The organism is Pseudomonas sp. 18175 (genome assembly GCF_050432925.1).
Classification (GTDB): domain Bacteria; phylum Pseudomonadota; class Gammaproteobacteria; order Pseudomonadales; family Pseudomonadaceae; genus Aquipseudomonas.
The window spans coordinates 154,855-211,715 of sequence record NZ_JBKFTO010000011.1; the positions used below are offsets into that span (position 1 = coordinate 154,855).

General features: G+C 60.7%; 50 protein-coding genes and 4 tRNA genes (1 of these 54 running past the window's edge). 24 read left to right on the forward strand and 30 right to left on the reverse strand.

Annotation, left to right across the window (positions count from 1 at the left end; translation table 11 throughout):
* The first annotated feature begins 113 nt into the window (after nt 1–113).
* Both ACLD1Y_RS16910 and ACLD1Y_RS16915 read left to right on the forward strand, forming a co-directional pair.
* Complete coding sequence (locus ACLD1Y_RS16910; protein WP_429479023.1) at nt 114–506, forward strand: MerR family transcriptional regulator; 393 nt, start codon at nt 114–116, stop codon at nt 504–506.
* A gap of 16 nt (nt 507–522) precedes the next feature.
* On the forward strand, nt 523–1,422 hold the full coding sequence (locus tag ACLD1Y_RS16915; protein ID WP_429479025.1) for a hydroxymethylglutaryl-CoA lyase: 900 nt from the start codon (nt 523–525) through the stop codon (nt 1,420–1,422).
* A 547-nt stretch (nt 1,423–1,969) separates the two neighbouring features.
* Here ACLD1Y_RS16915 and ACLD1Y_RS16920 read toward each other — a convergent pair.
* Complete coding sequence (locus tag ACLD1Y_RS16920; protein ID WP_429479027.1) at nt 1,970–3,640, reverse strand: AMP-binding protein; 1,671 nt, start codon at nt 3,638–3,640, stop codon at nt 1,970–1,972.
* Between the two features lie 140 nt (nt 3,641–3,780).
* On the opposite strand from ACLD1Y_RS16920, the gene ACLD1Y_RS16925 reads away from it, so the two are divergent.
* Genes ACLD1Y_RS16925 through ACLD1Y_RS16940 form a run of 4 tightly spaced genes read left to right on the forward strand, consistent with a single transcriptional unit; the run spans nt 3,781 to nt 9,303 of the window.
* Nucleotides 3,781–4,944 (forward strand): isovaleryl-CoA dehydrogenase, encoded by a 1,164-nt coding sequence (locus ACLD1Y_RS16925; protein ID WP_429479029.1) that lies wholly within the window; start codon nt 3,781–3,783, stop codon nt 4,942–4,944.
* Between the two features lie 11 nt (nt 4,945–4,955).
* Complete coding sequence (locus ACLD1Y_RS16930; protein ID WP_429479031.1) at nt 4,956–6,563, forward strand: carboxyl transferase domain-containing protein; 1,608 nt, start codon at nt 4,956–4,958, stop codon at nt 6,561–6,563.
* 14 nt (nt 6,564–6,577) lie between these two features.
* Entirely contained in the window at nt 6,578–7,384 is an 807-nt protein-coding gene (locus tag ACLD1Y_RS16935) for a gamma-carboxygeranoyl-CoA hydratase (RefSeq protein ID WP_429479033.1), read from the forward strand.
* The gene (locus ACLD1Y_RS16940; RefSeq protein ID WP_429479035.1) at nt 7,381–9,303 is read left to right on the forward strand and encodes a biotin carboxylase N-terminal domain-containing protein; all 1,923 of its coding nucleotides are present in this window, start codon (nt 7,381–7,383) and stop codon (nt 9,301–9,303) included. The genes ACLD1Y_RS16935 and ACLD1Y_RS16940 overlap by 4 nt, the downstream gene beginning before the upstream one ends.
* Here the strand turns inward: ACLD1Y_RS16940 and ACLD1Y_RS16945 are convergent.
* A complete protein-coding gene (locus ACLD1Y_RS16945; RefSeq protein ID WP_429479036.1) occupies nt 9,300–9,938 on the reverse strand; it encodes a LexA family protein in 639 nt (212 codons plus the stop codon). The genes ACLD1Y_RS16940 and ACLD1Y_RS16945 overlap by 4 nt on opposite strands.
* Before the next feature lie 131 nt (nt 9,939–10,069).
* Between ACLD1Y_RS16945 and ACLD1Y_RS16950 the strand changes: the two genes are divergently transcribed.
* A complete protein-coding gene (locus tag ACLD1Y_RS16950) occupies nt 10,070–10,420 on the forward strand; it encodes a DUF6124 family protein (protein WP_429479037.1) in 351 nt (116 codons plus the stop codon).
* A gap of 465 nt (nt 10,421–10,885) precedes the next feature.
* Complete coding sequence (locus ACLD1Y_RS16955) at nt 10,886–12,037, forward strand: M14 family metallopeptidase (protein WP_429479038.1); 1,152 nt, start codon at nt 10,886–10,888, stop codon at nt 12,035–12,037.
* Here ACLD1Y_RS16955 and ACLD1Y_RS16960 read toward each other — a convergent pair.
* Both ACLD1Y_RS16960 and ACLD1Y_RS16965 read right to left on the reverse strand, forming a co-directional pair.
* A complete protein-coding gene (locus ACLD1Y_RS16960) occupies nt 12,034–12,573 on the reverse strand; it encodes a cytochrome b (RefSeq protein ID WP_429479039.1) in 540 nt (179 codons plus the stop codon). The genes ACLD1Y_RS16955 and ACLD1Y_RS16960 overlap by 4 nt on opposite strands.
* Entirely contained in the window at nt 12,570–13,667 is a 1,098-nt protein-coding gene (locus ACLD1Y_RS16965; protein ID WP_429479041.1) for a catalase family peroxidase, read from the reverse strand. The genes ACLD1Y_RS16960 and ACLD1Y_RS16965 overlap by 4 nt, the downstream gene beginning before the upstream one ends.
* A 169-nt stretch (nt 13,668–13,836) precedes the next feature.
* Between ACLD1Y_RS16965 and ACLD1Y_RS16970 the strand changes: the two genes are divergently transcribed.
* Together ACLD1Y_RS16970 and ACLD1Y_RS16975 are read left to right on the forward strand one after the other, a co-directional pair.
* Nucleotides 13,837–14,343 (forward strand): sigma-70 family RNA polymerase sigma factor, encoded by a 507-nt coding sequence (locus ACLD1Y_RS16970; RefSeq protein ID WP_429479043.1) that lies wholly within the window; start codon nt 13,837–13,839, stop codon nt 14,341–14,343.
* Nucleotides 14,340–15,077, forward strand: a complete 738-nt coding sequence (locus ACLD1Y_RS16975) for an anti-sigma factor family protein (protein WP_429479045.1) — start codon at nt 14,340–14,342, stop codon at nt 15,075–15,077. Before ACLD1Y_RS16970 ends, ACLD1Y_RS16975 begins: the two co-directional genes overlap by 4 nt.
* On the opposite strand, the gene ACLD1Y_RS16980 is transcribed toward ACLD1Y_RS16975, so the two are convergent.
* The 7 genes from ACLD1Y_RS16980 to ACLD1Y_RS17010 are packed head-to-tail and all read right to left on the reverse strand — an operon-like array spanning nt 15,074 to nt 21,418.
* Nucleotides 15,074–16,060, reverse strand: coding sequence for a Csu type fimbrial protein (locus ACLD1Y_RS16980; protein ID WP_429479046.1), 987 nt, complete (start codon nt 16,058–16,060; stop codon nt 15,074–15,076). The genes ACLD1Y_RS16975 and ACLD1Y_RS16980 overlap by 4 nt on opposite strands.
* Nucleotides 16,061–16,076: 16 nt before the next feature.
* Nucleotides 16,077–18,470, reverse strand: a complete 2,394-nt coding sequence (locus tag ACLD1Y_RS16985) for a fimbria/pilus outer membrane usher protein (RefSeq protein WP_429479047.1) — start codon at nt 18,468–18,470, stop codon at nt 16,077–16,079.
* 40 nt (nt 18,471–18,510) lie between these two features.
* On the reverse strand, nt 18,511–19,296 hold the full coding sequence (locus tag ACLD1Y_RS16990) for a fimbrial biogenesis chaperone (RefSeq protein WP_429479049.1): 786 nt from the start codon (nt 19,294–19,296) through the stop codon (nt 18,511–18,513).
* 27 nt (nt 19,297–19,323) lie between these two features.
* Nucleotides 19,324–19,824 (reverse strand): Csu type fimbrial protein, encoded by a 501-nt coding sequence (locus ACLD1Y_RS16995; protein WP_429479051.1) that lies wholly within the window; start codon nt 19,822–19,824, stop codon nt 19,324–19,326.
* A gap of 5 nt (nt 19,825–19,829) precedes the next feature.
* The gene (locus ACLD1Y_RS17000; protein WP_429479053.1) at nt 19,830–20,363 is read right to left on the reverse strand and encodes a Csu type fimbrial protein; all 534 of its coding nucleotides are present in this window, start codon (nt 20,361–20,363) and stop codon (nt 19,830–19,832) included.
* A gap of 18 nt (nt 20,364–20,381) precedes the next feature.
* Entirely contained in the window at nt 20,382–20,927 is a 546-nt protein-coding gene (locus ACLD1Y_RS17005; RefSeq protein WP_429479055.1) for a Csu type fimbrial protein, read from the reverse strand.
* A complete protein-coding gene (locus tag ACLD1Y_RS17010) occupies nt 20,921–21,418 on the reverse strand; it encodes a Csu type fimbrial protein (protein ID WP_429479102.1) in 498 nt (165 codons plus the stop codon). The genes ACLD1Y_RS17005 and ACLD1Y_RS17010 overlap by 7 nt, the downstream gene beginning before the upstream one ends.
* A 215-nt stretch (nt 21,419–21,633) precedes the next feature.
* On the opposite strand from ACLD1Y_RS17010, the gene zapE reads away from it, so the two are divergent.
* Complete coding sequence (gene zapE / locus ACLD1Y_RS17015) at nt 21,634–22,728, forward strand: cell division protein ZapE (protein WP_429479057.1); 1,095 nt, start codon at nt 21,634–21,636, stop codon at nt 22,726–22,728.
* A gap of 40 nt (nt 22,729–22,768) precedes the next feature.
* Nucleotides 22,769–24,070, forward strand: a complete 1,302-nt coding sequence (locus ACLD1Y_RS17020) for a protein kinase (protein WP_429479059.1) — start codon at nt 22,769–22,771, stop codon at nt 24,068–24,070.
* Nucleotides 24,071–24,193: 123 nt separating this feature from the next.
* Here the strand turns inward: ACLD1Y_RS17020 and ACLD1Y_RS17025 are convergent, their stop codons facing one another.
* Nucleotides 24,194–24,901 carry a YebC/PmpR family DNA-binding transcriptional regulator gene (locus ACLD1Y_RS17025; RefSeq protein ID WP_429479061.1) on the reverse strand — a complete coding sequence of 236 codons (708 nt, stop codon included), beginning with the start codon at nt 24,899–24,901 and terminating at the stop codon, nt 24,194–24,196.
* Between the two features lie 100 nt (nt 24,902–25,001).
* Nucleotides 25,002–25,859 (reverse strand): LysR substrate-binding domain-containing protein, encoded by an 858-nt coding sequence (locus ACLD1Y_RS17030; RefSeq protein WP_429479063.1) that lies wholly within the window; start codon nt 25,857–25,859, stop codon nt 25,002–25,004.
* A 111-nt stretch (nt 25,860–25,970) separates the two neighbouring features.
* Between ACLD1Y_RS17030 and ACLD1Y_RS17035 the strand changes: the two genes are divergently transcribed.
* The 3 genes from ACLD1Y_RS17035 (at nt 25,971) to ACLD1Y_RS17045 (ending at nt 28,594) form a co-directional block, all read left to right on the forward strand.
* Nucleotides 25,971–27,089: a 2-aminoethylphosphonate--pyruvate transaminase gene (locus tag ACLD1Y_RS17035; RefSeq protein WP_429479064.1), complete on the forward strand. Its 1,119-nt coding sequence runs from the start codon at nt 25,971–25,973 to the stop codon at nt 27,087–27,089.
* Nucleotides 27,086–27,913 (forward strand): phosphonoacetaldehyde hydrolase, encoded by an 828-nt coding sequence (phnX, locus tag ACLD1Y_RS17040; RefSeq protein WP_429479065.1) that lies wholly within the window; start codon nt 27,086–27,088, stop codon nt 27,911–27,913. The genes ACLD1Y_RS17035 and phnX overlap by 4 nt, the downstream gene beginning before the upstream one ends.
* A 114-nt stretch (nt 27,914–28,027) precedes the next feature.
* Nucleotides 28,028–28,594, forward strand: coding sequence for a cytochrome b (locus tag ACLD1Y_RS17045; protein ID WP_429479066.1), 567 nt, complete (start codon nt 28,028–28,030; stop codon nt 28,592–28,594).
* A 179-nt stretch (nt 28,595–28,773) separates the two neighbouring features.
* Here ACLD1Y_RS17045 and ACLD1Y_RS17050 read toward each other — a convergent pair whose 3' ends face one another.
* Nucleotides 28,774–29,658, reverse strand: a complete 885-nt coding sequence (locus ACLD1Y_RS17050) for a 1-aminocyclopropane-1-carboxylate deaminase/D-cysteine desulfhydrase (protein ID WP_429479067.1) — start codon at nt 29,656–29,658, stop codon at nt 28,774–28,776.
* A gap of 44 nt (nt 29,659–29,702) precedes the next feature.
* Nucleotides 29,703–31,742, reverse strand: a complete 2,040-nt coding sequence (locus tag ACLD1Y_RS17055) for an FAD-dependent oxidoreductase (protein ID WP_429479068.1) — start codon at nt 31,740–31,742, stop codon at nt 29,703–29,705.
* A 212-nt stretch (nt 31,743–31,954) separates the two neighbouring features.
* Here ACLD1Y_RS17055 and ACLD1Y_RS17060 point away from each other — a divergent pair, with 212 nt between their 5' ends.
* The 3 genes from ACLD1Y_RS17060 to ACLD1Y_RS17070 all read left to right on the forward strand — a co-directional run bounded on the left by ACLD1Y_RS17060 (nt 31,955) and on the right by ACLD1Y_RS17070 (nt 35,425).
* Nucleotides 31,955–33,085: a carbon-nitrogen hydrolase family protein gene (locus ACLD1Y_RS17060; RefSeq protein WP_429479069.1), complete on the forward strand. Its 1,131-nt coding sequence runs from the start codon at nt 31,955–31,957 to the stop codon at nt 33,083–33,085.
* The gene (locus ACLD1Y_RS17065) at nt 33,082–34,110 is read left to right on the forward strand and encodes an AraC family transcriptional regulator (protein ID WP_429479070.1); all 1,029 of its coding nucleotides are present in this window, start codon (nt 33,082–33,084) and stop codon (nt 34,108–34,110) included. The genes ACLD1Y_RS17060 and ACLD1Y_RS17065 overlap by 4 nt, the downstream gene beginning before the upstream one ends.
* 328 nt (nt 34,111–34,438) lie before the next feature.
* Nucleotides 34,439–35,425: a transketolase-like TK C-terminal-containing protein gene (locus ACLD1Y_RS17070; protein WP_429479071.1), complete on the forward strand. Its 987-nt coding sequence runs from the start codon at nt 34,439–34,441 to the stop codon at nt 35,423–35,425.
* Between the two features lie 258 nt (nt 35,426–35,683).
* Here the strand turns inward: ACLD1Y_RS17070 and ACLD1Y_RS17075 are convergent, their stop codons facing one another.
* Nucleotides 35,684–36,136 carry a MarR family winged helix-turn-helix transcriptional regulator gene (locus ACLD1Y_RS17075; protein ID WP_429479072.1) on the reverse strand — a complete coding sequence of 151 codons (453 nt, stop codon included), beginning with the start codon at nt 36,134–36,136 and terminating at the stop codon, nt 35,684–35,686.
* Nucleotides 36,137–36,281: 145 nt separating this feature from the next.
* Here ACLD1Y_RS17075 and aceE point away from each other — a divergent pair, with 145 nt between their 5' ends.
* On the forward strand, nt 36,282–38,942 hold the full coding sequence (aceE, locus tag ACLD1Y_RS17080) for a pyruvate dehydrogenase (acetyl-transferring), homodimeric type (protein ID WP_429479073.1): 2,661 nt from the start codon (nt 36,282–36,284) through the stop codon (nt 38,940–38,942).
* Nucleotide 38,943: 1 nt separating this feature from the next.
* Here the strand turns inward: aceE and ACLD1Y_RS17085 are convergent, their stop codons facing one another.
* Nucleotides 38,944–39,723 (reverse strand): DUF2242 domain-containing protein, encoded by a 780-nt coding sequence (locus ACLD1Y_RS17085; protein WP_429479074.1) that lies wholly within the window; start codon nt 39,721–39,723, stop codon nt 38,944–38,946.
* An 89-nt stretch (nt 39,724–39,812) separates the two neighbouring features.
* Nucleotides 39,813–40,712 carry a LysR family transcriptional regulator gene (locus tag ACLD1Y_RS17090; protein WP_429479103.1) on the reverse strand — a complete coding sequence of 300 codons (900 nt, stop codon included), beginning with the start codon at nt 40,710–40,712 and terminating at the stop codon, nt 39,813–39,815.
* 116 nt (nt 40,713–40,828) lie between these two features.
* On the opposite strand from ACLD1Y_RS17090, the gene ACLD1Y_RS17095 reads away from it, so the two are divergent.
* Nucleotides 40,829–41,974, forward strand: a complete 1,146-nt coding sequence (locus ACLD1Y_RS17095) for an MFS transporter (protein WP_429479075.1) — start codon at nt 40,829–40,831, stop codon at nt 41,972–41,974.
* A 48-nt stretch (nt 41,975–42,022) separates the two neighbouring features.
* Here ACLD1Y_RS17095 and ACLD1Y_RS17100 read toward each other — a convergent pair whose 3' ends face one another.
* From ACLD1Y_RS17100 to ACLD1Y_RS17145, 10 genes are all read right to left on the reverse strand, one after another.
* Nucleotides 42,023–43,897, reverse strand: coding sequence for a SurA N-terminal domain-containing protein (locus ACLD1Y_RS17100; RefSeq protein WP_429479076.1), 1,875 nt, complete (start codon nt 43,895–43,897; stop codon nt 42,023–42,025).
* Between the two features lie 231 nt (nt 43,898–44,128).
* The gene (locus tag ACLD1Y_RS17105; protein ID WP_105695716.1) at nt 44,129–44,401 is read right to left on the reverse strand and encodes an HU family DNA-binding protein; all 273 of its coding nucleotides are present in this window, start codon (nt 44,399–44,401) and stop codon (nt 44,129–44,131) included.
* A gap of 148 nt (nt 44,402–44,549) precedes the next feature.
* Nucleotides 44,550–46,946 (reverse strand): endopeptidase La, encoded by a 2,397-nt coding sequence (gene lon / locus ACLD1Y_RS17110; RefSeq protein ID WP_429479077.1) that lies wholly within the window; start codon nt 46,944–46,946, stop codon nt 44,550–44,552.
* A gap of 174 nt (nt 46,947–47,120) precedes the next feature.
* Nucleotides 47,121–48,404: an ATP-dependent Clp protease ATP-binding subunit ClpX gene (gene clpX / locus ACLD1Y_RS17115; protein WP_010209414.1), complete on the reverse strand. Its 1,284-nt coding sequence runs from the start codon at nt 48,402–48,404 to the stop codon at nt 47,121–47,123.
* Nucleotides 48,405–48,516: 112 nt separating this feature from the next.
* Complete coding sequence (gene clpP / locus ACLD1Y_RS17120; RefSeq protein ID WP_105522686.1) at nt 48,517–49,152, reverse strand: ATP-dependent Clp endopeptidase proteolytic subunit ClpP; 636 nt, start codon at nt 49,150–49,152, stop codon at nt 48,517–48,519.
* 91 nt (nt 49,153–49,243) lie between these two features.
* Nucleotides 49,244–50,554: a trigger factor gene (tig, locus tag ACLD1Y_RS17125; protein ID WP_429479078.1), complete on the reverse strand. Its 1,311-nt coding sequence runs from the start codon at nt 50,552–50,554 to the stop codon at nt 49,244–49,246.
* A gap of 399 nt (nt 50,555–50,953) precedes the next feature.
* Nucleotides 50,954–51,029 (reverse strand) — tRNA-His (locus ACLD1Y_RS17130).
* A 79-nt stretch (nt 51,030–51,108) separates the two neighbouring features.
* Nucleotides 51,109–51,193, reverse strand: a tRNA-Leu gene (locus ACLD1Y_RS17135).
* Nucleotides 51,194–51,251: 58 nt separating this feature from the next.
* Nucleotides 51,252–51,327 (reverse strand) — tRNA-His (locus ACLD1Y_RS17140).
* A gap of 32 nt (nt 51,328–51,359) precedes the next feature.
* Nucleotides 51,360–51,436 (reverse strand) — tRNA-Arg (locus ACLD1Y_RS17145).
* A 279-nt stretch (nt 51,437–51,715) separates the two neighbouring features.
* Here ACLD1Y_RS17145 and folD point away from each other — a divergent pair.
* Complete coding sequence (folD, locus tag ACLD1Y_RS17150; RefSeq protein WP_429479079.1) at nt 51,716–52,570, forward strand: bifunctional methylenetetrahydrofolate dehydrogenase/methenyltetrahydrofolate cyclohydrolase FolD; 855 nt, start codon at nt 51,716–51,718, stop codon at nt 52,568–52,570.
* 208 nt (nt 52,571–52,778) lie between these two features.
* Complete coding sequence (gene pbpG, locus ACLD1Y_RS17155) at nt 52,779–53,702, forward strand: D-alanyl-D-alanine endopeptidase (RefSeq protein ID WP_429479080.1); 924 nt, start codon at nt 52,779–52,781, stop codon at nt 53,700–53,702.
* A gap of 125 nt (nt 53,703–53,827) precedes the next feature.
* Here the strand turns inward: pbpG and ACLD1Y_RS17160 are convergent, their stop codons facing one another.
* Complete coding sequence (locus ACLD1Y_RS17160) at nt 53,828–54,490, reverse strand: peptidase C39 family protein (protein WP_429479081.1); 663 nt, start codon at nt 54,488–54,490, stop codon at nt 53,828–53,830.
* Nucleotides 54,491–54,701: 211 nt separating this feature from the next.
* Between ACLD1Y_RS17160 and ACLD1Y_RS17165 the strand changes: the two genes are divergently transcribed.
* A complete protein-coding gene (locus ACLD1Y_RS17165) occupies nt 54,702–54,857 on the forward strand; it encodes a hypothetical protein (protein WP_429479082.1) in 156 nt (51 codons plus the stop codon).
* Here the strand turns inward: ACLD1Y_RS17165 and ACLD1Y_RS17170 are convergent.
* Nucleotides 54,854–55,279, reverse strand: a complete 426-nt coding sequence (locus ACLD1Y_RS17170; RefSeq protein ID WP_429479083.1) for a hypothetical protein — start codon at nt 55,277–55,279, stop codon at nt 54,854–54,856. The two genes, ACLD1Y_RS17165 and ACLD1Y_RS17170, sit on opposite strands and share 4 nt — an antisense overlap.
* 196 nt (nt 55,280–55,475) lie before the next feature.
* On the opposite strand from ACLD1Y_RS17170, the gene ACLD1Y_RS17175 reads away from it, so the two are divergent.
* Nucleotides 55,476–56,861, forward strand: partial view of an efflux RND transporter permease subunit gene (locus ACLD1Y_RS17175; RefSeq protein ID WP_429479084.1) — the 5' end (the start) only. Its footprint extends 1,836 nt past the window's final position; the window shows 1,386 of its 3,222 coding nt (coding positions 1–1,386); its start codon is at nt 55,476–55,478; the stop codon falls past the right edge of the window.

Sequence of the window (56,861 nt, forward strand, 5' to 3'; positions counted from 1 at the left end):
GGGCCAAGCCCGCTCACCACAACAAGCCCGCTCACCACAAAAACGCGCCATCCTTGACGTTAACGTCAACCAGCCATTAGCTTAGTGCCCAAGACATCTTCTCAGGCACAACCATGAGCACCACCTATAGCATCTCCGACCTCGCCCGCGAGCTCGACATCACCACCCGCGCCATTCGCTTCTACGAAGAACAAGGCCTGCTGGCCCCGGAACGCCGGGGCCAGGAGCGTATCTATTCGGCGCGGGACAAAGTCAGCCTCAAGCTGATCCTGCGCGGTAAACGCATTGGCTTCTCCCTGGCCGAATGCCGTGAACTCATCGAACTCTACGACCCCACCAGCGGCAACCACGTCCAGCTCAATAGCATGCTCGCCAAGATCACCGAGCGTCGTGAACAGCTGGAACAGCAACTGCTGGATATCGAACAAATGAAGCTGGAGCTGGACACCGCCGAAGAGCGCTGCACCCAGGCCCTGGCCCACACCATGAGCCAGGCTGGCCATTGATCAGAAGGTAACTGCCATGTCCCTCCCCTACCATGTGCGCCTGGTGGAAGTCGGTCCGCGCGACGGTTTGCAGAACGAAGCCCAACCCATCAGCGTGGCGGACAAGGTCCAGTTGGTGGACGCATTGAGCGCAGCGGGTTTGAGCTATATCGAAGTGGGGAGCTTTGTCTCGCCCAAGTGGGTGCCGCAAATGGCCGGTTCCGCCGAGGTATTTGCGCAGATCCAGCGCAAGCCCGGGGTGACCTATGGCGCGCTGGCGCCGAACCTGCGCGGTTTTGAAGACGCGTTGGCCGCAGGGGTCAAGGAAGTGGCGGTGTTTGCGGCGGCGTCCGAGGCGTTTTCCCAGCGCAATATCAACTGCTCCATCAGCGAAAGCCTGGAGCGCTTCGCACCGATCATGGCGGCAGCCAAACAACACGGCATCAGCGTGCGTGGGTATGTGTCGTGTGTGTTGGGTTGCCCTTACGAAGGTGAGATCGCCCCCGAGCAAGTCGCGGCCGTCGCACGGGAACTGTATGCCATGGGCTGCTATGAGGTATCCCTGGGCGACACCATCGGCACCGGCACGGCGGGCGCCACACGACGGTTGTTCGAAGTGGTGAGTGCGCAGGTGCCACGGGACAAGCTCGCCGGGCATTTCCACGACACCTACGGCCAGGCCGTCGCCAATATCTACGCCAGCCTGTTGGAAGGCATCAACGTGTTCGACAGCTCTATCGCGGGCCTCGGCGGCTGCCCTTATGCCAAGGGCGCCAGCGGTAACGTTGCCACCGAAGACGTGGTGTACCTGCTCAATGGCTTGGGTATCGACACCGGAATTGACCTGGATGCCTTGATTGGCGCGGGCCAGCAAATCAGCAACGTGCTGGGCCGGCCCACTGGGTCGCGGGTGGCCAAGGCGCGTAACGCCGGTTGAGTAGCTTAGCCGTGACAATGTGTTACCGCACGCCTACACATCGAGTAACACGGGAACATATTTTGTCGTATTTGCCGTAGGCCATTTCCCTCACAAATATTAAATCGTTGATTTTAAAGGCTTTTTAAAAGTTGGCACGGCTTCTGCTATCTCTATGGCATAACAAGAATAAAAAGCGCCAAACCTAATAAAAATAAGACGAAACGACTCTGACATAACAAAAACAACACGGCAGAGACGCAGCTAACAGATTTTTTTGGAGAAGATGTGCTTCGCAGGGAACGGCAATGCCGAAACCCGCAACCGGTTAGAGAAAAATAAAACTACCTCAGGTAGCTACCCACTGGTTGGATCGATAACGAAGAAGCAGATCAGCGCTCAAAAAAATACGTTTGCTCTTGACCCCGGATGGGGGTCGCCAAAAACAGCGGTAAAGGGTAACGGTTGCCAAAAACAACAATAGACCGCCCCTCAATAATAAAAAAAGAGCACGCAACGACAAATTAAAGGGGACCTTAGGGTCCCCTTTGTGCTTTCTGTGATTCAGCTATTTATCTGATACAACACTATTCGAAAGGTGGGAGCTGGATTGGGTTCGCAGCTCCTCAATCGAGATTTCGCGCATGCGGAATTTCTGGATCTTGCCCGTCACCGTCATCGGGAACTCATCCACAAACTTGAAATACCTAGGCGTCTTGAAGTGTGCGATCCGGTCCTTGCACCAGGTTTGCAACTCCACCTCGTTGGCCACATGGCCCGGGTGGAACTTGACCCAGGCGACGATCTCTTCGCCATAACGCTCGTCCGGAATGCCAATGACCTGCACATCTGCCACCGCCGGATGGGTGAAGAAAAACTCTTCCAACTCACGCGGGTACACGTTCTCGCCCCCGCGAATGATCATGTCCTTGTTGCGCCCGGCGATGCACACATAGCCCTGCTCATCCATGCTCGCCAAGTCGCCGGTGTGCATCCAGCCGGCGGCGTCGATGGCCTCGTGGGTGGCGTCGGGGTTATTCCAGTAGCCGAGCATCACGCTGTAGCCGCGGGTGCACAACTCGCCGATCTCGCCACGTACCACGGTGTTACCGGCAGGGTCGATGATCTTGCTCTCCAACTGCGGCTGGGTGCGGCCAACCGTGGTCACGCGGCGCTCCAGGTCGTCAGTGGCGCCGGTCTGCAACGACACCGGGCTGGTTTCGGTCATGCCGTAGGCAATCTGCACTTCGCCCATGTGCAACTCGCTGATGACCCGGCGCATCACTTCGATGGGGCACGTGGCGCCGGCCATGATGCCGGTGCGCAGGCTGACCAGGTCGAACTCGCCACGGCGCGGGTGATCGAGCATGGCGATAAACATGGTGGGCACGCCGTACAGGCCGGTGGCGCGCTCTTCGGCGACGGCGGTCAGGGTCAACAACGGATCGAAGCCGTCATTGGGGTAAATCATCGTGGTGCCGTGGGTGATGCAACCCAGGTTGCCCATCACCATGGCGAAACAGTGATACAGCGGCACCGGGATCACCAGGCGGTCCTGGGCGGTGAGGCCCAGGCTTTCGCCGACCATGTAACCGTTATTGAGAATGTTGTGATGGCTGAGGGTGGCGCCCTTGGGGAAACCGGTGGTGCCAGAGGTGTACTGGATGTTCACGGGTTGGTCGAAGTGCAGGCTGGCTTGGTGGGTGTGCAGTTGTTCGGGCGGGACGCCTGCGCCAAGGGCCGCAAGCTGCGACCAGGGCATAAAGCCGGTAGGCGGGCTAGGGTCGAGGCTGATAAGGCCACGCAGGTCAGGCTTAAGTGCCTGCAGCATCGCGTGGTAATCCGAACCCTTGAACGACCCGGCGCACACCAGCCACTGGCAACCGGACTGCTTGAGCACGTAATCCAGCTCACTGCTGCGATAGGCCGGGTTGATGTTGACCAGGATCACCCCGAGCTTGGCGCTGGCGATCTGGCTGATGCACCACTCGGCGCAGTTAGGCGCCCAGATCCCCAGGCGATCACCGGTCTGCATGCCCAGGGCCAGGAACGCACGGGCGTGCAGGTCGACAGCTTCGGCCAACTGCCGCCAGCTGTAGCGGCGCTGCTGATGGCGCACCACCAACGCTTCGCCATCGGGATACTGCGCAACGGTGTTATCGAAGGCTTGGCCGATCGTCATGGCCAGCAAGGTCTTGTCCTGGGAGCCACGGCTGTAGCTCTGGTTCGATTGTTCCATAACGACCCCTGTTGTCTTTTTTGTAGGTTGACGTAAACGTAAACTACGATTGACAGCCCTGCAACGCAAGCTTACGTTAACGTAAAGGTGAGCACGCGCTCCCCCCTTATAAAAACAACGTTCAACTAAGGTGCCCGTCCATGAGTTACCCGTCCCTGAACTTCGCCCTCGGCGAAACCATCGACATGCTGCGCGACCAGGTGCAGTCCTTTGTAGCCAAGGAAATCGCACCCCGCGCGGCACAAATCGACAGCGACAACCTGTTCCCTGCCGACCTGTGGCGCAAGTTCGGTGACATGGGCCTGCTTGGTATCACCGTGGCGGAAGAGTACGGCGGCGCGGGCCTGGGTTACTTGGCTCACGTAGTGACCATGGAAGAAATCAGCCGCGGTTCGGCGTCGGTGGCGTTGTCCTACGGCGCCCATTCCAACCTGTGTGTGAACCAGATCAACCGCAACGGCAACCACGCGCAAAAACTCAAGTACCTGCCTCAACTCATCAGCGGCGAACACGTTGGCGCCCTGGCCATGAGCGAGCCGAACGCCGGCTCCGATGTGGTCTCGATGAAACTGCGCGCCGACAAGCGCGGCGATCACTACGTACTCAATGGCAGCAAGACCTGGATCACCAACGGCCCCGACGCCAGCACCTACGTGATCTACGCCAAGACCGACCTGGAAAAAGGTCCCCACGGCATCACCGCGTTTATCGTCGAGCGCGACTGGAAAGGCTTCAGCCGCAGCAACAAGTTCGACAAATTGGGCATGCGCGGCTCCAACACCTGCGAGCTGTTTTTCGATGACGTGGAGGTGCCCGAAGACAACATCCTCGGCGCCCTCAACGGCGGCGTCAAAGTGCTGATGAGCGGCCTGGACTACGAGCGCGTGGTGCTCTCCGGCGGCCCTACCGGGATCATGCAAGCCTGCATGGACCTGATCGTGCCTTACATCCACGACCGCAAGCAGTTCGGCCAGAGCATCGGCGAATTCCAGCTGATCCAGGGCAAGGTCGCCGACATGTACACCCAACTCAACGCCAGCCGCGCCTACCTGTACGCGGTGGCCCAGGCTTGCGAACGTGGCGAAACCACACGCAAGGACGCCGCCGGAGTGATCCTCTACAGCGCCGAACGCGCGACACAGATGGCGCTGGACGCGATCCAGATCCTGGGCGGCAACGGCTACATCAATGAATTCCCTGCCGGGCGCCTGCTGCGCGACGCCAAGCTGTACGAAATCGGCGCTGGCACCAGTGAGATCCGGCGGATGTTGATCGGTCGCGAACTGTTCAACGAAACCCGCTGAGGGAGCGATCCATGGCCACCTTGCACACTCAACTGAACCCACGCTCGGCGGAGTTCGCCGCCAACAGCGCAGCAATGCGCCAACAGGTCGACGCCCTGCACACCCTGCTCGCCCATGTGCAGCAAGGCGGCGGCGCCAAGGCTCAGGAACGGCACACGTCGCGGGGAAAACTGCTACCCCGTGAGCGTATCGATCGCCTGCTCGACCCCGGTTCGCCATTCCTGGAACTCAGCCAACTGGCCGCCCACCAGGTGTATGGCGAGGATGTGCCCGCTGCCGGGGTGATTGCCGGTATCGGCCGCGTGGAAGGCGTGGAATGCATGATCGTCGCCAACGACGCGACGGTGAAAGGCGGCTCCTACTACCCACTCACCGTAAAAAAACACCTGCGCGCCCAGACCATCGCCGAGCAGAACCGCCTGCCGTGCATCTACCTGGTGGACTCCGGCGGCGCCAACCTGCCGCGCCAGGATGAAGTATTTCCCGACCGCGAGCACTTCGGGCGGATCTTCTTCAACCAAGCCAATATGAGCGCCCAGGGCATCCCGCAGATTGCCGTGGTGATGGGCTCATGCACCGCTGGCGGCGCCTATGTGCCGGCGATGGCGGATGAGGCGATCATGGTGCGTCAGCAAGCCACCATCTTCTTGGCCGGCCCGCCGCTGGTAAAGGCCGCAACCGGCGAAGTGGTGAGTGCCGAAGACCTGGGCGGTGCCGACGTGCACTGCAAGGTCTCCGGCGTGGCCGACCACTATGCCGACAGCGACGAGCACGCCCTGGCCTTGGCCCGGCGCAGCGTGGCCAACCTGAACTGGCGCAAACAGGGCCAGTTGCAGCAGCGCCCGCCTGTCGCACCGCTGTACAGCGCCGAAGAGCTGTACGGCGTGATCCCGGCCGACGCCAAGCAGCCGTTCGATGTGCGTGAGGTGATCGCACGACTGGTGGACGGGTCGGTATTCGATGAGTTCAAGGCACTGTTTGGCACGACCTTGGTGTGCGGCTTTGCGCACCTGCACGGCTACCCGATGGCGATCCTGGCCAACAACGGGATTTTGTTTGCCGAAGCGGCGCAAAAAGGCGCGCACTTTATCGAGCTGGCCTGCCAGCGCGGGATCCCCCTGCTGTTTTTGCAGAACATCACCGGGTTCATGGTCGGCCAGAAATACGAAGCCGGCGGCATCGCCAAGCACGGTGCCAAGCTGGTCACGGCGGTGGCGTGTGCCAAGGTGCCGAAATTCACCGTGATCATCGGCGGCAGCTTCGGCGCGGGCAACTACGGCATGTGCGGCCGCGCCTATGACCCGCGCTTCTTGTGGATGTGGCCGAACGCACGCATCGGCGTGATGGGCGCTGAACAGGCGGCTGGCGTGCTGGTGCAGGTCAAGCGTGAGCAGGCCGAACGGGCGGGGAACGGCTTCAGTGCCGAGGAAGAAGCCGCGATCAAGCAGCCTATCCTTGACCAGTACGAAACCCAGGGCCACCCCTATTACTCCAGCGCGCGCCTGTGGGATGACGGGGTCATCGACCCATTGCAGACCCGCGATGTACTGGCCCTGGCCCTTTCTGCCGCGTTGAATGCCCCCATCGAGCCGAGCCGCTTCGGCGTGTTCCGCATGTAAATGGAGCTGTACCCATGAGCGATTTCAACACCCTCGAACTGATCACCGACAGCCGCGGCTTTGCCACGCTGTGGCTCAGTCGTGAAGCCAAAAACAACGCGTTCAATGCCGAAATGATCCGGGAGCTGATCATCGCCCTCGACCACGTGCAGGGCGACCCCTCCTTGCGCTTTTTGCTGCTGCGCGCACGCGGCAAGCATTTCAGCGCCGGCGCCGACCTGGCCTGGATGCAGCAATCGGCCGAACTGGATTACCACACCAACCTGGACGACGCTCGCGAGCTGGCAGAGCTGATGTACAACCTGGCCAAGCTGAAAATCCCGACTCTGGCGGTGGTACAAGGCGCGGCCTATGGCGGCGCGCTGGGCCTGATCAGTTGCTGTGACATGGCGATTGGCGCCGATGATGCGCAGTTCTGCCTATCGGAAGTGCGTATCGGCTTGGCCCCGGCGGTGATCAGCCCATTCGTGGTGCAGGCCATCGGCGAACGTGCGGCGCGGCGTTATGCGCTGACCGCCGAGCGTTTTGGCGGCCAGCGTGCCCGCGAGATCGGCCTGCTGGCGGAAAGCTACCCTACCAACGACCTTCCCCTGCATGTGGAGCACTGGATCAGCAACCTGTTGCAAAACAGCCCAGCGGCCATGCGCGCCAGCAAAGACCTGCTGCGGGAAGTCGGCAACGGCGCCCTCACCCCAGCGCTGCGTCGCTATTGTGAGAATGCTATCGCCCGTATTCGCGTCAGCGCCGAAGGCCAGGAAGGCTTACGCGCGTTCCTGCAAAAACGCCCACCGAGCTGGCAGGCGCAGGAGCCACGTTCATGACCACATTAACGACCGTACTGGTGGCCAACCGTGGCGAGATCGCCTGCCGGGTGATGCGCACCGCCAAGGCCATGGGCTTGACCACCGTGGCCGTGCACAGCGCCATCGACCGCGACGCCCGGCACAGCCGCGAGGCGGATATCCGCGTGGACCTGGGGGGCAGCAAGGCCACCGAGAGCTACCTGCAAATCGATAAGTTGATCGCTGCGGCCCAGGCCAGTGGCGCCCAAGCGATTCATCCGGGCTACGGCTTTTTATCGGAGAACGCAGGGTTTGCCCGGGCGATTGAGGCCGCAGGCTTGATCTTCCTCGGCCCGCCCGCTTCGGCCATTGACGCCATGGGCAGCAAGTCCGCCGCCAAGGCCTTGATGGAAACCGCCGGCGTGCCGCTGGTGCCGGGCTACCACGGGCAAGCCCAGGACCTGGACACCTTCCGCGCCGCCTGCGAACGCATCGGTTACCCGGTGTTGCTCAAGGCCACGGCCGGGGGCGGTGGTAAGGGCATGAAAGTGGTCGAGGACGTCAGCCAACTGGCCGAAGCCCTGGCCTCGGCCCAGCGAGAGGCGCTGTCGTCGTTTGGCAATGGGCAGATGCTGGTGGAGAAATACCTGCTCAAGCCCCGCCATGTGGAAATCCAGGTGTTTGCCGATCAACACGGGCATTGCCTGTACCTCAATGAGCGTGATTGCTCGATCCAACGTCGCCACCAAAAAGTCGTCGAGGAAGCGCCCGCGCCGGGGCTGAGTGCTGAACAGCGCAAGGCCATGGGCGAAGCCGCCGTGCGTGCTGCCCAGGCCATCGGTTATGTGGGCGCAGGCACGGTGGAGTTTTTGCTGGACGCGCGCGGTGAATTCTTTTTTATGGAGATGAACACGAGGCTGCAGGTCGAACACCCGGTGACCGAGGCGATTACCGGGCTGGACCTGGTGGCCTGGCAGATCCGCGTGGCCCAGGGCGAGGCGCTGCCAATCACCCAGGAACAGGTGCCGCTGGTGGGTCATGCGATTGAAGTGCGCCTTTATGCCGAAGACCCGGCCAATGACTTCCTGCCGGCCACCGGCCACCTGGCGCTGTACCGCGAATCCGCAGCGGGCCCCGGGCGTCGCGTGGACAGCGGCGTGGAGCAAGGCGATAGCGTGTCGCCCTTCTACGACCCGATGCTGGGCAAACTGATTGCCTGGGGCGAGGACCGTGAACAAGCGCGGTTGCGCTTGCTCAGCATGCTTGATGAGTTCGCCATAGGCGGGCTCAAGACCAACCTGGGCTTTTTGCGGCGCATCATCGGCCATCCAGCCTTCGCGGCTGCGGAGCTGGATACCGGGTTTATTCCGCGTTACCAGGACGAGTTGCTACCCGCGCCGGGGGCCTTGAGCGATGCGTTCTGGCAGGCGGCCGGGGCGGCGTTTATGCAGAGCACGCCTGCGGGTGAAGGGCCTTGGGCAGACACCCGGGGGTTCCGTGCGGGCTTGCCGACGCAGGTTTCCCTGCATTTGAGCGGCAATGGGCAGGATCGGCTGGTGACGCTTGCGGGCAACGCGCAACTGCAAGGCGAGCAGTTGTTGATCGACGATCAGGGCGTGCGGCGTGCCCACCTGGCCTTTCGTAACGGAGGCACCTTGTACCTGCGTTGGGATGGCGAAATGCACGGGGTGAGCCTGTTCGACCCGATTGCAGCGGTTGCGGCCAACCAGTCCCATCAAGGCGGCCTCACGGCGCCCATGAACGGCAGCATCGTGCGCGTGTTGGTGGAACCGGGCCAACAGGTTGAAGCAGGCACGCAGTTGGTGGTGCTGGAGGCGATGAAGATGGAACACAGCATCCGCGCCCCGCACGCCGGGGTGGTCAAGGCACTGTTCTGCCAGGAAGGCGAAATGGTTGCCGAAGGTTGCGCACTGGTGGAACTCGACACCGCTGATTAGAACCTGGCGGTAGCCTGCACCACGACGCCGAGGATGCGGCAATCGTCGGTCAACAGCACTTTGGGATAGGTCGGGTTGAGCGGCACCAGGTAAAGCTGGCCGCTTTCTTCCCGCAACTGGCGAAAGGTCGCCTGGGGGCTGGCGGCCCATTGGGCGACGACCAGTTTGCCTGGCTCGGCGGTGATGGCCGGGTCCACCAGAATCATCATCCCCGCGCCGATGCTTAGGCCGCTGGGCGCCGTCATGGCGTCACTTGTAACCGGCAGCCAAAAGGCCTCGCCCTGTGCGTGATAGTCCGTCAGTTCAAAGCGGGGGGCGCCATAGGTTGCACGTGTTTCGCGGATTTCACACAGGCCTTTCCAATCGCTGACCGGGTAGCGGAAATACGGGTTGTAGTGTTTTTGCACTGGCCGGTCGCCCTCTTGGCCGCGCTCACGTACCTCAAGTAATACTTCCAGGTAGCCGAGGCCCAACGCCTCCAGCACACGGTTCATGTCCTCAAGACTCGGCACACGCCGCTTGTTGAGCCAATGGCCGACGCCGCCCTGGGACATGCCCAAGCGCTCCGCCAGTTCGCCCTGCGTGACCTTGCGGTCGCTCATGTTGGCCTTGACCAACGCTATCCAGTTATCCATGGCGCCAGACGATACGTGAGGTATTCTCCAGGGCAATAAACAGTTTGTAGTAATCCATAAAACGACATAAATACGATACGTACTATTATCGGGCATAAGGTTTTCGACACCCACACGGAGTACCGCCCCTTATGACGACAACCCATTGCCCGCAGCCCGAAACACCCGAACACAATGAGCTGCACGACATGCGCAGCAGCGGCGCTGCCCGTCGTGCACTGGACTATTACTTGAAAGAAGATATGTCGGCGCCCGTTGCGGATGGCGCGCTGTTCGCCATCAAGCCCGAGATCACCCAGGAAGAAGCCCTGGTCCATGCCTCAGACCTGTTGCGCAGCGCAGCGGCCACGGCCTATGAATCGGCGAGCAACCATCAGGGCAATCAGCGAGACCTGGCGTTTTCGGTGGTGTATTTGATTGATATGGCAAAGGCCATGGTGGAGCGGTCGTTGCAGGCGCCACAGGCTCAGGCAAACGGATAGCAGGCGCGAAAGAAAAATATTTCTATCTCACGGATAAAAACATTTGACTTGCAAATGATAATGATTATTATTGGACCCAGCTGATCGCGAGATCAGTCGATAGACCAAGGGACCTTAGGTCGGACTCTTGGAATATCTCCTCATCAGGCTAATCACGGTTTTTGACCCGGCTCTTTGGCCGGGTCTTTTTTTTGCCAGTTTCCCTGGCATGGCTTCAGGCTAATGAAGACTGTGTGTTGCTCGATGGCGCGCATGGTAGCAAAAGACCATCGCCAAAAGAAAGCCGAACCAGCGCTCTAGCCCGGATCTTTGCGAATTAGCGCTTGAGAATCAATCTCATAGAAACTAAGCTGCGGCGGCGTCAAGGACGACGCCCCCTCCTCCCTGCAACAATTTTGCGTCAAGATTTTGCCCCGCGCCTGTGTAAGATATCCGCCACAACACTCATATTCAGGCACCCAGACTATGACAGTGGCCTTGACCTCCATCAGAATCAGCAGCAACTTCGACAGTGGAAATATCCAGGTACTGGATGCCCACGATGCCTACCAGTTGCTGCTGGCAATCAAACCCGATACGCGCAGCCAGCATTTCCAGTGGTTCCACTTCAAGGCCGAAGGCATGCACGTGGGCCACACCCACACCTTTCGCCTGAGCAACGCGGGCAAGTCGTCCTACCCACACGCCTGGGACGGCTACCACGCGGTGGCCTCCTACGACCATATCAACTGGTTCCGGGTGCCTTCGCGCTTTGACGGAGAAATCCTGCATATCAGCCTCAAGACCCACGAAAAGCACGCGTGGTTCGCGTATTTCGAACCCTACAGCCGTGAACGCCACAATTGGCTGATCCAGCAAGCCCTGAGCCGCGCCGACACCCAGTTGCTGGCAACCGGTAAAAGTGTCGAAGGCCGTGACATCCAACTGCTGCGTCGCGGCAAAGGCGGCGAAGGCCGGCGCAACGTCTGGATCATCGCCCAGCAGCATCCCGGCGAGCACATGGCCGAATGGTTTATGGAAGGCATCATCGAACGCCTGCAGCAGGACGGCGACGCCGAGATGAAAAAACTGCTGAAAGTCGCCGACCTATACCTGGTTCCCAATATGAACCCGGACGGCGCTTTCCACGGTCACCTTCGCACCAACGCCATGGGCCAGGACCTCAACCGCGCATGGCAGAGCGCCAGCCAAGAGATCAGCCCCGAAGTGCTGTTCGTTCAACAGCAAATGGAAAAATACGGCGTGGACCTGTTCCTCGATATCCACGGCGATGAAGAGATTCCCTACGTGTTCACCGCCGGCTGTGAAGGCAACCCCGGCTACACGCCACGTATCGAGGGGCTGGAGAAACACTTTCGCAGCCACCTGAACGCACTGACCCGCGACTTCCAGACCACCCACGGCTACACCCGCGACTTACCAGGCGAAGCCAACATGACCTTGGCCTGCAACGCCGTGGGCGAGCAATACGACTGCCTGTCGTTGACCCTGGAAATGCCGTTCAAAGACAACAACGACGCCCCCAACCCCCACACCGGCTGGTCGGGCAAGCGCTCGATGCAACTGGGTAAGGATGTGTTGAGCAGCGTCGCTGATATCATCAACCACCTGCGCTAGGGTTTGGTGCCAGTCATGCTTTGCAGCACGCCATCACGGCGGACCAGCCCATGGAACAACGCCGCCGCCAGGTGCAGCAGCACCGTCAGGAACAACAGGTAGGCCAGGTACCCATGGGCCTTGCGCAACAGTGCAAACAACGGCGCATTGGCCCCCACCAGCGCCGGCAACTGCACCGAACTGCTGAGCATCACCGGGTCACCCGCCGCTGAAATCATCGCCCAGCCCAGCAACGGCAACACCAGCATCAAGCCATACAGCACCAAGTGGGACGCCTTGGCCGCCAGCACTTGCCACAATGGCAAGTCAGCGGGCAACGGCGGTTGGCGTGTAGAAAAGCGCACCACCAGCCGCACGATCACCAGTGCCAGGATCGCGATCCCCAACGGCTTGTGCAGGTGGATCAGCCATTCGTGCCGCTCTGAAACAGACGCCGCCAACCCTGCGCCGATAAACAACATGGCGATGACCATCAGCGCCATCAACCAGTGCAGCAGGCGCGCCAGCGGGGCGAAAAACCGGGGTTGGGCATTCATGGCTTCGACTCCTGAGGGGCACTCTTCTGAACACCCGTGTGCAACGGGCTGACTTCACCGGCGCGACGCAGGTAGGAGCTGGCATAGGCCGCCGAACGTGCTGCCAGCAGCGGGTCATTGGAGGCTTCGATGCCACTGGGCAAGATCAACGGGTCGAAATTGATATCCCGGCAATCACCGTCGGCCTGTGGCTGGCTGCTTTGCAGCACCAGGGTGCCGGCGTTGAGCACCTTGTGCTCGCCGGTCCACGGCTTGCTGGCGTCGTCCAGCGGGTCGCCGGGGTTGGCCAGGGTCATGTTCAATTGCCAACGCAACGGCCCGCTGGCCAAACGTTGCACCAGGTCTTTTTCGAGGAAGTCACTGCCGGCCGGCGCGCTGTCGCCTGAGGCATCCTGGCTCTGGGGCACTACTCCCCACCGCACTGCCTGGCGCTTGCCATCGGCGCCCACCAGGTAAAACGCGTTGATGCCGTTATAGGTTTCGGTCGCATAGCTGGTCGATGGCTTGGCCGTCTTGACCCACGCCAGAAACGCCGCGGTTTCGGGATGAGCGGCAAAAAACGCGGGCATCGCCGCCGGGTTCGGTTTGCCGGTAGCCGGGTCCGGCGCGCCGGCCTTGAGCAAACCGTAGAACGCTTCAGGCGTGCCCACCGGGAACACCGGCATGCTGTTCATCCCCGTGCGCCATTGCTGGCCGTTGGCCTGGCTGAACTGCAGGGCTAAGCTGCGGATCGGCACACTGCTGTCCGGTGCATAGGGGTTGCCGCTGGGCAGAGCGAAGCGGCCGATCACTGGGGTCTTGGCTTCGCTGAACACCTGGGCGCTGGAGTAGGCACGGGCATCAGCACTGCTCTCGAAATACCCGGCTACGCAGACGCCCTTGGCATGGTTGCGGCGAAAGCCCGGGTGCACGCCGTTATTGGCCTCCAGAGCATTGACCAGGGTTTTCGGGCGCAGGCGTTGTGGGTCGAGTGTGCCGTTGACGTAGGCAAAAGCCCCCGCAACAACCGCAACCACGGCGCCGATTCCCACGAGTCGCGCGATCAGGCTCGCAGTGCTCAACGGCGGACGGGGCGGTGATGAGTGATCTACCATGAAGAATCTCCAGGGCCATAGGCCTTAGGGGTGGAACATAAGGTCGGAGCATTAAGACGAACGCCGTTGTGCTCTATTCCCTGGCCTTGGATTTATTTCCAAGGGCCGGGAATAATCGTCAACGCCACGCGTCTCCCTAGTCCCAGCGTAGTGACCAGCCAGATACCCCATGCATGAACTCGACGAACCGTTACGTGAACTCATCCCCAGGCTGCGGCGCTTTGCCGTGTCCCTGACCCGTAACGCCAGCAGCGCCGACGACTTGGTGCAATCGAGCCTGGAGCGGGCGATCACCCGTTGGGCCGACAAACGCCCGGAAGGTGACCTGCGCGCCTGGCTGTTTTCGATCCTCTACCGCCAGTTCCTCGACGCCCACCGTCGCACCCGACGCTACGCACGCATGCTGGAATTCTTTACCGGGCGCGATGATGCGCAACCGTCGGTGGAGCGCACGGTGATCGCCCAATCGACCCTGCAAGCCTTCGACCAACTGGGCACCGAGCAGCGCGCACTGCTGCTGTGGGTGTCGGTCGAGGGCTTGAGCTACAAGGAAGTCGCCGAAATCCTGGAGGTGCCCATCGGCACCGTGATGTCGCGTTTGTCCCGAGCGCGCCAAGCCTTGCGTCAACTCAGTGATGGCGAAATTGCCAGCCCTTCCCTGCGGATACTCAAATGATCAGCCTGCCCCCCAGCGAACGCGATTTACATGCCTACGTCGACCACCAGCTCCTGGACAGCGACCGTCGCGTGCTTGAAACCTACCTGGCCGCCCACCCCGACGTGGCGGCCCAGGTACATGCCTGGCAGCACGACGCGCAATTGCTGCGCGCCGCCTTGGGCGGTGCCCTGCAACAACCGGCCAACCCCAACCTCGACCCAGCGCTGATTCGCCAACGCATCCAACACCAATCACGCAGGCACTTCGCCACGGCGGCGGTGTTGCTGATTGCCGTCAGCCTCGGCGGCCTGGGCGGCTGGCACGCCCGCGAAGCCACCCAAGCGCCCCTGTTGCCCATGGCCGATGCGATGCAGGCTTACCGCCTGTTTGCCCAGGACGGCATCATGCCCGCCGACTACCAGGCCCAAGGCAGCGGTAATATGCAGGCCTGGCTCGACCGCTACTTCAACCAGGCCCACCGCCTGCCGGACTTGAGCGCGTCGGGGTTCATGCCGGTCAGCGGGCGCCTGCTCACCACCGACCAAGGTGCGGCAGCCATGGTGCTGTATGAGGACCCGCAGGGCCGGCGGATCAGTTTCTACATTCGCCCGCCGGGACCGGATAACGGTTTCCTGCCCAAAGGCAGCCGCAGTGCCGATGGGTTGCAGGCCCAATTCTGGTCGGGCGCGGGCTACAACTATGCGCTGGTCAAGCCCGTGGATCAGCCATCCCCGCCCCTGCAGGCGTTCTAGAACCCGACGTCGAGCACCACGTTATCGGTGTAGGTGCCGCCCGGCGGAGTCGCTTGGTCGGTATAGATCTTGGCGTTGTAGTTGAAGACCTGACTGCCGGTACCCAGGCCATTGCCCGGTAACACGTCGGCGGTGGCACTGGCCCGTCGCGCCGCACCGACACTCCCCCAACGGGTGGTGCCGGCACTGACGAAGATGTCGTAGGCCAACAAGTTGGTCCCGGAAATCATCTGCCGCCGCCCGCCCACACTGACGGGATGCTGGCCGTCGCTGAGACCGACGGTGTAGGCGCTGCCTTTGGTGCAGTTGACGCTGGCCTGGCCGTTCACAGTGGCAAACGCGCTGACCACTGGCGCGCTGCCAAAGCTGATGGGGGGCGTGGTGATCTGGCAGTCATTGGTCACCAGCATGCTCACGCTCAACGTGGACGTACCCGTGCCGGTATCACGCCCCAGGCAGATGCCGATCAAGTTGATGCCCGAGCAATAGTCCCAAGCCCACACAATACTCAGGGTTTCGCTGTACAGCCCCGCCGCCACATTACTGCCGGTGAGGCTGCCAAAGTACAACGGCAAGGTTTTTGGACCCGGCGCGAACACCAGACCGTAGGTGGCGGCGATGCCTCCATTACCGCCAAAGTCGAATCGGGTGTTCCGGGCAATGGGGTAGGTGGTGGTGTTGTTACCATAGATCGTATAACCGATCACATCCCCCGTCGGTCCGACCATACCGCCCTGCGCCGAGCCTGTGATGGTTGCGTAGAAATGGTCCCCCGAGCCCAGTACGGACAAGACCAACGGTGTACAACTCAAGCCGGCGTTGGTGGTGGAACTCGATTGTGCGGTGGTGCGTACCATCATCGAACTCACCGAGCCGAAACTTGCAGGCGACGTGGCGACCGCGCTGCACGCTGCCTGCACGTGTACCGATACGCCCAGACTCCCGATTGCCAACACCTTCCACAGCCATTCCCTGACCCGCACACGCGCACTCCTTAAGTCATTGACACACCAGCGGCCCGATCAAGGGCACCTGCTCCTCGGCGGGATTAAGGTCAAAGGTTGCCTGGCAGCTCTGGCCGTCACCCAGCGTGACTTGCAGGGTGTTGTGCGTCGCCAGGTTCTCCAGGTAGACCAAACCATCCCAGCCCACCACCGCCAGCCCGCCGCTTTGCTCGTGACGCACCTGGCTGCCCAGGGGTAAATCCTGATGCTGGGCGTCCACCAATGTGATGCTCGCGGCAATCACCCGACGCATCGGAAACTCCAACAGGTAACCGCTGCCCCGACGTACTGCCACACGCTGTTCAACGTTGGCCACCTGCACGTTGGTGGGCAGGTTCAATGGGTCAACCTCATATTTGGCGCGGTAGTAAGCGCTGCTCCACGGCACCAGCAAGTGACCGTTGCGGTCGGTTTCGCCCACCACCTGATTTTCGTAGCGCACTGGTACACCGGCAAAACCATCGGTGCTGACCACCACAAAGGCATCGTTGACCTGGTTGGCGGTAAAGAACTGCTTGTCCATCCACACCAGCGAACCGGACGCATCGGCCCAGCGGGTTTGCGCCTCGCTGGTGCCATACACACCGGCCTGCAACTGCACCGACTGCAAGCGCCAGGTCAGGTCGGCTTGGCGGTAGGCCGGCCCGTCGCCACTGGCATAGCCCAGGTTAAAGCCCACGCCGCCCGCCGTCGGGACTGCCCGGCTGTAATTGACCCGCTGTTGCACCTGGCCGCTGTTGCTGCGTTCGCTGCCCACGCTGAGGCTGCCGTAGAGATCGAACGGAATGATCAATTGCCCCTGTACCGCCCAGTTGCTATCACCGATTTCGCGGTTGGCCGACAGATAAAAACTGGTGTTGCGCCACAGCGACTTGCTCCACGTCAGGTTCAGCAAGCGTGTGCGCGAGTCATCCGCCGCCTGCACATCGAAATAACCCACGCCGAGGCTGCCAAAGTCATTGAGGTTCAAGCTCAGCGTCACTTGTTCGCTGCGCTTGCTGAGGCTGGCGTAGGGCGTATCGATCAGGGTCAGGTCGGCGTATTGGTCGCGGCGCTCGACCCGCTGGTACGACAGGCTGTAACGCTGGCTGCTGTACTGATAGCCCAGGCTTAGTTGCTGGCCCGAGCCACCGTCGAACTGGCTTTGGCTGACCGCCGTATTGAGCACGCCAAAATTGCCCAGCCGCAGATTGCCGCCCACGCCGCCCAGGGTCAGGTCGCTGGCGGCTTCGGCATGCCCCTCCACGGTGAACGCGTCCGACAGCCCATAGCGAAACGTGCCACTGGCCACGCCGGGCCCGTAACCGAAATCCCGCACGGTGTAGTCGCGTCGCAGATTACCGGCCGACACCGAAAAATCCGACAAGCCTTTTTGCAGCAACGTGCTGGTGACATAGAACGGCACCGTGGTCGATACCTGCCGCCCAAGTGTGTCGGTGGTCACCACCACGGCCTCGCCCGCCCCGTTGATAAACGGCACGTTGGTCAGGGTGTAGGGACCGGGCTGCAGATCGGCGCTGCTGGACTTGTAGCCGTTGATAAACAGGTCCACCGATGACGGCACCGCCGCCTCCCCGGCGAACTGTGGCAAGGGATAGGTCACCAGGTCCGGGCGCACACCGAAGTCGCGGGACACCTGCACCCCACCCAGGCGCACTGAACTGCTCCAGGGCAAGGCGGCGCTGATGACATCACCCGCCTCATAGGTCAGCAGGCGCTCATCGTCAGAAAAACGCCAGGTCGTGTCATAACGCCGATAGCCATTGTTGAAGGTGCTGCCTTCAACCTCCCGACCAATCGTGCTGCGGTACTGGCCCGTGTTGGACAACGTGCCCCACGTGTCGAACAGGCGCACTTCGTTGAACACCGCCAGGTAGGTGCCGCTGTCGTCGGTGTCATTGAGGTAGGCGTCATAGTTGAGCAGCGCGCCAAAGCTGGTCAGCGCCTGGGTGCGCGGGTAGCTGCTGCGATTGCCGATAAACTGCTCCGGCAGCCAGGCTGGCGGCACGGTCAACATCAGGCGCTGGGCCTGGCTGTCGTAGTCGCTGTGCAGGCCCGGCAGCTTATCCAGGTCGACCTCGGTGGGCACTTCACCCGGCAACTTCATGCCGATGTCCTGCAACGCGCTCGCCGCCAGGAACAAGCCTCCTGCGCGCTGGCTGACAGCCACCACCCGGCCGGTATCACGCTGGTTGACCACCAACTCCAGGAACAACTGAGCATCGGCTACAGCCTCCATACTGCTGGGAGGGGGCGGCAACGGCGCAGCCTCGCCCAGCGGCACAATCACCAGGCCAGACAGACTTGCCACCACCCACACCGACCGCCATAGACAACGAGCCCAATCGCGACTCACCAAGGCCTTGTGTCCATCAATGGACATCTCCATCCGTTAAACCTGGGGCTATTCCCTGCCCTTTCGCACTGTTCTATCGGCCCGGTGCAAGGCTCTCCACTTGGGTGGCGCCATTGACCCTCACTTGCAACGCCTGGTCAGCGGCCACGCCGGCCGGCACCGGCCAGCGCATGGTTGCGCCCGGCAGCACGTAGCCCATCAGCCCGTCCACCAACGGGAGAGACTGGCTGCCCTGCTTGAAACTGGCATCGGTCAGGCGGGCATGCACGGCGCCCTGGTTGCGCATTTCCACATAGTTGCGCCCGCCCACGGTGACCTTCTTCCAGCTCAGGTTTGGCTGGCCGGCGGTCTTGGGGTCGCGGTCACGGGTGCCATCGACCTTGTTCCACAGGCCCGGGCCATAGGCGAACAACGGCACTGAGTAGCGCATCTGAAAACGCACGGCGGCGGCGGTCTTGCCATCGGCCGCCGTGGCGACGGGCTCGGCAGAAGGGATTTCATCGATGATGATGCGGTAGGCCAGCTCCTGGCCGGGTGGCACGTCCTTGGTGCGGGTCAGCCTTATCAACTGCTTTTGCCCTGGCGCGATCTTCGCCACCGGTGGGCTGCCGATCACATCGCGCTGGGCCTGATACTGCTCATCAAACCCACTCTGGCTCCAGGCAAATACCCTTACCTGCAAATTGGCGGTTTCGGTGCCACGGTTTTCCAGCCACAACGCACTGGCCTGTTGGTCGGCCTCCAGCACCGGGTCAATCGGCCAGATCAGCACCGAGCTGGCCGCCTGCACCGGGCCTGCCGCCAACCCCAGCAACGCGCAAACCCCTGCTACCCATCCACGCCGGGAAGCTTCATACATAAATCCCACTCCTTATTGCCAATCGTCTTACCACGTCAGCTGCACCTGCAGCGTGTCGCTGTACGTCCCCCCAGGCGTGTTGCCCGGTAGTTGCACCCGGCCGTAAATCGGCAAAGTGATGTTATTGGCGTTGCTGTAGGCCACGCTGACGCTCTGGCTGATGCCCAGGCTTTGGCTCAACGCCGCATCGCGAAACAGCTGATAAGCAACCTTGGCCGTACCGCTGTCGAGCTGCATGCGCCGCCCACTGCTGTTATACAAACCGCCGTCGACCGTCATACTCAACGCCACCCCGGGCGTGCATTGCAAAACCACCGAGCTGGTCAACGCCACCGACGCCGTACTGGTGGCCAGCGCTGAATAGCTGCCGAACGCCAGGCTGCCGTAATTGGTGCCGCCGGTAACCACCAGGCAGCCCGGCGTAATGGTCGCGCTCACCAGGAACGACTGGCTGGTGACGGCCAGCAGCGACACCGGCATCCCCCAGCCGATACACACTGCCAGCGCTGCACACCCCGCCCGTTTCATCGCCGTTAGAAGGTCAGCGTGACGTTGATCGTGTCGGTGTAAGTACCGGCCGGCAGCCCCGCCTTGCCGACGGCCCTACCGTAGATATTCACGGACTGGGCCACGCCGGTACTGGCCGCCAGGGGGATCACCCCGCCGATTGCAATCAAGCTCGAATGGGCACTGTCGGTGAAGAGGTCGTAAGGCACGTAATTGGCAACGCCGTCGTACAACGCGCGGGTGCCACCGGGGGACTTGCCGTCATTGGCTCCGGCCGCCACTGTCAGCGTTGGCGAGGTGCCCGCCGAACAGAGGATCGACAACGCACCACCGCCACCGCCCAGCACCTGCCCGGAGGACTCGGTAAACAAGCTATTGGCGGTACCGAAGGACAAATCGCCGAAGCTCATCCCGGCGGTCGCCGCCGCGCCATTGACCTGGCAACTGCTCGTCAGCACCAGGGTGGCCTTGACCGTACCGGCCACTGTGGCCGCCTGTGATCCCGACACCCACGCCAATGCCAACAAGGGAAAAACTGCTTTGGATACAAGTGCATGCATGATGTTCATCCTCATGGTTTACCAATCCAGAGTCACCGTCAGGGTGTCTGTATAGATGCCGGCCGGTAGGGCCCTGGTATTCGCCACCACCGAGCCGAATACCGGGATCGGTACCTGGGCGCCTTTGGTCACGACGAAATTGCGTTGCTGGCCGATGCTGTAGGTGCTACGCCCCAGCGGGTCAGCCGACAAACGATAGGGAATGGTCTGACGACCGTTGCTCAGGCGCCGCGTAGCGCCATCACCATTGACGCCGCCATCGATGGTCACCGTGAAGCTGCTGACCAACGACGGGTTGCAGGACACTGCCAGCGGCGCCTTGTCACCATCGGTGACGCCGCTGGTCAGGCGGTTGTCCCAGGTCGGGCCATGGCTACCGAAATCCAGCATCGCCGCCCCACTGTCTGGTGTTACCGGGGCGATGTCGGGGCCTTTACTGACCTGGCAACTGGCGGTGATCACCAACCGTGCATGGACCTGCCCGGCTACGCTCGCCGCCTGCACGTCATCGGCCAGCAACAGCAGGCCGCCCATGGCCACCAGGGCCAGGCACCGGCTCACCATGTGACCGTGACCTTGAGCAGGTCGGAATAACGCCCGACGGCGGGAATACCCTTGAGTGGTTCGATACGCCCATAGAGCGGCAGGTCGACGCTGCCGGAATCGGGCACACGGCCGCTGAGGGGCACATCCACCGGCAAGGGGATACGCCGCGCAGCGTCGGCATAAATACGATAGGGAATGGGTGCACCTGACGGGGTGGCGCTCAGGTAACGCACTTCGCCGGTGCCGCCATGCAGGCCACCGTCAACGCGCATCTGGTAGGGCGTATCGGGGTTGCACTCCAGGCGCGGCTGGCGCTGGCTGATCAGCGCCGCACTCAGGGGCCCGGCCGGGTCATCCAGACGCGGGCCGCTGCCGAAATCCAATACGCCAAGTTGCTCGATGCCAGCCTCGCGGGTGGTGCCCACCAGTTGGCAACCCCGCTGCACGTCGATGCGCACTTCCACTTGGAGTTGCGCAGCGTAAGCCGTGTTGCAGAGCATCGCGCCCATGACTGCCAATACTGCTCGTCCCTTCACTGCCCCAAATCCTTGTACAGGGGTGACTGCTGTGTATGAGGTTAGTCAGTCAACGAGATTCTGCCAGTGCTTAAGGGAATGGCCGCGCGACATGCTTTTTCGAGATAGCTGGCGACATCCTTCTCTATTGGTCAAATCGCGGCGAGCGCCCTAAAGTGAGCGACCACCGACCAACAGAGTGATTTGCCTTGGCCCCGCGCTCGCTGATTCGTCGTTTACTCGGTAAAAAAACCGACACACTCGACGCCTCGCCCATCCCACCGTTCTTTCAGCAAAAAGCCGCGCAACAGGGCTATACCCTCAGCGCCGGGCAAACCCTGGCCATCGCCGCCCTGGCCCGCGAAACCCAGCACCTGCTCGCAGGCGTTGCAACACGCAGCCTGTACCTGCACGGGCCGGTGGGGCGCGGTAAAAGCTGGCTGCTGGATGGCTTTTTCCAGGCACTGCCGATTGCCGAAAAACAACGTGTGCACTTCCACGATTTCTTCGCGCGTCTGCACAAAGGTATGTTCCAGCACCAGTATCAGGACGATGCCCTGGCGATCACCCTGAATGAGCTACTGGCCGATTGCCAGGTGCTGTGTTTCGACGAATTCCATGTGCATGACATCGGCGATGCCATGCTCATCAGCCGCTTATTCAAGGCCCTGTTCCAGCGCGGCGTGCTGGTGCTGGTCACCTCCAACTACCCGCCCGAAGGGCTGCTGCCCAACCCTCTGTACCACGAGCGTTTCAAGCCGGTGATCGACTTGATCGCGGCGCGCATGGACGTACTGGAAGTCAGCTCGCCCCAGGACTTTCGCAGCCTGCCCCAGGCGCAAAGCACCCAGCGTTTTACCCAAGGCCGCTATGTATGGCCGGGCACCGCGAGCCAGCGTGAAGCGCTCGATCTGCCGGCGGCGGACTGTCCGCCACAGCCCCTGGCCGTCGGTAACCGCCAGTTGCGCTGCCGCCACCAACAAGGCCGCACCATCGCCTTCACCTTCAACGACTTGTGCGAACAGCTCACCGCCGTGATGGACTACCTGCTGCTGTGCCAGGACTTCGACCACTGGATCATCGACGGCCTGCCCCTTCTGGCGGACTGCCCGATTGCCGTGCAGCAACGCTTTATCAACCTGGTGGACGTGCTCTACGACAAGGATAAGCACCTGATCCTGATCGGCCCGCAGCCCCTGGCCGACTGCCTGGCCGGCCAGGCGATCGACCTGGCGCGCACGGCCAGCCGCTTGGGCCAATTAGGCCAAGTGAACCCGCAACCGCTACCCGACCCGGTATCATGACCGCCAATTACGCCTCCATTGCCCAGAGAACGTGTCGTTCATGCATACCCTCGCCCAACTCAAGGCCGGCCAATTGGCCGGTATCACGCGCCTGGACCTGTCCTGCGGGCTGACCGAGTTCCCCCAGGAAATCTTCGAACTGGCCGACTCCCTGGAAATCCTCAACCTCAGTGGCAACGCCCTGAGCAGCCTGCCCGACGACCTGCACCGCTTGCCCCATCTGCGCGTGTTGTTCTGCTCGGACAACCGGTTTACCGCGCTGCCGGAATGCCTGGGCCAGTGCACCAAGCTGAGCATGATCGGCTTCAAGGCCAACCAGATCAGCCACGTGCCCGCCGCCGCGTTACCGCCGTTGTTGCGCTGGTTGATCCTTACCGACAACCAGATCAGCCAATTGCCGGATGAGCTGGGCCACAGGCCGTTGCTGCAAAAATTCATGCTGGCCGGCAATCACTTGACCCATCTGCCGGAGAGCCTGGCCAACTGCCATAACCTCGAATTGCTGCGCATCGCCTCCAACCGCTTCACCCACTTGCCAGAATGGTTGCTGGCGTTGCCGAGCCTGACTTGGCTGGCCTACGCCGGTAACCCGGTGGAAATGGCGGTTGAGGTTCAGGCTGAGGATGCGACGCCGGACATCCCGTGGTCCGAGCTGGAACTGGCCGAAGTGCTGGGGGAAGGCGCCTCGGGAGTCATCCGTAAGGCCCTATGGAAAGCGTCGGGCAAGCCCGTGGCGGTGAAACTCTACAAGGGCACCATCACCAGCGACGGCTCGCCGCTGCACGAAATGCAGGCGTGCATTGCCGCCGGGCAGCATCCCAACCTGATCAAGGTGGAAGGCCGCGTGGTCGGCCACCCCGACGACCAGGCCGCGCTGGTGATGGACCTGATCGACCCGAGCTATCGCAACCTTGCCGCACTGCCGAGCCTGGCCTCGTGCACCCGCGATATCTACGCACCCGACACTCGTTTCAGCCTTGAGGTGGCACTGCACATAGCGCGAGGCATCGCCTCGGTGGCGGCGCACCTGCACCGGCACGGCATCACCCATGGTGACCTGTATGGCCACAACATCCTGTGGAATGAAGCCGGGGATTGTTTGCTGGGGGACTTTGGCGCGGCATCGTTCCATGCCACGGCGGACACCTTGGAAACCCGGGCGTTGCAGCGCATTGAAGTGCGGGCGTTTGGGGTGTTGCTGGGGGAATTGTTGGAGCGGGTTGAGGGGGAAGTCAGTGAGGAGCTGCTAGCGTTGCGCGACAGCTGCTGCCAGCCGGATGTGTTGGCACGACCGGGCTTCGAGGAAATTGAAGTCGTACTCAGTTCCCTCCATCACCACTAAACCAATGTGGGAGCGGGCTTGCTGGCGAATGCGGTGTATCAGTCGATACATGAATTGACTGATACACCGCATTCGCGAGCAAGCCCGCTCCCACATTTTGACCACATGTATTCAGTTGGATAATCAGCCCGCCAACCCAACGAACATATCCTGCACGTCATCATGGTTGTCCAGGCCTTCCAGGAAGGCTTCAACCTCAGCCATCTGCTCATCGGTCAAACCGGTGACCGGGTTCTTGGCGATGTAACCCAGCTTGGCCGACAGCACGGTAAAGCCCTGCTCCGGCAAGGCTTTTTGCACGGCATCCAGGTCGGTGGTCTCGGTGATGAACAGGGTCGCGCCCTCTTCTTCGCCGTCTTCGAAATCCTGTGCACCGGCTTCAATCGCCGCCATTTCCGGGTCAGCATCCGGGGTGTCCGGCGAGGCTTCGATCAGGCCGACGTGGTTGAAGTCCCAGGCCACGGAGCCGGAGGCGCCCAGTTGCCCCTTGCGGAATGCCACGCGGATTTCCGCCACGGTACGGTTGATATTGTCGGTCACGCACTCGACGATCAGCGGCACCTGGTGCGGGGCAAACCCTTCGTAGGTCACGCGGTGGTATTGCACGGTTTCACCCAGCAGACCCGCACCTTTCTTGATGGCGCGCTCCAGGGTTTCCTTGGGCATCGAGGCCTTCTTGGCCTGTTCCACCACCAGACGCAGGTGGGCGTTGGTCGCGGTGTCGGCGCCGTTGCGGGCGGCGATGGTGATCTCTTTCACCAGCTTGCCGAAGATCTTGCCCTTGGCATTGGATGCCGCTTCTTTATGTTTGACTTTCCACTGTGCGCCCATGACTCACTCTCTTGATATCCATCGCGCCCAAACGTCTACTGGCCGGCGCTTTGGGGGCAGAGTTTATAGCGCAAAAACGCAACGTTCCACCAAAAAACCGTCAGGGCGCCAACTCGAAAAACGCCTGGATCAGGCGCAATGAGCGGCGTCGTTCCATGCAACCGAGCATGTGCCGGTTGACCAGCCCATCACCTTGCAAGGCAATTGCCCGCACCCGGGGGTCGGGGCTCACTTCTATCGAGGACACCACCCCAACCCCCAATTGGGCGGCGACGGCCTCGGTTACCGCCTCGCGGCTGTCCAGTTCCAGCAGCACCTTGGGCTGCACACCGGCAGCCAGGCAGGCGTCATCAAAGGTGCGCCGGGTGATGGAACTGGGCTCGCGCAAGACCATGATGTGTTCATGCAATTGCGCCAGGCGGATACCTTCCGGCTGCCCGGCCCAAGGATGACCAGAAGGCACCAGGGCGCATATCCGTGACTCACTCAACGCCTGCAAATGCAGGCCGTTGCGCGGTTCCACTTCGGTCAGCACCGCCACATCCGCATGCTCGGACAACAACGCCGCCAAGGTTTCCTGGGCATTGCCCAGGCGCAGGTTGACGGTGATGCCGGGGTAGCGCGCCCGCAGGCTGGCGATCATCGGCATCACCAGGTGCGGACCATCGGCCGCCACTTCCAGGCGCCCGGTGAGCAATTGGCGGTTGGCTTCCAGCAAAGCTTGCGCCTCATCCACCAAGCCAAAGATGGCCCGGGTGATCGCCGCCAGCCGTGCGCCCTCCTCGGTCACCTCCACCCGTCGCGCCGTACGGCGCAACAGCGGGGTCTGGTAGTACTCCTCCAGGGCCTTGATGTGCCCGGTCACCGCCGGCTGGCTGATAAACAGCCGCGCTGCGGCCCGGGTAAAACTGCCCTCACGGGCCACGGCATCGAATGCGCGTAATTGGAACAGGTTCATTGCTATCGGCCTCACTGATAGCTCGCATAACAACAAACAATTTGATTGATAACAAGCCAAACTGCAATTTAGGCGCCGTAGCTTGAATCGAACGCTTGACGAGGACCTGCAATGACCGCGCCTATCCTGCTCACCCCAGGCCCCCTGACCACCTCCGCCCGCACCCGCCAGGCAATGATGGTGGACTGGGGCTCATGGGATGAACGCTTCAACCAACTGACCGCCAGCGTCTGCGAGCAACTGCTGGCGATCATCGACGGCGCCGACACTCACCACTGTGTGCCACTGCAAGGCAGCGGCACCTTCGCCGTCGAAGCCGCCATCGGTAGCCTGGTACCGCGCAACGGCAAGGTATTGGTGCTGATCAACGGCGCCTACGGCAAGCGCCTGGCCAAGATCTGCGAAGTGCTCGGCCGTGATTTCAGCACCTTTGAAACCGCCGAAGACCAACCCACCACCGCCGCCGATGTCGACCGCCTGCTGCGCGCCGACGCGGCCATCACCCACGTTGCGTTGATCCACTGCGAAACCAGCACCGGCATTCTCAACCCCCTGCAGGCAATCGCCCAGGTCGTGGACAGCCACGGCAAGCGCTTGATCATCGACGCCATGAGTTCGTTTGGCGCGCTGCCGATCGATGCGCGCGATGTGCCGTTCGACGCCCTGATCGCCGCGTCCGGCAAATGCCTGGAAGGCGTACCGGGCATGGGTTTCGTCTTCGCCAATAAACACGCGCTGGCCGCCGCCCAAGGTAACTGCCACTCCCTGGCGCTGGACCTGTTCGACCAGCACGCCTACATGGCCAAGACCGGCCAATGGCGCTTCACCCCGCCCACCCACGTGGTCGCGGCACTGCATGAAGCGTTGCTGCAATACGCCGAAGAAGGTGGCCTGCCCGTACGGCATCAGCGCTACGCCCGCAATTGCGAGGCGCTGCTGGACGGCATGGCTGAACTGGGCCTGCGCAGCTTCCTGCCGGCAGCGATCCAGGCACCGATCATTGTCACCTTCCATGCCCCGCAAGACCCGCGCTACCACTTCAAGGACTTCTACGAACGGGTCAAGGCCAAGGGTTTCATCCTGTATCCCGGCAAATTGACCCAGGTGGAAACCTTCCGCGTCGGCTGTATCGGCCATGTCGACATCGCCGACATGCACGCCGCCGTCGCCGCCATCGCCGAGGCGTTACAAGCCATGGCCATCAACCTTTCTATTGGATCGCCCGCATGAACTATCAAAACCCCAACACCCTCCAGGCCGTGATTCTCGACTGGGCCGGCACCGTGGTCGACTTTGGCTCTTTTGCACCGACGCAGATTTTTGTCGAAGCCTTTGCCGAATTCGGTGTACAGGTCTCCATCGAAGAAGCCCGGGGCCCGATGGGCATGGGCAAGTGGGACCATATCCGCACCCTGTGCAATCAGCCGCAAGTGGCCGAGCGCTATCGCCAGGTCTTCGGCCGCACGCCCACCGACGATGACGTTACCGCCATCTACCAGCGCTTTATGCCGCTGCAAATCGAAAAAATCGCCGAGCATTCGGCGCTGATCCCCGGCGCCCTCGACACCATTGCTCGGTTGCGTCTGCAAGGCCTCAAGATCGGCTCCTGCTCCGGCTACCCCAAGGTGGTGATGGACAAGGTGGTCGCCCTGGCCGCCACCAACGGCTACTTCGCCGACCACGTGGTGGCTACCGACGAAGTGCCCAACGGCCGCCCCTGGCCAGCCCAGGCCCTGGCCAACGTGATTGCCATGGGGATTGATGATGTGGCGGCGTGCGTGAAGGTCGACGACACCGTGCCGGGCATCCTCGAAGGCCGCCGCGCCGGTATGTGGACCGTGGCCCTGACCTGCTCCGGCAATGCCCTGGGTCTGACCTACGAACAGTTCCGCGCCCTGGATGCCACCACCCTGGCCAGCGAGCGTCAGCGCATCAAGGCGATGTTCGCAGGCTCGCGCCCGCACTACCTGATCGACACCATCAACGACCTGCCGGCGGTGCTCGCCGATATCAATGCGCGCCTGATCCTTGGCGAAATGCCGCAGACCCACTGATAGAGGTCAAGATAACGGCATTTACGCCAGGCAAAGCGCTCAAAACCGGCATACAGTTAAAGCACTCCATCACCAAAGAATGGAGGTTTGCCCTGATGAGTGAGGAACACAGCGATGCCGTGGAAAAACTCCGATACGCGTTACAGCACCATGTCGATTGCGCTGCACTGGTTGATGGTGGTGCTGCTGGCGGTGGTCTACGCCTGCATTGAGTTACGCGGCCAGTTCCCCAAAGGCAGCGGTGCACGCACGTTGATTGTCGAGATGCACTTTATGTTCGGCCTTACGGTGTTTGTGCTGGTGTGGCTGCGCCTGTTTGCGCGCAGCCTGGGGGTGGCGCCGAAGATCGTGCCGGCGCCGCCGCAATGGCAGAGCCTGCTCGCAACGCTGATGCACTTCGCGCTGTATGCGTTGATGATCGGCATGCCGATTGCCGGTTGGCTGATCGTCAGTGCCGAGGGGCATTCGGTGATGTTCTATGGCATGGAGTTGCCGCCGTTGATCGCGGAGAACAAGGCGTTGGCCAAACAAATCGAGGGCTGGCATGTGTTGTTTGGCAAGATCGGGTATTGGTTGATTGGGCTGCATGCGTTGGCGGGGATTGCGCACCATTACCTCCTGCGGGATAACACCGCATTGCGGATGATGCCGGGCGGGAGTAAGCGCTGGCAGCACCGCTGACCTGTAGTGAGCGGGCTTGCCCCGCGCTGGGTGGCGAAGCCGCCCCAAAACCAGGCACCTGCGCTCTAACTGGAGAACTAGGGTGCCTGGGTTAGGGCGGCTTCGCCACCCAGCGCGGGGCAAGCCCGCTCACCACAACAAGCCCGCTCACCACAAAAGCAGTGTTGCACCTATCACCCTCAGGCCTTGAACCCTCGGCGACCTTGCAGGCCGCCGGTGTGGATAAAGATCAGGCGGGTGCCGGGGGTGAAGCGTCCGGCTTCGATCTGTTGCTTTAATGCCAGCAGCGCCTTGCCGGTGTAGAGCGGCTCTAACGGCAAGCCACAGGCCTGTTCAGTGGTTTCAATAAAGTCGAGCAACTGTGGATCGAGTTTGGCAAATCCGCCTCGGCTGGCATCCAACAGCTCATAACCATCCAGCACAATAGCCTCCACGTTCTGCGCCACGCCATGATCATCCGGCACGGCCATGGCGCCGTACACCGGATGCGCGCCCGCCTCTGCCAATACCAGCCCGGCCAATGTGGTGCCCGTCCCCGCTGCCAGCCACCAGGCGTCGTAGTCCGCCCAACCCAGTGTGTGCAACTGGGCACGCGCCTGTTCAACCAGTACGCCACAACCCACGGCGCCCGCCAGCCCGCCGCCGCCTTCGGGCACGGGATGCAAACCAGGATATTGCTCAAGCCATGGCAACCAGAAACCCGGCTCATGCCGCGCGCGATAGCCCCCATAGCCCAACCAATGCAGCTGCATGCCGAAGGCTTTCAGGTCGTGAATGGTCGGGTTTTCTTGAGGATGGCCGCGCAACAGGCCGACCGTGGGGAAATCAAAGCGTTGCCCCGCCGCCGCCAATGCGTGCAAGTGATTGGAGTACGCGCCGCCCAGGCTGATGATGCCGCGAGCCTCACGCGCCAGGGCCAGGTGCCCGCTGAGTTTGAACCACTTGTTACCGCTGATCAGCGGGTCGATGCGGTCCAGGCGCAGCACGGCCAACTCGACCCCTTGCAGCCAATCCAGCTGCAAAGGTTCAAGGGGCGCGTGGGGAAGCCAATCGAAAGGGCCCATCGGGGTGCATCTCTGGGTGCAAAGGGCCCGTAGTTTATGTCGCCTTACAGTGCGGCGGCCAGTCGCGAGCCCTGGTTGATGGCGCGCTTGGCATCCAGCTCGGCCGCCACATCGGCGCCACCGATCAAGTGCACGTTCTGCCCTGCCGCGACCAGGCCATCCTGCAGTTCGCGCAGTGGGTCCTGGCCGGCGCAGATGACGATGTTGTCCACCGCCAGCACCTGAGGCTCGCCCTCGGCGCCGATGCGAATATGCAGGCCTTGATCGTCGATCTTCAGGTACTCGACGCTGTTGAGCATCTGCACCCGCTTGTTCTTCAAACCGGTGCGGTGAATCCAACCGGTGGTCTTGCCCAGGCCGTCGCCGACCTTGGAGGTTTTACGTTGCAGCAAGAACACTTCACGTGCCGGGGCGTGAGGTTCAGGCTTGATACCGGCCACGCCCCCACGGGCTTGCAGTTGGGTGTCGATGCCCCATTCTTTCCAGAAGGCTTCGCGGTCCAGGCTGGTGGACACGCCTTGGTGAACGAGGAACTCCGACACGTCAAAACCAATGCCGCCCGCGCCGATCACTGCAACGCGTTTGCCGACAGGTTTGCGTTCCAGGATCACGTCCAGGTAGCTCAACACCTTGGCGTTCTCGATGCCTGGGATCGCCGGGGTGCGTGGCGCAATGCCGGTGGCCAGGATGATTTCGTCGTAACCGCCCGCCTTCAACTGCTCGACGCCCACACGGGTATTGAGGCACAGCTCCACATGGGTGGTCTGCAATTTGCGCTTGAAGTAGCGCAGGGTTTCGAAGAACTCCTCTTTACCCGGCACACGCTTGGCGATATTGAACTGGCCGCCGATCTCGCTGGCCGAATCGAACAGGGTCACTTGGTGACCACGTTCAGCGGCAACCGTAGCGGCGGCCAGGCCCGCAGGACCGGCGCCGACCACGGCAATTTTCTTGATCTGCTTGACCGGCAAGTAGTTCAGTTCAGTCTCGTAGCACGCCCGTGGGTTGACCAAACAGGTGGTCAATTTGCCGCCAAAGGTGTGGTCCAGGCAGGCCTGGTTGCAACCGATGCAGGTGTTGATTTCATCGGCGCGCCCAGCGGCAGCCTTGTTGACGAATTCCGGGTCGGCGAGAAATGGCCGCGCCATGGACACCATGTCCGCGTCGCCTTCGGCCAGGATCTGCTCGGCAATTTCCGGGGTGTTGATACGGTTGGTGGTGATCAGCGGAATCTGCACCGCACCGCGCAACTTGGCGGTGACTTTGCTGAACGCGCCACGGGGCACTTTGGTGGCAATGGTCGGGATGCGCGCCTCGTGCCAGCCGATGCCGGTGTTAATGATGGTCGCGCCAGCGCCTTCGATCGCCTTGGCCAACTGCACGATCTCTTCCCAGGTGCTGCCGCCTTCCACCAGGTCAAGCATCGACAAGCGGAAGATAATGATGAAATTCGGGCCGACGGCCTCACGCACCCGACGCACGATTTCCACGGCCAGGCGCATGCGGTTTTCATAGCTACCGCCCCAACGGTCAGTGCGATGGTTGGTGTGGGCGGCGAGGAACTGGTTGATGAAGTAACCTTCGGAACCCATGATTTCCACGCCGTCATACTCGGCGACCTGGGCCAGCAGCGAGCAGGTGACGAAATCCTGGATCTGCTTTTCGATGCCCTCTTCGTCCAGTTCCTTGGGCTTGAACGGGTTGATCGGCGCCTGAATCGCGCTGGGCGCTACCTGCTTGGGGCTGTAGGCATAACGGCCAGCGTGGAGGATCTGCATGCAGATCTTGCCGCCCGCCTCGTGCACGGCCTGGGTCACGATCTTGTGCTTTTGCGCTTCTTCGTCGGTGGTGAGCTTGGCCGCACCGGCGTACACCCCACCCTCATCGTTCGGGCCAATGCCGCCGGTGACCATCAGCCCCACGCCGCCACGGGCGCGCTCGGCAAAGTAGGCCGCCATGCGCTCGAAACCGCCGGGTTTTTCTTCCAGGCCGGTGTGCATCGAGCCCATCAGGGTACGATTGCGCAAGGTGGTAAAACCCAGGTCCAACGGGGCCAGCAGGTGCGGGTAGGCAACAGCGGTCATGGTCAAGCTCCACAACGGATCATCACGGGACGTGGCGCGCTCGAACGGCGTGCCATCGGTTTATGTCCCACAGACTAAGAGGCGATGGATGAAGGCTCAATGACCGAAACTGACAAGTTATTGATCCAAATGCGCAGTGCCCCTTGGCAACGCGATGGATGGGCCCTACCCTAGTCGTCGAACCCCGCACACGGTCTGTTGTCTGTTGCCCCATGCGTAAACTTCTAGCGTTAACCGTCACCCTGGCCCTGGTTGCCGCCACCGCCGCGTATCTGGTCTGGACCCAGGAGCGCCCCGTGGCGCACTACCTGTCGGACCTGCGCATTACCCTCGCCGTCAACGAAGGCTTGCCCGCCGATCGAGGCAACTTGCTGGGCATCCAGCCCGAGCTGTTTCCCGCCGACTACCAGAGCCTGGAACGCCTGCACCTGAAACTCGCGGCCTACCTGCAAAAAGCCCGGGACCAGGGGTTGGTCAACGACAAGACCATCGTGGTGCTGCCGGAACATATCGGCACCTGGCTGATGCTCAAGGGCGAAAAAAACGAGGTGTACCAGGCCTTGCACGCCAAGGACGCGATGAACTGGCTGTCGGCCAGCAACCCACTGCGCTTTGCCCGCGCCTGGGTCAGCGCCACCGGCGAGAACCGTACTGACGACGCCTACCTGCGCATGAAAGCCGCCGACATGGCGCGCGATTACCAAGTGCTGTTCGGCGGCCTCGCCAAGGAATTCGGTATCACCCTGGTGGCCGGCTCCATCGCCCTGCCCAACCCGAGTGTGAGCCAAGGGCAACTGCAGGTCGGCCATGGCGCGCTGTTCAACGCCAGCCTGGTGTTCAACGCTGACGGTGTGCCGGTAGGCCAGCCCCAGCGCCAGCTCTACCCGATCTACGATGAACGCGGTTTTATCGCACCCGGCGACGAGACTGTCGTCAACGTGGTCGACACCCCGGCCGGGCGCCTGGGCGTGCTGGTGGGCAGTGACAGCTGGTACCCGGACAACTACCGCAAACTCAACGAGCAAGGCGCGCAATTGATCGCCGTGCCGGCCTTCGTGCTTGGCCGCGACACCTGGGACCGGCCTTGGCGCGGCTTCAAAAGCGTGTCCACCCCGCCGGAAATCAGCCTCAAACCCGAGGAACTCAGCGAAGGCGAAGCCTGGCGCCGGCTCACCCTGATCAGCCAACAGCCCATCAGCCAAGCCAGCGCTGGCATGAGCGTATTCCTGCGCGGGCAGTTCTGGGACCTGGGCACTGGCGGGCATAGCTTTCTCAGCAGCAACGGGCAGATCAGCGCCGATGGCGAAGCCCGTGGCGCACGTTTGTTGAATCTCTGGCTGTGAAGCCGGTGCGGCTGGGGGATCTGTCGGTAGGCTTCGTGCACACCCTGGCGGATGCTATCCAAAGCCACGGCCTGGACCCACAGCCGCTGCTGCTGCAATACGGCCTGGACCCGGCGCGACTCGCCGAGGCCGGTGCACGCTTGTCGATCCCACGCTACATGCGCCTGGGCCATGCGGCCATCCAACTCACTGGCGACGCTGGCCTGGGCCTGCGCATGGGCCAGCTCAGCCGCTTGAGCCAGGCTGGCCTCGCGGGTGTCACCGCGGCCCAGGCGCCGAATGTGCGTGAAGCCGCGCGGGCGCTCACTCGCTTTGAAGCGTTGTACGGTTCCAACTATCGCGGCCAATCGCGTTTCCACGAGGATGCCGAAGGCGCCTGGCTGCGGTTCTATTCCATCAGCCCGTACAACGCCTACAACCGCTTTGTGGTGGACTCGATCATCGCCGGTTGGCTGTTTCAATTGTCGGCCGTGGCGCAGCAGCCGGTGCAGGCGCAGCGCATCGAGATCGAATTTGAAGCACCGGACTACAGCGAGCAATACAGCATGCTCGGCGACATTCACTTCGGCGCCGAAGCCAACCAACTGCGTTTGAACCAAAACGCCCTGGCGCTGCGCAACCCACAGCATTGCCCGAGTACCTGGAACCTGTTGTTGCAGCTGTGTGAAAGGGAATTGGAGCAGTTGACCCGCACCCGCAGCCTGCGCGAGCGCATTACCCGGTTGCTCGGGCCGATGCTCAATGGTGGCCGGGAACCCGACCTGGAAGAAGTGGCGGCACGCTTGAAGCTGCCAACCTGGACACTGCGACGCAAACTGGCCGACGAAGGCACTCAGTTCCGCGCAATTCTCAACGATACCCGCCGCGACCTGGCCATGACCTACATTCGTGATACGGAACTGGCATTCGGCGAGATCGCCTACTTGCTCGGTTTTGCCTCAGCCCAGGCGTTTCAACGGGCATTCAGGCGATGGAACAACCAGACCCCAGGGGAATTTCGCCGCAGTCAGCGGCATTCCGCCTGAAGTCGGTCTTACAGCTCTGTTGCGTCATCTGCAGGTTCCAGCGGGTCCAGCTCAATCGCGTGGTACTCAAGCAGTTCTTCCTGATAATCGTCCATCGTGGACTCCTTCTTCTCTAAGTTAAAAGCGGCTGCAGTCAACTGACCTGCACAGCCAGCCTAAAGTGCCGTTATGACGAAAAAATGTCGGCGCCATGACGTTCCTGCACTCTAAGATTAAACGTAGCAGCGTTATGGCAATTTAGCATCTGGGATTTCGCTATTGATTGCAATTGCAATCACATGAGTATTTCCATTAGGGTAAGGGCATCCGTTATCAGGGGATTCGACCCATGCCCGCCTCCACCGCCCACGCCGCACAGCTCTGCCTCGATGCTTTGCGCCATGCGCACGATTCGCGCAGCTCACCGCTGTATACGGTGATGACCATCGCCAATACCCTGGAATCCAGCCGGCAGGCTTGGGTCATTCGCGGCCAATCTAACTCTCGACGCGTGGGCGGTTGGCCGAGTTGGTTCGCGCGCAACACCTCAGAAAAACCGATGCTGTACCTGCACAGTGCAGCCTCGTCGGCGCAGCTGTGTGCGCTATCGGACGCTACCGCCCAGCGCGGCATTCTGTGCAACGACATCGAGAACCGTCCTTCCCCCTGGCCCAAGGGCGCGCAACCGTCGCTGCCCCTGTGGCTTGCGACTAACCCTCGCTGTACGCCCTACGACCCCGCCAGTGGCGAGGAAGCCCGGGCGATTGTGCTGGCAGGGTTGCGCAGCTTGTACATCGACGGCCAGCCGGGGTTTTACTACCTGGCGCTGCATGATCATGAGCGCCCAAGGCCAATGAATAAGCGGCACCATGCAGCTGCGCTAAAAGGCATGTACCCGATTCAGGGCGAACGCACAGCCGATGTTCGATTGCTTGGCGCGGGCCAGGCCCTGGAAGAAGTCCTGCATGCCGCGCGGCTGTTGGAACAGGACTGGAACGTAACTGCGCAGGTGTGGAGTTGCCCCAGCTATACGCGACTGGCCCGCGAGGCGGCCGCCGCTGAGCGCTGGAACCGGTTGCATCCCACCGAGCCCAAGCGCGGTTGCCATGTGCGTGAATGCCTGGCGGGGAGTGAGGCACCGGTGATAGCCGTCACGGGTTATCCGCAGCCGATTGTTGATCAACTGGCGGCGTACGTGGATGCCAGGTTCGTCGCGCTGGGGTCGGCGCCGAGTCGGTATTGGATTGTGGTGGCGGCGTTGCGGGCGTTGGCAGATGAAGGGCGTATCGGTACACGGCAACTGGAAACAGCAATGGCCCGCTACCCACTGCCATGAATTGGAATGCAATCAAAAATGTGGGAGCGGGGGGGGGGGGGGGGGGGGGGGGGGGGGGGGGGGGGGGGGGGGGGGGGGGGGGGGGGGGGGGGGGGGGGGGGGGGGGGGGGGGGGGGGGGGGGGGGGNCCATGAATTGGAATGCAATCAAAAATGTGGGAGCGGGCTTGCTCGCGAAAGCGGTGGGTCAGTCAACACATCCTTTTCTGACACTCCGTCTTCGCGAGCAAGCCCGCTCCCACAAGGATCTCCACCGTTCTTCAGGCCTTGCTTCGACTGCGCATGGCCATCCCCGCTGCACGCTCCAATACATCGGCAAACCCTTGGCGCTGCTCGGGCTCGATCTGTGACAAAAACACCTCATCTACCGTGCTTTCGTAGATTTCCCACATCTTTTTACGCAACACCTTGCCCGCATCAGTGATCGTGGCAAACGCCCCACGGCCATCGCCGTCAGCGCGTGAACGCACCACCAGGCCGTCCTTTTCCAGGCGGTCTACCAGCCGCGTGAGGTTGTAGCGCTCGATGGCCAACACATCGGCCAATTCGTGCATGCGGCGGGTGCCATCGGGGCCGCTTTCCAGGCCCCACAGCGCGTCGTACCAGGCATACGGCGGCAAGTCTGCGGCGGCCAGGCGCCGTTCGATTTCACGGATGACGGTCCTGTGGGCCCTGACAAAACGGAACCATACATCAGGCTCTTTCGACGACATGCAACACCATCCGGCGGATTTCAAGAAGGTTGCAATAGTAGCTCATCCCGCGCTAGATTCGGCCATGTAGTTGCAACTGCAATTACATTGACGGCATTCCCACAAGGAACCCGCCACTTGAAACCTGCCTACCCTGGAGCCTCACATGACCCCGAACAACGCAGTCAGACGCGACGACGACCCACAGGAAACCCGCGAGTGGCTGGAGTCCATCGAATCGGTGCTGTCAACCGAAGGCCGCCCGCGTGCCCACTACCTGATCGATCAGTTGCTGGATTTCGACGTTGCGCGCCATGGCGATTTCTACGGGCGGGTCACCACTCCCTACGTCAACACCATCCCGGTGGACCGCCAACTGCCCTACCCCGGCAACCTGGCCATTGAGCGCCGCACCAACGCGTACATTCGCTGGAACGCCATGGCCATGGTGCTGCGCGCAGGCAAACACTCAGGCGTCGGTGGGCATATCGCCACCTATGCGTCAGCCGCCGTGCTCTACGACGTAGGCTTCGACCATTTCTTCCGTGGGCGGACCGACAGCTTCGACGGCGACCTGGTGTATATCCAGGGCCATTCCTCCCCCGGCATCTACGGCCGCGCCTACCTTGAAGGCCGCATCAGCGAAGCACAGCTCGACAACTTCCGTCGCGAAGCCGGTGGCGACGGTATTTCTTCCTACCCGCATCCTCGGTTGATGCCGGACTTCTGGCAATTTCCTACGGTTTCCATGGGCCTAGGGCCGATCACCGCCGCCTACCAGGCGCGCTTTATGCGCTACCTGGAATTTCGCGACCTCAAGCAGCACCAGGGCCGCAAGGTCTGGGCGTTCCTCGGCGATGGCGAAATGGACCAGCCCGAATCCCTGGCCGCCATCTCCCTGGCCGGCCGCGAGAAGCTCGACAACCTGATCTTTGTGGTCAACTGCAACCTGCAACGCCTGGACGGCCCGGTACGCGGCAACGCCAAGGTGATCCAGGAGTTCGAAAGCCTGTACCGCGCCGCCGGCTGGAACGTGATCAAGGTGATCTGGGGTGGCGGCTGGGATGCGTTGCTGGACAAGGACACCAGCGGCCTGCTGCGCCAACGCATGATGGAATGCGTGGACGGCGACTATCAGAACTACAAGTCCCAGAACGGCGCCTATGTGCGTGAACATTTCTTCGGCAAATACCCCGAGTTGCTCGCACTGGTTGCGGACATGTCCGACGACGATATCTGGAAACTCTCACGAGGCGGGCATGACCCGGACAAGGTCTACAACGCTTACGCCGCGGCGGTGCGCCACAGTGGCCAACCCACGGTGATCCTGGCAAAGACCGTCAAGGGTTTCGGCATGGGCGAGGCCGGCGAAGGCCAGAACATCAACCACCAACTGAAGAAAATGGGCGCCGACGCCGTGAGGGCCTTCCGCGACCGCTTCGGCCTGGAAGTGGCTGACGAGCAGCTTGCAGAAATCCCCTACATCAAACCTGCTGCCGACAGCGAAGAAGCCCGCTATTTCGCAGCACGCCGTCAAGCGCTGGGCGGCTATGTGCCGGCGCGCCACAGTGCCGTCGAGTCGTTGCAGATTCCCGAGCTGTCGGCCTTCAGCACCCAACTCAAGGACACCGGCGAGCGCTCCATTTCCACCACCATGGCCTTTGTGCGCATCCTCGGCACCCTGCTCAAGGACCCGCACCTGGGCAAGCTGATCGTACCCATCGTGCCGGACGAATCGCGCACTTTTGGTATGGAAAGCCTGTTCCGCCAGATCGGCATCCACTCCGCCGTCGGCCAGCTCTATACCCCGCAGGACGCCGGGCAACTGAGCTACTACAAGGAGAGCAAGGACGGACAGATCATGCAGGAAGGCCTGAATGAATCCGGCGCCATTTCCTCATGGATTGCGGCGAGTACGTCCTACGCCAACCACGGCCTGATGACCGTGCCGTTCTACATCTTCTATTCAATGTTCGGCTTCCAGCGCGTCGGCGACCTGGCCTGGGCAGCGGGTGATGCGCGGGCACGGGGCTTCCTGCTGGGGGCCACGGCCGGGCGGACCACGCTGATGGGCGAAGGCTTGCAGCACGACGATGGCCACAGCCATATCCTGTCGTCGGTGATTCCGTGCTGCGTGTCTTACGACCCGACGTTTTCCTACGAGCTGGCGGTGATTATTCGCGAAGGCATGCGAAGGATGTATGTCGAACAAGAGGACATTTACTACTACATCACCTTGCTCAACGAAAACTACCCGCACCCGGCCATGCCCGAAGGCGCAGAGGATGGGATCCTCAAGGGCCTGTACCCGCTGAGCAAGGGCAAGCAGGCCCAGGTGCAATTGATGGGCAGTGGCTCGATTTTGCGCGAAGTGATGGCCGCCGCAGAACTGCTGTTGAATGACTTCGCCGTCCACAGCGATGTGTGGAGCGTGACCAGCCTCACTGAGCTGCGCCGCGAAGGTCATGAGGTTGAACGCTGGAACCTGCTGCACCCGGAACAAACGCCGCGAGTCAGTTATGTGGAGCGAAGCCTGAGCGGCCACACCGGGCCGGTCGTCGTCGCAACCGACTACATGAAGCTGTTCGCCGACCAGATCCGCCCGTTCGTGCCAGGCCGTCGCTTTGTCGCACTGGGCACCGATGGTTTCGGGCAGTCGGACACACGGGAAACCTTGCGGGCGTTCTTTGAGGTGGACCGCCATTTCATCGCACTGGCGGCCTTGAAAGCCCTGGCGGATGACGGCGTGATCAGCCGCGATAAAGTCAGTGAGGCGATCAGGCGCTACGGGATCAATGCCGACAAGACCGACCCCGTAACGGTCTGATTTACTGCGCAGGCGTCGGCAGAGGTGGAATCGCTTCTGTCGGTGCCGGCAGGTCCGGGTTGCTCGTTGCGGGCGCGGTGGCCGGTGTTTCCTGGGGCGCAATGGGCGCAGGTTCGGCCGGTGGCGCTACCGGCTCGGAAACCGCAGGCTCCTCTTTCGGTGCCTCGACCTTGTCGGCGGCCGGGGCGACTTTAGGCTCCGGCACACCCAGTTCAGCCTTCGGCTGCTCGGGAATATGCTCGGCCTTCTTCACCTCTTGCGGCAAGAACACGTCCACCAGCGCAAAGTAACGCTCGTAGAATTTGGGCGCCGAAACTGTCTCGCTCGCCACCTTCACCATCGAGTCATCGGTGGAGCCGATCGGCATCGACACCGAACCCAGCACACCCACACCCAGGCTCGCGGAGTTGTTGACCTTCTTCAGCGCATAACGATCCTGCAAGGCGTTGGCGAACATCGTCGAGTGGTTGGTGCCCTTGCCATCATCGGCACACACCACGTTGAAGCTGATCTGCAGATGGCTCTCGCCGGTCTGCTGGAAACTCTTGTTACCCACCACCAGTTTCGGATCATTGCTGGTGATGATGTAGCCCTGGCTCAGCAGGGCACGGCGTGCAGCTTCGCACGCGGCCACATCACTGACCGGGTAATCCCGGGAAAACGTGCCGGAGTCGTCGAAATTCTCATGTTCATAAATAGCGGTCTTGGGTGACGAGCAGCCCGCGGCGCCCGCCAGCACCAGCGCCAGCCCGAGGCTACGCAAGTGAAATGATGTCGACATTGAAAATCCTGAGGAAAACGGTCCGGGCGGTATTGTGCAACAGAACGAGGCCTTGGCGCGCGCATTCCTGTCGGTAAAACGTCACAGGCCTACGCACCGGCAGCAGTAGGAAAAAGCCCTGCGCACATATGATCAATAAACACGCGCAATTTAACCGAGGCATGGCGACTTGATGGCCAGAGCATCCAGAAACTGCCCCGGTGCTCCAGGTAATCATCCAAGACCCGCTGTAAATGCCCCTGCGTCACGGCCTGGTTGACCATGTAATCCGGCAGGCAGGCAATGCCCAGCCCCTCGTGCACCACGTGGTTGAGGGACTCGATAGTGGTGCTGACCAATGGGGTGCGCAATACCGGTTCCGCTGCCCCCGGTGCCAGACGCAACGGCCAAGGCTCCAGCTTGCCCGTGGCGCAGAACTTATGGCGCAGGCAAGCGTGGGCGTTCAAGTGCTCGGGATGCTGTGGCGTGCCGTGCTGATGGAAGTAGTCGGGCGTACCCACCAGCACCAATTGATAGTGCCCCAAGTGACGGGCCATCAAGCGCGAATCTTCCGGCTTGCCGGTGCGAATGACCGCATCGAAACCTTCCTCGATCACGTCCACCATGCGGTCGGAAAAATCCACATCCAATTCAATGTCCGGATAGGCGCGCATAAAGTCACTGAGCACCGGCATCAACAAGCCACGCACTTGTGGCACGCTGATGCGCAGCTTACCCCGTGGCGCGGCACTGGCTTCGATCAGCTCGCGTTCAGCCGCTTCGACTTCGGCCAGGATACGCCGCGAACGCTCAAGGAAAAGCGCGCCTTCAGTGGTTAACGTAATGCTGCGCGTGCTGCGATGAAACAAACGCACACCAAGGCGGGCCTCCATACGGGCGATGCTTTTGCCCACCGCCGAGGACGATACCCCCAGTACCCGCCCGGCCGTCGTGAAGCTGCGCGTCTCTGCGACCTGCACAAATACGGAGAGGCTGCCCAGACTGTCCATCATGTCACCCTGCATTGCGGACACTGGTGTCCGATAAGTTCGGAACCTTAGCCTGTTTTTCCGCTGACCACAGCCCCCTACCCTGCACCCTTGCCCCTTTGCATGGATATAGCGTCATGACTTCACTTGTTAGCGACTCCCCGGACAGGCTGCCCTTGGGCGGCCTGCTGGCCCTGGCCTGCGCCGGTTTCATCACCATCCTTACCGAAGCCATGCCTGCCGGGCTGCTGCCCCAGATGGGCGAAGGCCTCGGTGTGTCGCCCGCGATGGTGGGCCAACTGGTCACCCTCTACGCCCTGGGCTCATTGCTGGCGGCCATCCCCTTGACCCTGCTGACCCGTGGCTGGCGCAGACGCCCCTTGCTGTTACTTGCCATCGGTGGCTTTGCCTTGGTCAACAGTGTGACCGCCCTCTCCAATCACTACGGGCTGACCCTGGTGGCGCGTTTTTTTGCCGGGGTATTCGCCGGATTGCTCTGGGCGTTGCTTGCCGGTTACGCCAGCCGAATGGTGGCGCCACACCTGCAAGGCCGGGCGATTGCAGTGGCGATGCTGGGGGCGCCGCTGGCCTTGTCGCTGGGCGTACCCGCCGGAACTTTCCTGGGTACGGCTGTAGGCTGGCGCCTGAGCTTCGCGATCATGAGTGGCCTGACCCTGGTGCTGCTGATCTGGGCACGCTGGCTGCTGCCGGACTTTGCCGGCCAGCCTTCTGAGAAGCGCCTGGCCCTGCGCCAAGTCCTGACCCTGCCCGGTATTCGTCCAGTGTTGTGGGTGACCTTTACCTACGTGCTGGCCCATAACATCTTGTACACCTACATTGCACCGATGCTGGTGCCCGCCGGCATCGCAGCCGATATCGACCGGGTGTTGCTGGTGTTTGGCCTGGCGGCGTTAGTCAGTATCTGGCTGGTGGGGCTGTTGATCGACCGCTGGCTGCGCGTATTGGTGTTGATCAGTTGCGCACTGTTTGGCGTGCTGGCCCTGGCACTGGCGCTCTGGATCACTTCGCCTCTGGTGATCTACATCGCTGTAGCCGCTTGGGGGTTGGCGTTCGGTGGCCTGCCGGCACTGCTGCAAACCGCCCTGGCCAAGGCCGCCGGTGACTCGGCGGATGCGGCGCAGTCGATGCTCGTGACGGTGTGGAACCTGGGTATCGCCGGCGGCGGGTTGGCGGGTGGCTTGTTGCTGCAAGGCTGGGGGGTGATTGCATTTCCCTGGGCCGTGGTGTTGTTGATGGCGCTGGCCCTGAGCAAACGCCCATAAAAAAGCCCCCGGTCTTTTCAGGCCGGGGGCTTTTTACTCAAACCGACATCAGTACTTCTTGATGTCAGCCTTGCTTTCCAACTGCTTGCGGTACGCCGCGAAGTCCTGCTGGCCCACACGGGAAGCGAGGAAGCGGCGGATTTGCGCCTTTTCTTCGTCCGTTGGAGCCGCCGCTTCGTTGACGCCGTCCAAGCGCACGACCACCAGGCTACCGTCACGCAAGGTCACGGTGGTGAAGGTCGGCTTGTCCTTGGCCGCAGGCTTGGGCATGCGGAACAGGGCTTGCAGCACGGCAGGGTCGATCGCTTCCTGGTTACGGGTAGCGGCTTTAGTGACCTTCCATGCCTGACCGTCAACCGGCTGATTCAACGGGGTCTTGCCATCACGCAGACTGGCGATCAACTCATCAGCGTGCGCCTTGGCAGCCGCACTCGCACGTTCCTTGGCCATCTGGGTACGGATCGCCGCGGCGACGTTTTCCAGAGGCAATTGCGCTGGCTTCAAGTGCTCTTTGGCACGCAGCACGATGATGGTTTCCGGGTCCAGCTCAATGGCGGAGCTGTTGGCCCCCTCATCCAGCACTTCCGGACTGAACGCAGCGGTGACCACGGCACGGTTGGCCGCAACACCTTCGCCACCTTCACGGCCAAACGGCGCGGAGGTGTGCACGGTCAGCTTCAGGTCAGACGCGGGCTGGGCCAGGTCAGAGGCTTCGAATGCCGCATCTTCCAATTGCTTGGTCGCCTCGACATAACGCTGCTCAACCTGTTGGGTCTTGAGTTCGCGGGTCAGCTTGTCTTTCAGGCTGGCAAACGTCGGCACTTGCGGTGCTTCAACGCCCAACAGCTTGATCAGGTGCCAACCGAAGGCGCTGCGCACGGGTGCCGAAACCTGGTCCTTGTTCAATGCGTACAACGCCGTTTCGAAGTCCGGGTCGTAGACGCCTGGGCCAGCAAAACCTAGGTCGCCGCCACTGTTGGCCGAACCTGGATCCTGGGAGAACTCCTTGGCCAAGGCTTCGAACTTCTCGCCTTTGGCCAGACGCGCCTGAATCTCTTCGATCTTGGCCTTGGCTTGGGCGTCGGTGACCTTGTCGTTGACTTCAATCAGGATGTGCGCCGCACGACGCTGTTCAGCGAGGTTGGCGGTTTCTTTCTGATAGGCAGCCTGCAGCTCTTCGTCCTTGACGCTGACCTGGTCGAAGAAGGAGGACTTCTTCAGTTCCAAGTAATCAATGACGACGCGGTCCGGGGTCATGAACTCTTTGGCGTGCTGGTCGTAGTAGGCCTTGACCTCGTCGTCGGTGATTTTCACCGCCGCAGGGTCGGCCTTGACGTTGACGGTGGCGAAGTCGCGGGTCTGTTTTTCCAGACGGGCGAATGCCAGCACCTCGGCGTCGGTGACAAAGCCGCTGCCAGCGATACCTGCGCGAACTTGGCCGATCAGCATTTCCTGGGTCATCATCTGACGGAATTGCATACGGCTATAGCCCAACTGGCGGATCACCTGGTCAAAGCGTTCGGCGTTGAACTTGCCGTCTACCTGGAATTCCGGCGTCTGCAGGATCACCTGGTCCAGTGCCGCTTCAGAGAAGCCAAACTTGGAATCGGCGGCGCCTTGCAGCAGCAGCTTGCGATCGATCAGGCCCTTGAGGGCCGCTTCGCGCAACAGTTTTTCGTCCAACAGGGAAGCATCGAAATCCTTGCCCAGTTGTTGCATCAACTGGCGACGTTGCATGTCGACGGCTTGGCTCAGCTCGGTCTGGGTGATTTCTTCACCGTTGACCTTGGCCACGTCCTGCTTGTTATTACCCGAAGCCTGGAAAATAGCTTCGATACCGGTGAACGCCATCAATGCGACGATGATCCCGATAATGGTCTTGGCAATCCAGCCTTGTGAATTGTCCCTGATATTTTGCAGCATGCGTCCCCCAGAAACGGTTGAACTTCAAAAATTGGCAACCGTGGAGCGTGGGTAGAGTACGGATATAAGAAAGGCGCATCCAAGGATGCGCCTTCTCGCAACTGGCGGAGCGGACGGGGGCTTCGATTTCTCCCCCCAGCTTGGCGACCCGATGCATACGTGGGTCCCTTACCGCTCCGCTGCCAGGTCGAACCTACGTTCGACCCGGGTAGGTCAAGGCTTGATCGAAGCTTAGTTAACCGCTTCTTTCAGGGCTTTACCGGCTTTGAAACCTGGTTTCTTGGCAGCAGCGATTTTCAGGGCTGCGCCAGTCTGTGGGTTACGGCCAGTGCGAGCTGGGCGGTCAGTCACAGAGAAAGTACCGAAGCCTACCAGTACTACGGAGTCGCCGGCCTTCAGAGCGCCAGTGACGGATTCGATTACTGCATCCAGCGCACGGCCAGCAGCAGCTTTCGGGATATCAGCGGATGCAGCGATAGCATCAATCAGTTCCGACTTGTTCACTCTAAGTCCCCTTATATATCTATTGAGTATGATTCTAAGTTTTTTGGTGAAAGCAAAAACCAGTGCTGAATGGCCTACAGACACTTAAGAGCCGCTTTATAACAAGGGCTCTAAAATGCTGTCAAGGAAGCCCCCAGGCTTAATCGCATTAATGCGTGCTAATTCTTTCCTTGGAATCAGACTCACGTTTTTCGTCCTTTGCAACTATCTCCGGAGCCACATCCGGCAAGGGCTCCGGCGCGTATTGCAGCGCAATTTGCAGGACCTCGTCAATCCATTTAACGGGTTTAATCTGCAGATCTTGCTTGATGTTGTCAGGAATTTCCTTCAAGTCGCGAACATTCTCTTCAGGAATGATCACGGTCTTGATACCACCGCGGTGTGCGGCGAGCAATTTCTCTTTCAAACCACCGATGGCCAATACCTGGCCGCGCAAGGTAATTTCACCGGTCATTGCTACATCGGCGCGTACCGGGATGCCGGTCAATGCCGACACCAGGGCCGTACACATGCCTACGCCAGCGCTAGGACCGTCTTTCGGGGTCGCCCCTTCCGGCATGTGGATGTGGGTGTCGTGCTTCTCGTGGAAGTCCAAGGGGATCCCCAGGCTCTTGGCGCGGCTGCGCACCACGGTCTGCGCGGCGGTAATGGATTCGACCATCACATCACCGAGGGAGCCGGTCTTGATCAACTGGCCCTTGCCCGGGATCACTGCCGCTTCAATGGTCAGCAATTCGCCGCCCACTTGGGTCCACGCCAGGCCTGTCACCTGCCCTACCTGATCCTGCTGTTCTGCGAGGCCGTAGCTGAACTTACGCACGCCCAGGAAGTGCTCCAGCGAGTCAGCCGTTACCTTCACCGAGAAGCGTTTTTCCAGCGCGTGTTCCTTGACCGCCTTGCGGCAAATCTTCGCAATCTGGCGCTCAAGGCCCCGTACACCAGCCTCGCGGGTGTAGTAGCGCACGATGTCGCGGATGGTGCTGACCTCAAACTCGATCTCGCCCTTCTTCAGGCCGTTGGCCGAAATCTGCTTGGGCGCTAGGTACTTGACGGCAATGTTGATCTTCTCGTCTTCGGTGTAGCCCGGCAGACGAATCACCTCCATCCGGTCCAGCAACGCTGGCGGAATGTTCATGGAGTTGGAGGTGCACAGGAACATTACGTCAGACAGGTCGTAGTCGACCTCCAGGTAATGGTCGTTGAAATTGTGGTTCTGCTCAGGGTCGAGCACTTCCAGCAATGCCGACGCCGGATCGCCACGCATGTCGCTGCCCATCTTGTCGATTTCATCGAGCAAGAATAGCGGGTTGCGCACGCCTACCTTTGTCATCTTTTGAATCAATCTTCCTGGCATCGAACCGATATAAGTTCGGCGATGACCACGAATTTCCGCTTCATCACGCACACCGCCGAGGGCCATGCGCACAAATTTACGGTTGGTAGCATTGGCGATCGACTCGGCCAGGGAGGTTTTACCCACACCAGGCGGCCCCACCAGGCACAACACTGGACCACGAATTTTCTTCACGCGCTTTTGCACAGCGAGGTATTCGAGGATGCGTTCTTTGACTTCTTCGAGGCCATAGTGGTCGGCGTCGAGGATGTCTTCGGCACGGGCCAGGTCCAGGCGCACTTTGGTCTGAGCCTTCCACGGCACCTGCACCAGCCAATCGATGTAGGAGCGAACCACGGTGGCTTCGGCCGACATCGGCGACATTTGCTTGAGCTTGTTTAGCTCGGCGGTGGCCTTGGTCAGGGCGTCTTTCGGCAGGCCCGCAGCATCGATGCGCTTTTTCAGCTCTTCGATTTCGTTGTGGCCGTCCTCGCTGTCGCCGAGTTCCTTCTGAATAGCCTTCATCTGCTCATTCAGGTAGTACTCGCGCTGGCTGCGCTCCATTTGTTTCTTCACGCGACCACGGATGCGCTTCTCGACCTGCAACAGATCGATTTCGGCATCCAACAGCGCCAGCACGTGCTCAACACGGGCCGACAGGTCGATGATTTCGAGGATGTCTTGCTTCTGCTCGATCTTCAGCGCCATGTGCGCAGCCATGGTGTCTACCAGGCGGCTTGGCTCATCAATGCTGTTGAGGGACGACAGAACTTCAGCCGGGACTTTCTTGCCCAACTGCACATACTGCTCGAACTGCGAGAGCAGGCTGCGTACAAAGACTTCGGATTCGCGCTCAGGGGCCTCGACTTCGTCGATCAGCGCCACTTCGGCGCGCAGGTGGCCATCCACCTCCATGAAGCGCTCAACCGCACCACGTTGCTCGCCTTCTACCAGCACCTTGACGGTACCATCAGGCAGTTTGAGCAATTGCAGCACGGTAGCAATAGTGCCGACGCGATACAGGGCATCTTCGCCCGGATCATCATCGGCAGGGTTTCTCTGGGCCAACAGCAGGATTTGCTTGTCGCCCATCATCGCGGCCTCGAGGGCTTCGATAGACTTCTCGCGCCCCACGAACAGCGGGATAACCATGTGCGGATAGACGACGACATCGCGCAACGGCAGGAGAGGCAATTCGATGGTGGTCTTCATGATTTCGCCTCTATGACAGATGAAAAATAAGCTTGAAACCAAGATGGGGGCTGCATGCGAAAAAAACAAGCTTATTGCCAGCAGTTAAACGCAGGAAACGCCTTACCGTAAAAAACACCGGAAAAACAAAGGGGCCCCTAGAGGCCCCTTGTTTGTACCGACACTGCGAAACGCTTACGCGTCTGGCGCAGCCTTAGCAGCCGGCTCACTGTTTTCGTAGATATACAGTGGCTTGGACTTACCTTCTATAACGCTTTCGTCGATCACCACTTTACTCACCTCGGACTGCGAGGGGATTTCGTACATGGTGTCGAGCAACACGCCTTCGAGGATAGAACGCAGGCCACGTGCACCGGTCTTGCGCTCCAGTGCCCGCTTGGCCACTGATTTGAGTGCGTCGGTACGGAACTCGAGGTCTACACCTTCCATTTCGAACAGCTTGGCGTATTGCTTGGTCAGGGCGTTTTTCGGCTCGGTGAGGATCTGAATCAAAGCAGCCTCATCCAACTCGTCCAACGTGGCCAGGACCGGCAGACGGCCGACGAACTCCGGGATCAGACCGAACTTGACCAGATCGTCAGGCTCGACTTCACGCAGGGACTCGCCCACTTTCTTGCCTTCTTCCTTGCTACGCACTTCTGCACTGAAACCGATGCCGCCACGGGTGGAACGCTGCTGAATAACTTTTTCCAGCCCGGAGAATGCACCGCCACAGATAAACAGGATGTTGCGCGTATCAACCTGAAGGAATTCCTGCTGAGGGTGCTTACGGCCGCCTTGTGGCGGTACGGAAGCAACCGTGCCTTCAATCAGCTTCAACAGGGCTTGCTGCACGCCTTCACCGGAAACGTCCCGGGTGATCGACGGGTTGTCGGACTTGCGCGAGATCTTGTCGATTTCGTCGATGTAGACAATACCCATCTGGGCCTTCTCTACGTCGTAGTCGCACTTCTGCAGCAGTTTCTGAATGATGTTCTCGACGTCTTCGCCTACGTAGCCAGCCTCGGTGAGGGTGGTGGCGTCGGCGATGGTGAACGGAACGTTCAGCAGGCGAGCGAGGGTTTCTGCAAGCAGGGTCTTACCCGAGCCTGTAGGACCGATCAGCAAGATGTTGCTCTTGCCGAGCTCAACTTCGTCGCCTTTCTTGTCACGCTGGTTCAAGCGCTTGTAGTGGTTGTACACCGCTACGGCCAGAACCTTCTTTGCACGCTCTTGACCGATGACGTACTGGTCAAGGATGCCGCTGATTTCTTTAGGCGAAGGCAATTTATGCGCACTGCTCTCGGCCTGGGCTTCCTGCACCTCCTCGCGGATGATGTCATTGCACAGGTCGACGCACTCGTCGCAGATAAAGACCGAGGGGCCGGCAATCAATTTGCGCACTTCATGCTGGCTTTTGCCACAGAAGGAGCAATAGAGCAGCTTGCCGTTGTCCTCGCCGTTGCGGGTGTCAGTCATTCGTTCGATCCAAATCCGATAGGCTTGCAACACAAGATGAAGGCTTATGCGGGCTTTTTCAAGCCCGCAGGTGGTCGGACATGCCGACTAGCCCTATTTTGAGTGGCTTATATTAAGCGGGGCGACGGTCAATCACTTTATCGATCAGGCCATATGCCTGCGCGGCTTCGGCGCTCATGAAGTTGTCGCGATTAGTGTCGCGCTCGATTTCTTCCAGGGTACGCCCGCTGTGCTTGGCCATCAGCGAGTTGAGGCGCTCACGGATAAACAGGATTTCCTTGGCGTGGATTTCGATGTCCGACGCCTGGCCCTGGAAGCCGCCCAGTGGCTGGTGAATCATCACACGGGAGTTCGGCAGGCAGAAACGCTTACCTTCGGCACCCGCGGTCAGCAGGAACGCGCCCATGCTGCAAGCCTGGCCAATGCAGGTGGTCGACACGTTTGGCTTGATGAACTGCATGGTGTCGTAGATCGACATGCCCGCTGTCACCGAACCGCCCGGGGAGTTGATGTAGAGATGGATGTCCTTGTCCGGGTTTTCCGCTTCAAGGAACAGCAGTTGCGCACAGATCAGGTTGGCCATGTAGTCCTCTACGGGGCCAACCAGAAAGATCACTCGCTCCTTGAGCAGGCGCGAGTAGATGTCGTAGGCGCGTTCGCCACGAGCGGACTGCTCGACAACCATCGGGACCAGGCCGCCAGCGGCCTGGATATCAGAGTTCTGCTGAATATAGGAATTACGGAACATGCTCTGCAGTTACTCCCAAATAGTCATGTCTTGAAAACGCATAAGCCAGCGCGAGGCTGGCTTATGGTTGTATTTCCAACGAGTTGGACAATCAGTCGGCTTGTGCTGCTTCCGCCGGTTTGACTGCTTCTTCGTAAGAGACCGCTTTATCGGTCACCTTAGCCTTCTGCAGAACAGTATCCACAACTTGTTCTTCCAGCACAACCGAACGTACTTCGTTCAGCTGTTGGTCGTTCTTGTAGTACCAAGCCACGACCTGCTCAGGCTCCTGGTAGGCCGAAGCCATTTCCTGGATCATTTCGCGAACGCGATCTTCGTCAGGCTTGAGGTCGAACTGCTTGACCACTTCAGCCACGATCAGGCCCAGCACGACGCGGCGCTTGGCTTGCTCTTCGAACAGCTCGGCTGGCAGTTGGTCAGGCTTGATGTTGCCACCAAACTGCTGAACAGCTTGTACGCGCAGGCGATCCACTTCGTTGGACAGCAGGGCCTTAGGCACTTCGATCGGGTTGGCAGCCAGCAGGCCGTCCATCACCTGGTTCTTGACCTTGGACTTGATGGCCTGACGCAGCTCGCGCTCCATGTTCTTGCGAACTTCGGTGCGGAAGCCTTCGATACCGGTTTCCTTGATACCGAATTGAGCGAAGAATTCTTCGTTCAGTTCTGGCAGCTTAGGCTCGGAAACACTGTTGACGGTCACGGTGAACTCGGCGGCTTTGCCAGCCAGGTCCAGGTTTTGGTAGTCAGCAGGGAAAGTCAGGTTCAGAACGCGCTCTTCGCCGGCTTTAGCGCCAACCAGGCCGTCTTCGAAACCAGGGATCATGCGGTTGGAGCCCAGCACCAGTTGAGTGCCCTTGGCGGAGCCGCCAGCGAATACTTCGCCGTCAACCTTGCCAACGAAATCGATGTTCAGCTGGTCTTCGTTCTGGGCAGCACGGTCGACCACTTCGAAACGAGTGTTCTGCTTGCGCAGGATTTCCAGCATGTTGTCCAGGTCCGAATCAGCCACTTCGGCGCTCAGACGCTCGATTTCGATACCTTCGAAACCAGCCACTTCAAATTCTGGGAACACTTCGAATACAGCAACGTATTCCAGGTCCTTGCCCGCTTCCAGGGACTTAGGCTCGATCGAAGGCGAGCCAGCCGGGTTCAGCTTATGCTCAACAACAGCTTCGTAAAAAGAAGCCTGGATCACGTCACCTACCGCTTCCTGACGTGCATCAGCACCAAAACGGCGCTTGATTTCACTCATTGGCACTTTGCCTGGACGGAAGCCAGCGATCTTGGCCTTTTGGGCAGTCTGCTGCAGACGCTTGTTGACCGCAGTCTCGATACGCTCAGCCGGAACGGTGATGCTCAGGCGACGTTCGATAGCAGTAGTATTTTCAACAGAAACTTGCATGGATATTCCTCGTTGCACAGACGTTAGCCGGCCATTTCCGACCCCAATCAAGGGCATGCATTCTAGTGGGTCAAACTCAAGAAGTCACCCTACTGAAAATACGCCCGAAAACAGCCGGCAATTTATCGGTACGAAGGCACGGAAGTACCTCGCCCCGGTGACAAATACATCCCATCACGCCAGGGCTCTGCGCCGCCCCTTCTATATATAGAAGAGGCCGACTCCATCTCCCTGACGGCCCGCCCTGCTAAGAGGTCGGGCAGGCAGCGCAGCATCATCGAGATACATAAATACGATGATACGCCCCGCCATTGCGGCCCAACACGTGCAGCCGCCGACGATTCAAACCGCTAAAACCAAAAAAGGCGCCAGACTGTTAAATCTGGCGCCTTTCGAATATGGGGTGGACGAAGGGGATCGAACCCTCGACAACGGGAGTCACAATCCCGTGCTCTACCAACTGAGCTACGCCCACCATATTGCATTAACAAAGAACTCGAACATCTTCTTTGTTGAACCCCACCTTACCTTGCGGCAAGACGACGCCTTGAAATTGGTGCGGATGAAGAGACTCGAACTCTTACGCCTCGCGGCGCTGGAACCTAAATCCAGTGTGTCTACCAATTCCACCACATCCGCGCTTGAAGCTCTTAAAGCAAAGGCGCCAGACGATTAATCTGGCGCCTTTTACAGAATATGGGGTGGACGAAGGGGATCGAACCCTCGACAACGGGAGTCACAATCCCGTGCTCTACCAACTGAGCTACGCCCACCATATAGCGCTACTTGTGCCAAAGCTGCCTAATGGCGCACCCGGCAGGACTCGAACCTGCGACCATCCGCTTAGAAGGCGGATGCTCTATCCAGCTGAGCTACGGGCGCCTGATTAATCTGTATTCTATTAGGACTACAAACTAAGTGCTTCCAGCCTTACAAAATAACCATCTATTCTGCTTGACCTTCTTAACCAGTGCTAGGCTGTGCCCGACAAGTGCGACGAATAGTATAGAGGGCCTGGAAACCCGTCAAATCTTTTTTGAAAAAAATTCATTTTATTTAAGGGGTTAGGGCAATTTGCAGACCAAGCGCCTTTGCCCTCACGCCATGACATGCGAGAATGCGCGCACTTTTCTTCCCCCTCTCGATGGTTAATCACGCGTAATGACTGCACAACTTATCGACGGCAAATCAATCGCCGCCAGCCTGCGCCAGCAGATCGCCAAACGAGTCACCGAGCGCAGCCAGCAAGGCCTGCGCACGCCTGGCCTCGCGGTGATCCTGGTCGGCAGCGATCCTGCCTCTCAGGTTTATGTCTCGCACAAGCGTAAAGACTGTGAAGAGGTCGGCTTTATTTCCAAGGCCTACGACCTGCCTGCGCAGACCACTCAACAGGCCCTCACCGACCTGATCGATGGCCTCAACGACGACGCCGGCATCGACGGCATCCTCCTGCAACTCCCACTGCCCGAGCACCTGGACGCGTCCAAACTGCTGGAGCGTATCCGCCCAGATAAAGACGTCGACGGTTTCCACCCTTATAACGTCGGCCGCCTGGCCCAGCGCATCCCACTGCTGCGCCCTTGCACCCCGAAGGGCATCATGACCCTGCTGGAAAGCACCGGTGTCGACCTGTATGGCCTCGACGCCGTGGTTGTAGGCGCTTCCAACATCGTCGGTCGCCCGATGGCCATGGAACTGCTGCTGGCTGGCTGCACCGTGACCGTCACCCACCGTTTCACCAAGGACCTTGCCGGCCACGTTGGCCGCGCTGACCTGGTGGTGGTTGCCGCCGGCAAACCGGGCCTGGTCAAAGGTGAGTGGATCAAGGAAGGCGCCATCGTCATCGACGTGGGCATCAACCGCCAGGAAGACGGCAAGCTGGTGGGCGACGTGGTGTACGAAACCGCCCTGCCCCGCGCCGGCTGGATCACACCTGTACCCGGTGGCGTTGGCCCGATGACCCGTGCCTGCCTGCTGGAAAACACGCTGTACGCCGCAGAAACCTTGCACGACTAATAACCAGCCGTGCTGAAAAAGCCCTGCCTTATCGCAGGGCTTTTTATTGCCCGCAATAAACCCGATTTTTTGTTATTTTTTAAGCACTTTCGTCTGGTTCTAGAAGAACATTCGACAGTTTCTGATCCATACTCCTAAAATGTAACGGCATTTGTCATATAACCCGTTCTCCGACGGTATTTCCTTACTTCTTAGCGAGTTCATCCGCGTGAAAATTCGTCTCTCTCTCGTCAGCCTATTTTTTGCATTTACAGGCACCTTCGCGCACGCCGCCGAGACCACCCAGGCCCCGCGTGACACCTCCAAGCTGCAAATCGCCTCCGGCAGCGCCATGCTGGTGGACCTGCAGACCAATAAAGTCATCTATTCCAGCAACCCGGACGTGGTGGTGCCCATCGCCTCGGTGAGCAAGCTGATGACCGGCTTGATCGTCCTTGAAGCCAAACAGAACATGGACGAATACATCGACATCAACATCAAAGACACGCCGGAAATGAAAGGCGTGTTCTCCCGCGTGAAAATCGGCAGCGAAATGCCGCGCAAAGAGATGCTGCTGATCGCCCTGATGTCCTCGGAAAACCGTGCCGCCGCGAGCCTGGCGCACCACTATCCAGGCGGCTACCCGGCGTTTATCGCGGCGATGAACGCCAAGGCCAAGGCGCTGGGCATGACCAGCACCCACTATGTGGAGCCCACTGGCTTGTCGATCCACAACGTGTCCACCGCCCGCGACCTGAGCAAGCTGCTGGCCGCTGCGCGCCATTACCCAATGCTCAGCCAATTGAGCACCACCAAGGAAAAGACGGTGTCGTTCCGCAAACCCAACTACACCCTGGGTTTCTCCAACACCGACCACCTGATCAACCGCGCCAACTGGGATATCAAGCTGACCAAGACCGGCTTCACCAACCAGGCCGGCCACTGCTTGGTGCTGGTGACGAGCATGGGCAACCGCCCGGTGTCGTTGGTGATCCTGGATGCGTTTGGCAAGTTCACCCACTTTGCCGACGCAGGCCGGATTCGCAATTGGGTCGAGACGGGCAAGAGTGGCTCGGTGCCGGATGTGGCGTTGCGCTACAAGGCTGACAAGAATTTGAAGAACCGTCCGAACGCAGCAGAAGTACGTCGCTAATACCGCAATACCTAATGTGGGAGGGGGCTTGCTCCCGATAGGGGTATATCAGTGGCAGATGCACTGACTGACACACCGCTATCGGGGGCAAGCCCTCTCCCACATGGGTTCTTTGGTGTTCTTTTCTATTTGGCTTCGGCCAGTACTTTAAGCGCCTGCGCCGCCGCCCGCTCCTGCCCGGCCTGCGCTGTAGCATTGGCCGCATCCCGCCAACGCTGCGCATCCACATTCGCTGGCAATTGACTCGGCCGCTGAGTGAGGATTGCCCAACTCCCGGCGCTTTTCCATTTGGATTCAAAATCACTGAAGCTCATCAACAAGCGTCGGTCCATCCCCGAACGCAGCAGCACCGTACTTTTCTGCTGATTGAACCCCACTACAACCACGTAGCGCGCGCCAGAAAACATCCCGCCGCCTAAACGCGCCATCACCGGGTATCCCGCCGCCACCTGCGCCAGCACCGCCGTCAGCTTGGCGTCCAGCGGGTACACCATCAGCCCATACTCACGCGCCAACACTTGCATGTTGCGTTCAAGATCCGCTTCACCGCCAGGCAAATGCAGCGGTTTATCCAGCAACCCCGGTGTCATGACAATGCCTTGTTGCGACAGCATGCTGGCTAATGCCGTAGGACCACTCTGATAAGCATCGCTGCGAAACGACGGCACACCGTTGAGTTCAACGCGCTCCGGCAAACCCGGCAGCTTCGACGGTGCGGAAGAACAGGCCGCCATGCCCAAGGCACAGGCAAGCAATAAGGTTTTTTGAACATTCGACCGTAACCGCAATTTTTTACTCTCTTGATCAACTGCCGGTAAGGGCCCTGATCATAGGACGCTCTGCCACGCGGGTATAGCCCAAAGCCAGGGTTAAACGCCCGAGATAGAGCAAAGAAGTTGGACAGACACGACCATTGGTCAATAGCGGGCAACTGCCAGGTAGCTAGACTGTCCATTGAGAAGACTGTGTGTGCCCCGTGCGGGGCGAAAGGAGGCCAGAATGAGCCTTGCTACAACGATTATCCTGTTGATCTGCGGTTGGCTGGCCGTCGCCGGCGCCATGTTGTGGGGGGTGTTGCGCATCACTCGCCGCTACCACCACCCCCACGTCGTCAAACCCGCCAAGCCCCATAAGGTGGCAGTGCGCCACGCCTAGCCGGGCAGGCAGCTGAAGTCCTGGGTCGCGGCGACTTCCTTGCCGTGCCCATCCTTGAGGGTTGCGCGCACGGTGGTGCCCAGACTCGACTCCACCAGGGTGTAATGCTCACCCGCCTTAAAGTTCTTGTACTCAACTCGGCCCTGGCAGTCCCGCTGGTTGTCGTCACCGGGTTCCTCTTCGAACAACGTCACGTCCAGGCGATGATCCCCCGGGGTCACCTCAAAAAAACGCCCGTCATCCACGCGCTTGCCATCCACGCGCTCGGCCATCAGGTCGTTCGGCGCGTCTTCTTTCAAACCAATCCAGGCTTCGCTCGGGTCCGCCTTCGGAATCGGGCCGGCGCACGCCGATAACAACAACACAGCACTAAGGGCGGGAATCAACAACAGCGGTTTAAGTGACTTAGATTTAAGTGACATGGCAGGGCTCCAAAGAAAGACGATGTGTCCGATGGGTTACAAGCTTGGGGAGCTGGCCTGTGTAGAACAAATGAATACAGATGAAACGATCTTCAGACCTTACCTAAATGTTCCTTCACCTGGCTGAAAGGTGCGTGTTAGGTGGGTCGGGCAAGACTGCCGGGGTTTGCAATCCTGCTCCCCTGGAGGTTCACGCATGCTCGGGCTGGTAAAGACCGCACTGCAAAAGCCGTACACGTTTATCGTGTTGGCCATATTCATCTGCATCATCGGGCCGATGGCGGCCCTGCGAACCCCCACGGATGTGTTCCCCGATATCGGTATTCCTGTGGTTGCCGTGGTCTGGCAGTACAACGGCCTGTCGCCGGATGCCATGGCCGGTCGGGTGATCTACACCTACGAACGCTCCCTGAGCACCACCGTCAACGACATCGAACACATCGAATCGCAATCGCTGCCCGGCATGGGCATCGTCAAAATCTTCTTCCAGCCCGGCGTCGACATCCGCACCGCCAACGCCCAGGTCACGGCCGTGTCACAAACCGTGCTCAAGCAGATGCCGCCGGGCATCACGCCGCCGCTGATCCTCAACTACAGCGCCTCCACGGTGCCGATTTTGCAACTGGCATTCTCCAGCCCCAGCCTCTCGGAAGCCAAGATCCGCGACCTGGTGCAAAACAACATCCGCCTGCCGCTGAGTGCCCTGCCCGGCCTGGCCATGCCGACGCCCATGGGCGGCAAGCAACGCCAGATCACCCTCGACCTGGACCCACAGGCACTGGCCGCCAAAGGCCTCTCCGCCCAAGACGTGGGCAACGCCCTGGCCCTGCAAAACCAGATCATCCCGGTGGGCACCGCCAAACTCGGCCCCAACGAATACACGATCCTGCTCAACAACAGCCCCAAGGCGATCGACGAGCTTAACGACCTGCCGATCAAGACCGTCGACGGTGCACTGATCACCATCGGCCAAGTGGCCCACGTGCGTGACGGCTCGCCGCCGCAAACCAACATCGTGCGCGTCGATGGCCACCGCGCCGTGCTGATGCCGGCGTTGAAAAACGGCAGCATTTCCACCCTGTCGATCATCGACGGCATCCGCCAGATGCTGCCGCGCATCAACGAAACCCTGCCGCCGTCGCTCAAGACCTCGCTATTGGGTGACGCCTCGGTGTTCGTCAAACAATCGGTGGGCAGCGTTGCCCAGGAAGGCATCATCGCCGCCTTGCTGACCAGCGCGATGATCCTGCTGTTCCTCGGCAGCTGGCGCTCCACGATCATCATTGCCGCGTCGATTCCCCTGGCGGTGCTGTCGGCGATTGCATTGCTGGCCGTCAGCGGGCAAACCCTCAATGTGATGACCCTCGGAGGGCTGGCGTTGGCCGTGGGGATCCTGGTGGATGACGCCACGGTGACCATCGAAAACATCAACTGGCACCTGGAACAAGGCAAGTCGGTGAAAACCGCGATCCTCGACGGCGCCGCGCAGATCGTCGGCCCGGCGTTCGTGTCGCTGCTGTGTATCTGCATCGTGTTCGTGCCGATGTTCCTACTGCAAGGCATTGCCGGTTACCTGTTCCGG

Bases quoted from the DNA above. Each gene is read 5' to 3' on its own strand.
- ACLD1Y_RS17045 (WP_429479066.1), top strand. From the start codon at position 28,028: ATGCCGTGGAAAAACTCCGATACGCGTTACAGCACCATGTCGATTGCG.
- ACLD1Y_RS17000 (WP_429479053.1), bottom strand. From the start codon at position 20,363: ATGCATGCACTTGTATCCAAAGCAGTTTTTCCCTTGTTGGCATTGGCG.
- ACLD1Y_RS16915 (WP_429479025.1), top strand. From the start codon at position 523: ATGTCCCTCCCCTACCATGTGCGCCTGGTGGAAGTCGGTCCGCGCGAC.
- ACLD1Y_RS16975 (WP_429479045.1), top strand. From the start codon at position 14,340: ATGATCAGCCTGCCCCCCAGCGAACGCGATTTACATGCCTACGTCGAC.
- ACLD1Y_RS17100 (WP_429479076.1), bottom strand. From the start codon at position 43,897: ATGCTGCAAAATATCAGGGACAATTCACAAGGCTGGATTGCCAAGACC.
- ACLD1Y_RS16930 (WP_429479031.1), top strand. From the start codon at position 4,956: ATGGCCACCTTGCACACTCAACTGAACCCACGCTCGGCGGAGTTCGCC.
- ACLD1Y_RS16985 (WP_429479047.1), bottom strand. From the start codon at position 18,470: ATGGAGATGTCCATTGATGGACACAAGGCCTTGGTGAGTCGCGATTGG.
- phnX (WP_429479065.1), top strand. From the start codon at position 27,086: ATGAACTATCAAAACCCCAACACCCTCCAGGCCGTGATTCTCGACTGG.
- ACLD1Y_RS17095 (WP_429479075.1), top strand. From the start codon at position 40,829: ATGACTTCACTTGTTAGCGACTCCCCGGACAGGCTGCCCTTGGGCGGC.
- ACLD1Y_RS16945 (WP_429479036.1), bottom strand. From the start codon at position 9,938: ATGGATAACTGGATAGCGTTGGTCAAGGCCAACATGAGCGACCGCAAG.
- lon (WP_429479077.1), bottom strand. From the start codon at position 46,946: ATGAAGACCACCATCGAATTGCCTCTCCTGCCGTTGCGCGATGTCGTC.
- ACLD1Y_RS17050 (WP_429479067.1), bottom strand. From the start codon at position 29,658: ATGGGCCCTTTCGATTGGCTTCCCCACGCGCCCCTTGAACCTTTGCAG.
- ACLD1Y_RS16955 (WP_429479038.1), top strand. From the start codon at position 10,886: ATGACAGTGGCCTTGACCTCCATCAGAATCAGCAGCAACTTCGACAGT.
- ACLD1Y_RS16990 (WP_429479049.1), bottom strand. From the start codon at position 19,296: ATGTATGAAGCTTCCCGGCGTGGATGGGTAGCAGGGGTTTGCGCGTTG.
- ACLD1Y_RS16910 (WP_429479023.1), top strand. From the start codon at position 114: ATGAGCACCACCTATAGCATCTCCGACCTCGCCCGCGAGCTCGACATC.
- ACLD1Y_RS17025 (WP_429479061.1), bottom strand. From the start codon at position 24,901: ATGGGCGCACAGTGGAAAGTCAAACATAAAGAAGCGGCATCCAATGCC.
- ACLD1Y_RS17075 (WP_429479072.1), bottom strand. From the start codon at position 36,136: ATGTCGTCGAAAGAGCCTGATGTATGGTTCCGTTTTGTCAGGGCCCAC.
- ACLD1Y_RS17070 (WP_429479071.1), top strand. From the start codon at position 34,439: ATGCCCGCCTCCACCGCCCACGCCGCACAGCTCTGCCTCGATGCTTTG.
- ACLD1Y_RS16960 (WP_429479039.1), bottom strand. From the start codon at position 12,573: ATGAATGCCCAACCCCGGTTTTTCGCCCCGCTGGCGCGCCTGCTGCAC.
- folD (WP_429479079.1), top strand. From the start codon at position 51,716: ATGACTGCACAACTTATCGACGGCAAATCAATCGCCGCCAGCCTGCGC.
- ACLD1Y_RS17170 (WP_429479083.1), bottom strand. From the start codon at position 55,279: ATGTCACTTAAATCTAAGTCACTTAAACCGCTGTTGTTGATTCCCGCC.
- tig (WP_429479078.1), bottom strand. From the start codon at position 50,554: ATGCAAGTTTCTGTTGAAAATACTACTGCTATCGAACGTCGCCTGAGC.
- ACLD1Y_RS16940 (WP_429479035.1), top strand. From the start codon at position 7,381: ATGACCACATTAACGACCGTACTGGTGGCCAACCGTGGCGAGATCGCC.
- ACLD1Y_RS16920 (WP_429479027.1), bottom strand. From the start codon at position 3,640: ATGGAACAATCGAACCAGAGCTACAGCCGTGGCTCCCAGGACAAGACC.
- ACLD1Y_RS17055 (WP_429479068.1), bottom strand. From the start codon at position 31,742: ATGACCGCTGTTGCCTACCCGCACCTGCTGGCCCCGTTGGACCTGGGT.
- ACLD1Y_RS17090 (WP_429479103.1), bottom strand. From the start codon at position 40,712: ATGGACAGTCTGGGCAGCCTCTCCGTATTTGTGCAGGTCGCAGAGACG.
- ACLD1Y_RS17010 (WP_429479102.1), bottom strand. From the start codon at position 21,418: ATGGGCGCGATGCTCTGCAACACGGCTTACGCTGCGCAACTCCAAGTG.
- ACLD1Y_RS17005 (WP_429479055.1), bottom strand. From the start codon at position 20,927: ATGGTGAGCCGGTGCCTGGCCCTGGTGGCCATGGGCGGCCTGCTGTTG.
- ACLD1Y_RS16950 (WP_429479037.1), top strand. From the start codon at position 10,070: ATGACGACAACCCATTGCCCGCAGCCCGAAACACCCGAACACAATGAG.
- ACLD1Y_RS17035 (WP_429479064.1), top strand. From the start codon at position 25,971: ATGACCGCGCCTATCCTGCTCACCCCAGGCCCCCTGACCACCTCCGCC.
- ACLD1Y_RS17020 (WP_429479059.1), top strand. From the start codon at position 22,769: ATGCATACCCTCGCCCAACTCAAGGCCGGCCAATTGGCCGGTATCACG.
- clpP (WP_105522686.1), bottom strand. From the start codon at position 49,152: ATGTTCCGTAATTCCTATATTCAGCAGAACTCTGATATCCAGGCCGCT.
- ACLD1Y_RS16995 (WP_429479051.1), bottom strand. From the start codon at position 19,824: ATGAAACGGGCGGGGTGTGCAGCGCTGGCAGTGTGTATCGGCTGGGGG.
- ACLD1Y_RS17060 (WP_429479069.1), top strand. From the start codon at position 31,955: ATGCGTAAACTTCTAGCGTTAACCGTCACCCTGGCCCTGGTTGCCGCC.
- ACLD1Y_RS16935 (WP_429479033.1), top strand. From the start codon at position 6,578: ATGAGCGATTTCAACACCCTCGAACTGATCACCGACAGCCGCGGCTTT.
- clpX (WP_010209414.1), bottom strand. From the start codon at position 48,404: ATGACTGACACCCGCAACGGCGAGGACAACGGCAAGCTGCTCTATTGC.
- ACLD1Y_RS17165 (WP_429479082.1), top strand. From the start codon at position 54,702: ATGAGCCTTGCTACAACGATTATCCTGTTGATCTGCGGTTGGCTGGCC.
- ACLD1Y_RS16970 (WP_429479043.1), top strand. From the start codon at position 13,837: ATGCATGAACTCGACGAACCGTTACGTGAACTCATCCCCAGGCTGCGG.
- ACLD1Y_RS17085 (WP_429479074.1), bottom strand. From the start codon at position 39,723: ATGTCGACATCATTTCACTTGCGTAGCCTCGGGCTGGCGCTGGTGCTG.
- ACLD1Y_RS16925 (WP_429479029.1), top strand. From the start codon at position 3,781: ATGAGTTACCCGTCCCTGAACTTCGCCCTCGGCGAAACCATCGACATG.
- ACLD1Y_RS17030 (WP_429479063.1), bottom strand. From the start codon at position 25,859: ATGAACCTGTTCCAATTACGCGCATTCGATGCCGTGGCCCGTGAGGGC.
- aceE (WP_429479073.1), top strand. From the start codon at position 36,282: ATGACCCCGAACAACGCAGTCAGACGCGACGACGACCCACAGGAAACC.
- ACLD1Y_RS16965 (WP_429479041.1), bottom strand. From the start codon at position 13,667: ATGGTAGATCACTCATCACCGCCCCGTCCGCCGTTGAGCACTGCGAGC.